Origin of the sequence: Sphaerotilus montanus (assembly GCF_013410775.1) — a bacterium.
Lineage (GTDB): Bacteria > Pseudomonadota > Gammaproteobacteria > Burkholderiales > Burkholderiaceae_C > Sphaerotilus > Sphaerotilus montanus.
Genome location: NZ_JACCFH010000001.1, coordinates 4,338,047 through 4,393,185, shown reverse-complemented (window position 1 = coordinate 4,393,185; position 55,139 = coordinate 4,338,047). Strand labels below are relative to the sequence as shown.

Genomic DNA, 55,139 nt, shown 5'->3' with positions numbered 1-55,139 from the left:
CGGCCGGCTGCGGCCCGGACAGGTGGCCAGCATCCGGCTGCGCAGCGGCGAGGTGCTGCCCGGCAAGGTGGCGCGCATCGCCCGGCAGTCCGACGCGGCCACACGGGAGCTGGAGGTGCATGTCGCCTTCGACACCGTGCCTGAGCGCTTCGCCATCGACCAGGAGGCCGAGGTCCGCATCGATGTGGGCGAGGACCGCGGCCTGCGGGTGCCGCTGGCCGCGCTGACCCGCGACAAGACCGGGCGGCAGGGTGTGCTGGTCATCGCGGACGGACGCACCCGCTTCCAGCCGGTGGAGACGGGCGGCGCCGATGCGCAGCAGGTGCTGGTCCGCAAGGGCCTGGCCGAAGGCGACACCGTGGCGGCCGTGGCCGCCGGGCTGAGCGCGAACCAGCGGGTGCGCGCAGCCACCGCCCCGGCGCGCTGAGGCCGGGCCATGGAACTCGCACTCAAGGACATCCGCCGCCACCTCGGCAAGTTCCTCGCCACCATCGTGGGCGTGGCGATGCTGCTGGCGATCGTGCTGGTGATGAACGGCATCTACCAGGGCAACATCCGGGACGGCGTCTGGCTCATCGACAACACCGCGACCGACCTGTGGGTCGTGGAGCGCGGCCGTGGCGGCCCGTTCAACGAAGCCTCGCGCATTCCGCTGGACAGCTACAAGAGCGTCGCGGCCACGCCGGGCGTGGCGCGTGCCAGCCCGCTGGTGCTGTATTCGGCGCAGCGGGAGATCCAGGGCCGTGACCAGCAGTTCACCCTCGTCGGCTACGACATCGTCAGCGGCGCTGGGGGGCCGAACGGGCTGGTGCAAGGACGGAACATCACCGCACCGCACTACGAAATGGTCGTGGACCGCAAGCTCGGCCTGCAGCTCGGCGACCGCGTGCCGCTGGGCACCGACGACTACACGGTGGTCGGTGTCACGCGCGGTGCGGTCGATTCGGGCGGCAGTCCGCTGATCTACATGGCACTCGCCGACGCGCAGAAGGTGCAGTTCGAGCAGGACCAGCGGGCCATCGACGCCAGCCGTGCCGCCAGCCTGCAGCGGCTGGAGCGCGCGGGCTACAGCGGCGAGCAGGCCAGCCGGCTGCTGCCGCTGCTGTCCTCCGGCACGAGCAGCATCAACGCGGTGCTGGTGACGCTGGCGCCCGGGGCGGATGGCGAAGCGGTGGCCCGCCACATCCGCGACTGGCTGTATCTGAACGTCTACACCACCACCGAGGAACGCACCCTGATGCTGGACGGCAAGCTGAGCAAGATGTCGGCGGTGCTGGGCCTGTTCCGCACGCTGCTGATCCTGGTGTCGATCGTCATCATCGCGCTCATCGTCTACGTGCTGACGATCGAGAAGATCAAGTCGATCGCCACGCTCAAGCTGATCGGTGCGCCGAACGGCCTGATCGTGCGGCTGATCATGACGCAGTCGATGCTGCTGACGCTGGCGAGCTTTGCGCTGGCGTATGGGCTGCGCGACCTGATCGCACCGGGGTTTCCGCGCACGCTGGCCTTTGTCGGGCAGGAGACGGCGATCACCTTCGCGGTGATGCTGCTCGGCGGGGTGCTGGCCAGCCTGATGGCCGTGTGGCATGCGCTGCGCACCCCGGCCCAACTTGCCCTGGGAGGCTGAGATGGCCGTCGTCGAGATCCAGAACGTGTCGCAGACCTTCGGCCACGGCGAGCTGGCGGTGCAGGCGCTCAAGCCGACCAGCCTGTCGATCGAGGCGGGCGAGCTGGTCGCGCTGCTCGGGCCCAGTGGTTCGGGCAAGAGCACGCTGCTGCTGGCGATCAGCCTGATCCAGCCGCCCACCACCGGCCGCATCGCCATCGACGGCCAGGTGCTGTTCGACGATGGCCCCACCGGCATCGACGTGCGGGCCTTCCGCCGCCAGAAGATCGGGTTCATCTTTCAGCAGCACAACCTGATCCCCTTCCTGACCGCGCTGGAAAACGTTGCGCTGATGCTGCAGCTCAACGGGGTGGGCCGGCGCGAGTCGAAGCGGCGCGCGCTGGAGGTGCTTGGCTACCTGGAGATCGCGCACCGGGCCGATTCGCTGCCGGCGCAGATGTCGGGCGGCGAGCAGCAGCGCGTGGCGATCGGGCGCGCGCTGGCCAACGAGCCGGCGCTGATCCTGGCGGACGAGCCGACCGCGGCGCTCGACACCGAGCGCGGCACCAAGGTGATGGCGATGCTGCGCAAGATCGCCCGCGAGCGGCGCTCGGCCGTGATCGCCGTCACCCACGACCACCGGATGATCGCGGGCTTCGACACGGTCTACCACCTCGACGACGGGCGGCTGACCCAGGTGGAGCGCAGCGCGCTGGCGGCTGTGCCCGGCTGAGGCGGAGGGCGTGTGGCAAACTCCGCCGCCTCTCCAACTGCCCTTTTTACCGGTTTGGAACACGCTCCCCACGCTCAAAAGATCCTCCAGCAGCTCGCGGCCGAACTGAAGGTCCGCCCCGCCCAGGTCAAGGCGGCGATCGACCTGCTCGACAGCGGTGCCACGGTGCCGTTCATCGCCCGCTACCGCAAGGAAGTCACCGACGGGCTCGACGACATCCAGCTGCGTGAACTCGAAAGCCGCCTCGGCTACCTGCGTGAACTGGAGGACCGGCGCGAGGCCGTCCTCAAGAGCATCGAGGAGCAGGGCAAGCTGACCCCCGCGCTGCGCAGCGCCATCGAGGCCGCGCCGACCAAGCAGGAGCTGGAAGACCTCTACCTGCCGTACAAGGTCAAGCGCCGCACCAAGGGCCTGATCGCGCGCGAGGCCGGGCTGGAGCCGCTGGCCGACAAGCTGTTCGCCGATCCGTCGCTCGACCCTAAGGCCGAAGCTGCCGCGTTTCTCAACCCCGAGGCTGGTTTTGCCGACGCGCTGGCGGTGCTGGACGGCGTGCGCGACCTGCTGAGCGAGCGCTGGGCGGAGGACGCCGCGCTGGTCAAGCAGTTGCGCGAGTGGCTGTGGGCGGAAGGGCTGTTCAAGTCCAAGCGCATGGACGGCAAGGACGAACACCACCCGGATGTCTCCAAGTTCCGCGACTACTTCGACTACGACGAGCCGATCAGCCGCGTGCCGTCGCACCGGGCGCTGGCGGTGTTCCGCGGTCGTGGCCTCGACATGCTGGACGTGAAGCTCGCGCTGGCGGAAGAGCCACAGCCCGGCCAGCCGTCGCTCGCGGAAGGCAAGATCGCCATCCACCTCGGCTGGAGCCACGCCAAGCGGCCGAGCGACGACCTGATCCGCAAGACGATCGCGTGGACGTGGAAGGTCAAGCTCAGCCTCAGCCTGGAGCGCGACCTGTTCACCCGCCTGCGCGAGAGCGCCGAGGGCGTGGCGATCAAGGTGTTCAGCGAGAACCTGCGCGACCTGCTGCTGGCCGCGCCCGCCGGCAAGCGCGTCGTGATGGGGCTGGACCCGGGCATCCGCACCGGCGTGAAGGTCGCCGTCGTCAGCGACACCGGCAAGGTGCTCGACACGTCCACGGTGTACCCGCACGAGCCGCGCCGCGACTGGGAAGGTTCTCTCCACACGCTGGCCAAGCTCTGCGCGACCCACGGCGTCAACCTGATCGCCATCGGCAACGGCACCGCCAGCCGCGAGACCGACAAGCTCGCCGCCGACCTGATCAAGCGCCTGCAGCAACTCGCGCCGGACCGCCAGATCGACAAGGTCGTGGTGTCCGAGGCGGGCGCTTCCGTCTACTCGGCGTCGGAATATGCCTCGAAGGAGCTGCCGGACCTGGACGTGAGTCTGCGCGGCGCGGTGTCGATCGCGCGGCGCCTGCAGGATCCGCTGGCTGAACTGGTCAAGATCGACCCGAAGAGCATCGGCGTCGGCCAGTACCAGCACGACGTGAACCAGAGCGAGCTGGCGCGCACGCTGGTCACCGTGGTCGAGGACTGCGTGAACGCGGTCGGCGTGGACCTGAACACCGCGTCGGCGCCGCTGCTGTCGCGCGTGTCGGGGCTGAGCGCGTCGGTGGCGGCGAGCATCGTGCGCTGGCGTGACGCGAATGGCGCCTTCCGCACCCGCAAGCAACTGCTCGACGTGACCGGCCTCGGCCCGAAGACCTTCGAGCAGGCGGCTGGTTTCCTGCGCATCCGCGGCGGCGACAACCCGCTCGACATCACCGGCGTCCACCCGGAAACCTACCCGGTGGTCGAGCAGATGATCGCGAAGACCGGCCGGCCCGTCGCCGAGCTGATGGGCCGCAGCGATGTGCTGAAGACGCTGAAACCGGAAGCGTTCGCCAACGAGAAGTTCGGCGCGATCACGGTCAAGGACATCCTGACCGAGCTGGAAAAGCCGGGGCGCGATCCGCGGCCGGACTTCAAGGTGGCGCGCTTCAACGACGGCGTGGAGGACATCAAGGACTTGGTCGAAGGCATGGTCCTTGAAGGCACGGTGAGCAACGTCGCGCAGTTCGGCGCCTTCGTCGATCTGGGCGTTCACCAGGACGGTCTGGTCCACGTCAGCCAGCTCAGCAACAAGTTCGTCAGCGACGCCCGCGAGATCGTCAAGACCGGCGACATCGTCAAGGTGCGCGTGGTGGAGGTCGATCTGGCGCGCAAGCGGATCGCGCTGACGATGAAGCTGGACGCACCGGTGCCGGCCAAGGGGGCAGCCAAGGCCGACAACAGCTTCCGGCCGGCGGGGCGTGGCGAGCAGCGGCCTGGACGGGGTGCGCCGCCGTCGCCGCCTGCGGGTGGCGGGGCGATGGCGGCGGCGTTTGCCAAGCTGAAGGGTGGGCGCTGAGGCACGCAGATTCGGACAGAATGTCCGGACCGCCACGTCGGCGTCCAAGGAGACTCACGATGACCCAGACCAAGCACCCCGCTCGCACCCTGCTGATCCTGTCCACTGCCGTTCTGGCGCTGTCCGGCTGCTCATCCATGAAAGACGGCTTCGGCGCCATGAAGGAAGGCATGGGCTCCATGCGCGATCGCATGATGGGCGACGGCCCCAGCGCCACGGCCAAGCTCGAAGCCACCAAGGGCAACGCCACCAGCGGCACCGTCACTTTCAAGCAGCACGGCGACCATGTGATGGTGCACGCCCGCATCAGCGGCCTGAGGCCGTTCGGCGAGCACGGCTTCCATGTCCACGAAAAGGGCGACTGCAGCAGCGGCGATGGCATGGGCACCGGGGGTCACTTCAATCCGACCGGCAAGCCGCACGGCGCGCCGGACGCCGACCACCACGCAGGCGACATGCCGGCGCTGAAGGCCGATGTGGAAGGCAAGGCCGAGGCCCGCTTCCATCTGGCCGGCGTGACGCTGGGCGATGGTGGCCCGACCGATCTGGCCGGCCGCGGGTTGATCGTGCATGCCGGCCCGGACGACTACAAGACCCAGCCGACTGGCAACTCGGGCGCGCGCATCGCCTGCGGCGTGATCGAGTCCACCAAGCGCTGATGCGCAGCCTCCAGATCCTCGCGGGCCCCCGCGCCCGCCAGCATCTGGCGGCGCATGGGCTGCGTCCTGCGGATGTGCGGGCTGTTCCCGCCGCAGCCGGGGGACCGAAAGGCCTGGTGCTGACACCGATCGACCGCTTCCTGTTCGGCCACTGGCTGCGCGGGGACGGGCCGCCGGTGCACCTGGTCGGCGCCAGCATCGGCGCGTGGCGCATGGCGTGCGCCGCGCTGCCGGACCCGGACGCCGCGCTGGCACAACTGGCCCGCGACTACATCGCCGAAAGCTACGCGCCACCCCGTGGCGAGCGCCAGTCGGCGCGCAACATCAGCCAGCGGTTCAGCGAACTGCTGGACGCGCAGATCGCCGGGCAGCAGGCACAGGTGCTGGCGCACCGGCGGTTCCGGCTCCATGTCGTGACCAGCCGGGGGCGGCACATCCTGCGCCGCGAACGGCGATGGACGACGGCGCCGGGTTACCTGGGCGCCTTCCTCAGCAATGCGGTCAGCCGGCGCTGGCTGGGGAGCTGGCTGGAGCGGGTGGTGTTTTCCGATGCCCGCGAGGCGCTGCCGCTGCCGTTGAACGATCTGCCGACGCGCCATGTGGCGCTGACGACCGACAACCTGCTGCCGAGCATCCTCGGGTCGGGCTCGATCCCGTTCTGGCTCGACGCTGTCCACGACATCCCCGGTGCGCCGCGCGGTGCCTACTGGGACGGCGGCATCACCGATTACCACCTGCACTGGCCCTGGCGCGAGATCGCGGCCACGCCCGACTCCGGCGGGCTGGTGCTCTATCCCCACTTCCAGCCGCGGCTGGTACCGGGCTGGCTCGACAAGGGCCTGCGCCGCCGCCACCGCCCGACGCCGTGGCTCGACAACATGATCGTGCTGGCCCCGACGCCGGCATGGATCGCCACGCTGCCGCGCGGCAAGATCCCCGACCGCGGCGACTTCAAGTCCTGGGGCGACGACCACACCGGGCGCATGCAGGCCTGGACCCGCTCGGTCGCCGAGAGCCAGCGGCTGGCCGATGAACTGGCGCAGTGGCTGCAGGACGGCGGCCCGCTCGACCGCGTCACCCCACTGGAGGCCACCTGATGGGCGCCCACCGACTCACGCCGGCGATGCGCGACCTGCTGCACCGCATCCGCAAGGCGAACCGGCCGCCGCTGCATGCACTCGGTGCCGTCGAGGCGCGGCGGCTCTACGAATCGGCCGCAGAGGTGCTGGAGCCGCCGCGCGCGCCCTTGCCGCGCGTCGAGACGATGGTCCTGCCCGTCGGTCCGGGCATCGAGCGACCGGCGCGACTCTACGCACCCCAGCCGCGCGAGGCCGGTGTCCTGCCCGTGCTGCTGTACCTGCACGGTGGCGGTTTCACGGTCGGCAGCCTGGAGACGCACGACAGCTTGTGTCGCCAGCTCGCGCTGCGCAGCGGTGTGGCCGTGGTGGCGCTCGACTACCGGCTGGCGCCGGAGCACCGGTTTCCCGCTGCAGTCGAAGATGCCTGGGGCGCCCTGCAGTGGCTGGCGCGCCATGCCGACACGCTCGGACTCGACGGCGCGCGGCTGGCCGTTGGCGGCGACAGCGCTGGTGGGACGCTGGCCGCCGTGGCCGCGCTGATGGCGCGCGATGCGGATCTGCCGCTCGCCCTGCAACTGCTCATCACACCCGGCACCACGGCCCATGCCGACACGGCCTCGCACGCCCGCTATGCCGAGGGGTTCCTGCTCGAAAAGGCGGGCATCGACTGGTTCTTCGACCAGTACATCGACCACGCCCACCGCACCGACTGGCGTTTCGCCCCGCTGCTGGCGGACGACCATGCCGGTCTGGCACCGGCCTGGATCGGCCTGGCCGAATGCGATCCGCTGGTCGACGAGGGCGTGGCCTATGCCGATGCGCTGCGCATGGCGGGGGTGCCCGTCGCGCTGGAGCTGTACAAGGGGGTGACCCATGACTTCATCAAGCTCGGCCGGGTGATTCCCGAAGCAGCGCTGGCGCAGCAGGCGATCGCCGAGGTCTTGCGCGCGGCGCTGTATCCTTGAATCCGAATGAAACCGACAAGGAGTGGGACATGGCGTTGCGCGGCAGTTTTCGTTTTTCGCACCGACTCCGGGTGCGCTGGTCCGAAGTCGATCTGCAGCAGATCGTCTTCAACGGGCACTACCTGAACTACTTCGACACCGCGGTCTCGGAGTACTGGCGCGCCATGGCCTTGCCCTACCAGGCGACGATGGCGCGGCTGGGTGGAGACCTCTATGTGCGCAAGGCCACGCTCGACTACCTGGGCAGTGCCCGCTACGACGATCTGATCGACGTGGCGATTCGCTGCGAGCACATCGGCAACACCTCGCTGCGCCTGCGCTGCGCGGTGTTCCGCGCCGAGAAGCTGCTGGTGACGGGCGATCTGGTCTACGTGTTCGCCGATCCCGCCACGCAATCCAGCCGGCCGATACCTGCCGAGCTGCGCGAGATGCTGCTGGATTTCGAGGCCGGCGCGGAGATGCTGGACGTGCAGGTCGGCCATTGGGACGAGCTGGGCGTGTCGGCGCAGGACGTGCGCGCAGAGGTGTTCGTGCGGGAGCAGGGCATTCCGCTCGACCTGGAGCTCGACGAGGCCGACCACAGCGCCGTGCACGCCCTGGCGCTCAACCGCATGGGCATGCCGCTGGCGACCGGGCGGCTGCTCCCGCACGCGCCTGGCGTGGCGCGGCTGGGCCGCATGGCGGTGATCGCGCCGATGCGGGGCAGCTCGGTCGGGCGCCGGGTGCTGGAGGCGCTGCTGAACGCGGCGGCTGCGCGGGGCGACCACTCGGTGGTGCTGCACGCGCAGTTGTCGGCGGCCAGTTTCTACCGGCGCTTCGGCTTCATTGAGCACGGGCCGCACTTCGAGGAAGCGGGCATCGTGCATGTCGAGATGGTGCGCACGCTCAGCCCTTCGGCGCCCTGGGCCGTGCCGGCTTGAGCAGGCTGCGCACCCGTGGCTGGATGACACGGGGCGACGCGGCGGACGCATCGGTGCCACTGTCATGCTCGTCCAGCGCCGCGTCGGACACCGGGGAGACGACGCTGCCCAGCGACACGCGGCTGCGGTGGTCGCTGGCCAGCACCGGTTCGGTCTGGTAGCGCGGTGGCCAGTCTTTCAGCGTGGCCCGGCGCATCAGGGCCAGGCCAGGCCCCGCGGGGTAGCTGCGTTCGTAGACCTGGGTGATCAGGTGCCGCCCCATGCGCTCGGTGATGAGCACGGTGGAGCAGCGTGTGCCGTAGCGACCGTCCGGTGTCCGGATGAAGGCCGGCGAGAGCATGCGCTCCAGTTCCTGCGATACGCCGGTCGAGGGCAGTTCCTCGTCACGTGCCAGCGTGGTATCGGTCAGAGCGTTGAGGAGGGTCTGCGCGAGGGCATCTGCGCCGGGTGCCGCGGTGGCGGTGGCCGTGGCCTGCAGGACGGCGTCGCTCAGTTGCTGCTTCAGGCGCAGGACCTTGGGCCAGGGTTCGTCCAGATGCCCGTTCGATAACGCGAACACGCCACCTTCCAGTCGCGTCGGCGATGCCCGTGCGCTGCTGAGCCACCAGCAGTCGCCGCGGGCAAAGTCGGCGGCGATCAGGTTGAAGCCGTTGTGGCCAGTGAGCGCGGTGCGCACCCAGAACCGGTCGGGGCTGGCGGTGGTGGTCAGCCAGTCGGGAATGATCGCGCCGCGTGTGGGCGCCTGCGGATCCTGGCGCGATGGATCACGGATGTTGGTCAGCAGCCCGAGCCGGCCGGCGGCGGTCAGTCCGAACCAGGTGCCTCCGGCGCTCAGGTCGCGTCCGGAGAGGATTTCCGTGTCGCTGCCCGGGCGGGTCCACCAGCCCAGCCGGGCTGTGGAGCGTTCGAAGAACTCGTCGCGGTTGGCTGCGAGGACCAGCGGAAAGCGGCGGCTGTGGTCAAGGGCAAGGGCTGCAAGGCACATCAGAGGGCACCGCGGTCAGGCAGCGAGGCAAAGACTTCGACATGCCGAGGTCCCACACGCACGCTCGGCCACGGCATCAACATCTCACAAATATGGGCCACGGTCGATGCGTCAAGTCCCCCGGGTGCACGATGAATTTCCATCCAGGTGAGCATTTCATCACGATTTTCCAGACGCTGGAGCCATTGACTCTGCAGCGCCGGAAACCGTTCCTGCAGCTTTTCCTGCACGGCGAACAGTTCGGTCTGTGCCTGCCCGCTGTCGGCGCGTGGCACGCGGTAGTAGACGTACAGCTCGCCGCCGGACACGGACACTGACATGGTCATGCAGTCTCGGCGTCGTGCGGCAGGGCGTAAGGCAGCGGCAGCATCTGGAGCAGCGGGCCGTCCGGCTGACCGAGGTGCAGCGCGCCACTGCGGGTCACCGCGATCTTCAGTTCGGCCAGCGCCAGGTGGCGCGCACCGTCTGCGGCCGTGCGGGCGAGCACGCCGGCGGGCTGGCCCGGGTCCTCGCTCCAGAACACCTCCTGTGCCGGCGCCATGGCGGCATCGCCCGACAGCAGGAAGGCGCGCCGCTTCAGCTTGCCCAGATAGTGGCTGCGCGCGACGATTTCCTGGCCCGGGTAGCAGCCCTTCTTGAAATCGACCCCGCCGACCAGCTCGTAGTTGAGCATCTGCGGCACGAACTGGCCGGAGGTCGCGGCCACGACCGGCACCACGCCCGAACGCACTTCCAGCTGCTGCCACTGCGCCATGTCCAGCGCGGGCAGGGCGCCGAGCACGTCCTGCGCCTGCGCGGCAGGGCCGATCCACAGCCAGCGGTCGATCGCCGCGCCGCCCAGGCCGCTGTCGGGCAGGCGAATCACTGCGGCACCGTCCCGGTCCAGCTTGTCCCAGGCCTGCGCCGGGGCGTCCGCACCGAGCCAGGCGGCTGCCGGCGCACCGGCCAGGCCGAGCACGGTCAGCTCGGCGCTGGCATCCGACAGGCGCGCCTTGGCGCGCATCACGAACATCGACAGCCGCTTGAGCGTCGGTGCCAGCACGTCGGCGCTGCACGCCAGCCAGTACTCCTCGGCACCCACGCGGGTGTAGACGAAGCTGGCGAGCATGCGGCCTTGCGGCGTGCAGTAGGCGCCCAGGCGGGCATGGGCCAGATCGAGCCGGCTGACGTCGTTGCTGAGCTGTCCATGGAGGAAGGTCGCCGCATCCGCCCCGACGGCGCGGATGACGCCCCAGTCCGGCAACACGCAGGCGCCGCTGGAACGGAGTTCAGCGGATTGAGCAGGAAATGCAGTGGTGGTGTCCATCCGCTCATTATCATCAGCACCATGCATTCTTGTGACTTCACGCGCTGATGGCCTCGGGTCGTCGCTCCCCGTCGGGCCGCGCCACGCTGTGGCTGGGCCGTGGCCTGTTGCTGCTGGCCGTGCTGCTGGCTGGCTGCTACTGGTGGATCCAGCATCCGATGGGCGGTCCCGAGACGCCGGTGGATCTCGAGGTGGAGTCCGGCGAGTCCGCCCGGCAGGTGGCACAGGCGACCGCCGATGCGGGTGTGGCGGTGTCGCCGTGGCTGCTCTACCAGTGGTTCCGCTGGTCCGGCCAGTCCCGGCAGATCCGTGCCGGCAGCTACGAGATCCAGCCCGGCACCTCGCCGGCACAGCTGCTGCGCAAGCTGGTCGATGGCGACCAGTCGCTCGCCCGGCTGCGCCTGATCGAAGGCTGGACGTTCCGCCAGATCCGCGCGGAGCTGGCCCGCACGCCGACGCTGCGCGTCGAGTCCGCGACCTTGTCCGACGAAGCGCTCATGGCGGCGCTCGGTTCCCCCGGACTGTCGCCGGAAGGGCGCTTCTTTCCCGACACCTACAGCTACGCCAAGGGCAGCAGCGATCTGGCCGTGCTGCGCCGCGCCCACGCCGCGATGCGCAAGCGGGTCGAGACGGCCTGGAGCCAGCGCGAGGCGGACAGCCCGCTGAAGTCGCCGGACGAGCTGCTCACGCTGGCGTCCATCGTCGAGAAGGAAACCGGCCGTGCCGAGGACCGGCCGATGGTCGCCAGCGTGTTCGTCAACCGGCTGCGGCTGCGCATGCCGCTGCAGACCGACCCGACCGTGATCTACGGGCTCGGCGAACGCTTCGACGGCAACCTGCGCCGCAAGGACCTGCTGGCGGATACCCCCTACAACACCTACACCCGCGCCGGTCTGCCTCCCACGCCGATCGCCATGCCGGGACGCGACTCGCTGATGGCCGCAATCCAGCCTGCCAGCAGCAAGGCGCTGTACTTCGTTGCACGCGGGGACGGCACCAGCCAGTTCAGCGAGACGCTGGCCGACCATAATCGCGCCGTCGACAAATTCCAGCGCAAGGCCGCACGTTGAGCGAAGTTCACCATCTCCCCAGTCCCGCCGGCTGCTTCATCACCACCGAAGGCATCGACGGCGCGGGCAAGACCACCCAGATCGACCGCATCGCCGCCCGCTGGCAGGCAGCCGGTCACGAAGTGGTGCGCACCCGCGAACCGGGCGGCACACCGCTGGCCGAGGCCCTGCGCGAGCTGCTCCTGTCGCGCGACATGGATCCGCTCACCGAGGCGCTGCTGGTGTTCGCGGCCCGGCGCGACCACCTGCGCAGGGTGATCGAGCCGGCGCTGGCGCGCGGTGCCGTGGTGCTGTGCGACCGCTACACGGACGCGACGTACGCCTACCAGGGCGGAGGCCGCGGCTTCGACCTGGCCACGCTGGCCCAGTTGGAAACCTGGGTCCAGGCGGGTCGGCAGCCGGACCTGACGCTGTGGTTCGACCTGCGCCCGCAGGAAGCGGCCCGGCGCCGCGCGGGGGCGCGGGCGCCGGACCGGTTCGAGGCCGAGCAGCTGGCGTTCTTCGAGGCGGTGCGGGCGGGCTACGCGCAGCGCTTCGCGGCGCACGGGCCGCACGGCGCGCGCGTGGCGCGGCTGGACGCGGAGCAGCCGCCCGAGGCGGTGGCCGCGCAGATCGACGCCGTGCTGCGGGCGCGCGGATGGTGAGCGCCGCACTGCCGTGGCTGCAGGCGCCGCTGGCGCGCACGCTGGCCAGCGCGCGGGCGCACCACGCGCTGCTGGTGCAGGGGCCGGCCGGGGTGGGGCAGCTGGCGTTCGCGCTGGAGCTGGCGCGGGCCTGGCTGTGCGAACACCCGGGGGGCGCGCGCGGCGGGCCGGCCTGCGGGCAGTGCCGCAGCTGCCACCTGGTCGACGAGCGCAGCCACCCGGACCTGCGGCTGATCGTGCCGGAGGCGCAGCGCGCCGAGGCCGGCCTGCCCGAGGACGGCGCCGCGGCCGAGGAGGGCGCCGGCAGCAAGAAGACCCGCAAGCCCAGCCGCGCGATCCTGATCGAGCAGATCCGCGCCGCGCTGGACTTCAGCGCGCTCACCGCCGCGCGCGGGGCGCACAAGGTGGTCCTGGTCTACCCGGCCGAGGCGCTCAACGCGGTGGCGGCCAACGCGCTGCTGAAGACGCTGGAGGAGCCGCCCGGGGCGATGCGCTTCGTGCTGGCCAGCGGCGACGCGCAGGCGCTGCTGCCCACCCTCCGCAGCCGCTGCCAGCCGGTGGCGCTGGCGGCCCCCGCGCGCGAGGAGGCGCTGGCCTGGCTGCGCGGGCAGGGCGTGGCCGAGCCCGAGCCGCTGCTCGACGCCTGTGGCGGCCAGCCCCTGCGCGCGCTGGAGCTGCAGCGCGCGGGGCTGGACGCGGCCGCCTGGCGCCAGTTCCCGCAGTGGATCGCGCGCGGCGACAGCGCGGCGGTGGCCGGCTGGCCGCTGCCGGTGCTGCTGGACGCGCTGCACAAGCTCTGCCACGACCACGCGCTGGCCACGCTGGGCGCGCCGGGGCGCTACTTCCCCGGGGCGCGCCTGGCGCCCGGCGCGGGCCTGGCGCGGCTCACCGAAGCCGCCGCCTGGCTGCGCGCGCAGACCCGCCACGCCGACCACCCCTGGAGCGCCGCACTCGCCACCGAGGCCCTGGTGCAGGGCACCCGCGCGCGGCTGCAGCCCGGCCCCTGATCCCCATCGACCCCCGACCGACCCGACCCGACCCGACCCGCCCCCCAGTCAGCCCAGCCATGAGCGAATCCATCCCCCCCACCCGCACGGGCCATTCCGGCGCCATGCCGCTGCAAGGCGCCGCCCCGCAGACCGCCAGCGTCGCGCCGCGGCCCAGCGTGATCCAGCTGGTGTTCAAGGAAAAAGGCGCGCTCTACGCGGCCTACATCCCGCTGTTCTCCGAGGGCGGGCTGTTCGTGCCCACCAGCCGCGAGTACCGGCTCGGCGACGACATCTACCTGCTGCTGACGCTGCCCGACGACCCGCAGCGCTACCCCGTGCCCGGGCGCGTGGCCTGGATCACGCCGCCGAACGCCTCGGGCGGGCGCACGCAGGGGGTGGGCGTGCGCTTCCCCGTGGACGAGAAGACCCGCGTGCTGCGCGTGCGCATCGAGGAGCTGCTGGGCACGTCCATCCAGTCCGCCAAGCCCACCCAGACCATCTGAGCGGAGTGGAGCATGTACATCGACACCCACTGCCACCTCACGTTCCCCGAGCTGCAGGCCCGCTGGCCCGAGATCCAGCAGGCGATGGCCGCGGCGCAGGTCACGCGCGCCATCGCCATCTGCACCACCATCGAGGAGTTCGACACCGTGCACGCGCTGGCCGCGGCGCACCCGCAGCTGTGGTGCACGGTGGGCGTGCACCCCGACAACGAGGACGTGCACGAGCCCGACGTGGCCGAACTGGTGGCGCTGGGCGGGCGCGACAAGGTGGTCGCGGTGGGCGAGTGCGGGCTGGACTACTACCGGCTGGGCACGCGCACCGTGGCCGACATGGGCTGGCAGCGCGAGCGGCTGCGGGTGCACGTGCGCGCGGCGCGGGCGCTGGGCAAGCCGCTGGTGATCCACACGCGCAGCAGTTCGGCGGACACGCTGGCGGTGCTGCAGGAGGAGGGCGCGGACGCGGTGGGCGGCGTGTTCCACTGCTTCACCGAGACGGCGGAAGTCGCGCGCGGGGCGCTGGCGATGGGCTTCCACATCTCGTTCTCGGGGATCCTGACGTTCAAGAACGCGATCGAGCTGCGCGAGGTGGCGCGCGAGGTGCCGCTGGAGCGCTGCCTGATCGAGACCGACAGCCCCTACCTGGCGCCGGCGCCGCACCGGGGCAAGCTGAACACGCCGGCGCTGGTGCCGCTGGTGGCGGCCGAGCTGGCGCGGATCAAGGGGCTGGACGTGGAGGAGGTCGCCCGCGTCACCGGCGACAACGCGACGCGGCTGTTCGGGCTGGGGTGAGCGGGGGCGGGGGCGTGGGCGCATTGCGCTGACGCAATGCGCCAGATACCTGCGGGGGTATGGTTCATCCAACACCACTTTGCCGGGATGAACAAGATGACACCGTACCGCCGCATTTTTCAGACCGTGACCGTGACCATGGCTGCCGTGCTGGGCCTGTTGTCGAGCGGCTGCGGAGGGGGGTCTTCCGACGCGGGCATGTCGCCGCTGGCGGTGGGGGCTGACGGGACGTCCAGCTTCAGTGCCGAGGTGCTGGTGGCGCGGCTGGACGGCTACGCGCTGGCGCCGCTGTCGAGTGCCGAAGCGGCCAGTCTGGCGTACATGCGCGAAGAGGAGCAGCTCGCGCACGACGTCTACGCCGTCAGCGCGACGCTGTACGCGCAGCCGATCTTCGCCAACATCACCGCGAGCGAGGCCACACACGCGGCGGCCGTGAAGGCGCTGCTGGACCGCTACGGGCAGCCCGATCCGCTGGAGGGGCTGGCCGCGGGCACGTACAAGACGGCGGCCTTCCAGGCGCTGCACGACGCGCTCGTGGCGGCCAGCCGGGTCAGTCTGGTCGAGGCGCTGAAGGTGGGGGTGGAGATCGAGGAGCTGGACATGCGCGACATTGCCGCGCAGCAGGTGGGCATCGACAACGCCGACATCCTGATGGTGTACGACAACCTGCTGCGCGGCTCGCGCAACCACCTGCGGGCCTACATGAAGGTGCTGACGCAGCAGGGCGGCAGCTACGTGCCCCAGTACATCAGCCAGGCCGAGTTCGACGCCATCGTCCAGTCGGCCACCGAGACGGGCGGCTGACCTACACCCCCGCCCCCGTCATTCCCGCGCCCACCCTCGTCATTCCCGCGAAAGCGGGAACCCACGCACGCATCCACGCCACGTGGGCTCAGCGGGTGGGTCCTCGCATTCGCGAGGATGACGAAGTGGTTCGCGAGGATGACGAAGTGGTTCGCGGGGATGATGAAGTGAGCCCCCGTCATTCCCGCGAAAGCGGGAACCCACGCACGCACCCACCCCCACCCAACCCCCACCACATCCCCCTTCAGCGGGACAGCATTCCCCCCCGATCCGCGCTCCACTGAGCGCATGCCCCCCGACCACCAGCCCGCCGTCTACCTCCTGGCCAGCCAGCGCCTGGGCACGCTCTACATCGGCGTCACCTCGCACCTCGTCCAGCGCATCTGGCAGCACCGGGAAGGGCTGGCGGACGGCTTCACCGCGCGCTACGGCGTCAAGCGCCTGGTCTGGTTCGAGCCGCACGCGACGATGCCCGAGGCGATCGCGCGGGAAAAGGCGCTCAAGCACTGGCGGCGGGCGTGGAAGATCGCGCTGATCGAGCAGCGCAACCCGGGGTGGCGGGATCTGTGGGGGGAGATCACCGGGGGGTGATTGTCCTGGTCAAGTTATTTCGCACAGCCCGATAGGTTGTGTGATTGCCGATTGATGCTCGAAGGCATTGGGTGGCAAGTTGCCCAGTGTGGAGTGCAGACGCACGCTGTTGTAGAAGCTGACGATGTAGTCGGCGATGTCGCTCGTGGCCTCGGCATGGTTGGCGTAATCGCGCTGCCAGACGCGCTCCATCTTGAGGTTCAGGAAGAAGCGCTCCATCACCGCGTTGTCCCAGCAGTTGCCCTTGCGGCTCATGCTGCCGACCAGGCCGTGTCTGGCCAGCAGCGCCTGATGCGCCGCGCTGGCGTACTGGCTGCCGCGATCCGTGTGGACGATCAAGCCCGGCGCAGGTTGGCGCTGCACGATGGCCAGTTGCAACGCCCGGCACACCAGCCCGGCCTGCATGTCCGGGGCCATCGCCCAGCCCACCACCTTGCGCGCAAACAAGTCCAGCACCACCGCCAGATACAGCCAGCCGCTGCGCGTGCGGATGTAGGTGAGATACCGTTGGCGAATTCAAGTCCCCCTGGGGTTCAATCGAGCGAAGCGGGAGATGCGAGTGGCAGCCCGTTTGGGCCTGTCGTCGAGCCAGGCCACGACACGAGCAGTGTTGATGCCGACGGCTGCCAGTACCTGTTGCAACCCTGTCTTGGCCATGCCGATGTAGCGGCTGCGACGCATGCCAAATGCCCGCACCCCCTGCGACAGGGTTCCCTCGACACCCGCACGAACACGATAGCGTTGCTTCCATTCGGGATCGTGCATGCGTGCCCGCGCAGCGTTGAGCGCCTCGTACTGCTCACGGGGATGGAAGAACAAAGTTCGGCGGGCCGCCTTGGACGTCGTGCAGGACGGTCGTGCCTCACAGGAGCCGCAGTCGGCACGACCGAACCGGACATGGATGCGCGTTTGCCCAGCCGTGTCTGACTTGGTGCTCCATCCGACCGAGACGTGCCCCTGAGGACAGGTGACCTGCTCTCGCGCCCAGTCGATCGCGAAGTGCGGCAGGTCGTATCCCTGCTCGGCTTTGACAGCCTTGGCTGACAGTCCTCGCACAGGCCCCTGCAGCGAGACACCATGATCGCGCTGACTGGACACGAGCAGTTCGGCATTGACGTAGCCCGAGTCGACGAAGTGCTCGTCGGGCAGCAATTCTCGCTGTGCCAGCCGCGCATGAATGCTCGCCAAGGCGTTCATGTCGGGTTCCATGGCCGGACGCGTCTCGACATGGGTGATCAGATTCACTGCCGTGGCTTCGCAGGTCTCGGTCACATGCACCTTGTAGCCCGACCATTCCATGCCGCGCTTGGTGCTGTAGTGCATCTCTGGGTCGTAAGGAGTCTGGATGCGCTCGCCGACCGGTGGCAGCTCTGCACCGTCACGCCAGCGCAGCGTGCCGTCGGCGCCTCGGTCGAAATAGGTCCACAAGACCTGCCGCAGCAGGGGCAGTGTCGGCACCTGGCCTGCTGCCGGTGGTGCGGAGGGCTCGTCCAGTGCTGCCAGCAAGCGCACTCCGTCCGCGCCGACTTGCTGTGCGTAGGCCTCTCGTTTGGGCCGGCTCCCGCCAGGCAGCCGCCAATCTTCGGCTCGACGCGCATAGCGTTCGAACCACTCCGGCTGTGCCACCTCGCCGAGCCACTCGGGTGCTGCCACCGCCAGCTCGTTCAGCGTGGCTCGCAGCGTCTCGGTGGTCAACTCCAGTAGCCGCAGATCGCGCACTGCCGCCAGCACATGTGTGCTGTCCGTGCGCTGCCGTCCACGGGCCTTGAGCAGCCCGCGGGCCTTGAAATGCGCGAGCATCCTGTCCAGCAGCAGGTGCTCGGCTTCCGCCTTGAGCAGTCGGTCGCGGAACTCCGTCAGCACGCTGAAGTGAAATCCAGGATCTGTCAGCTCCAACCCCAGCGCGTACTTCCAGTCGATGCGCGAGCGCACTGCATCGGCAGCTTGGCGATCGCTCAGGTGCTCCAGGAACTGGAAGACGGTCACCAGGGCCAGCCGCCAGGGCGCCAGACCGGGTTGTCCTCGACGGGGATAGAGCGAGGCGAAGTCTTCATCGCGGTACAACTCGGTGAACCCGTCGCGCAGGCGCGTGATCGTCGTGCCGCGCGGAAACGCCGCTCGGGCCACACGTTCGGTCTCGGCGGGGATGGCTTCTATCGGGCTGGGCTTCAGACTCATCGGTGGGCTCCCATCACATCGCTTCGATCTGCAAAGCTTGTGTGAATCCATCGATTTTTGCAATTCGCCGACGGTATCTAGGTGATGTCGGCGACCCAGGCCTGATCGGGCCGCGTCGGGTTGAACTGTCGGGCCAGCACATTGGGCGAGATCGGCAGCGCGTGTTTGCTGTCGGTCGTGTGCACGAACTTGCGCTTCCACGTCGAGCGCAGACCATGCTGGCACATCAAACGGCGCACGCGGTAGATCCCCATGACGATGCCACGCGAGGCCACCGCCGTGCGCAGCCGTCGGCTGCCGTACGCCCCGCCGCTGGCCGCAAATGCCGCCTTCAGTTGCACGCTGGCCTCGCACACCGCCGGCTGCATTCGGCTGCGCCTGCGGGCCGCGTAGTAGCCCGAGCGGCTGATGCCCAGCACCCGGCAAACCTGCTCCACCACCGCGGCCTTCTCTTGCAGTTGCCCGACGAGCTTGAAGCTCATCGCAGTTCCCGGGCAAAGAAGGCCGATGCTTTTTTTAAAACTTCTACGTCGCCCCGGAGTTGCTTGTTCTCGGCTTCGAGCTGGCGGATGCGCTGGTGCTCCGCCGTCAACGGCTTGCCGATGCCAGGCTGCCCCAGCTGTTCCGCATCGGCCTGTGCCAGCCAGCGCCGCACCGCCGTCTCGCCCAGCTTCATGTCCCGGCAGACCTCGCCAATGCCCAGGCCCTGCGACCGGATCATCTGCACGATCTGCAGCTTGAAGCTCGCGTCAAAGACTCTTCGTTTCGTGTTCGTCACGTTCGTTGTCCAGGTGATTTCCACCTATCGGTGTGTGCGAAATCATTAGACCAGGACAGATCGCGTGGGCTGCGTGGGCGCGGCGGGTGGGTCCTCGCATTCGCGAGGATGACGAAGTGGTTCGCGGGGATGACGAAGTGAGCCCCCGTCATTCCCGCGCAAGCGCACTGCTGTCCGGGTAACGTCCACGCCCCCCTCAAGGGGGCACGCATACAGGCATGAGGGCTTGCTCGCAGGGCTCGAACAGGCCGTATCGCCAGCGCTGCAGCAGCACCCACAAGTCGGTGGTGCTGCGGCTGGCCTGCTGGTGAAGCATCAACAGGACATGGGCGATGAAGGCTGCGTAGATCTGGAGGTGAGCGGCGTGCTCGTTGGTGCCCCAGGTACGGCGGATGGCCAGGTGCTGCTTGATCCACTTGAACAGCAGCTCGATCTGCCAGCGCGAGCGGTAGAGATCGCCGATCTCGATGGCGGTGCGCTCGAAGTCGTTGGTCACCAGCACGAGCAGGCGTGCATCGTCGGTGCGTAGCCGGATGCGGCGCAGCACGAGCGGCTCGCGCCATGTCTTGCCGCTGCGGGGATGGCGCCAGCGGCGGGCGATGCGCTCGTCGTCAAGGATGCGCCCGCGGGCGGTCTCGGGCACGGGCAGTGCTTCGAGGACGACCATGCCCGCGTTGCGCTTGAGCCGGGTGACGAACTTCACCCCCTGCCGGATCATGCGCGCCCACCATGCGTAGTCACAGTAGGCACGGTCGAACACGCAGGTCGTCCCCGGCTGGATCTCCCACTGGCGCGCCTGCACCACATCGTTGACGTTGGGGGCGCTGATCTCGCAGCGCGAGATGGCGTGCGTGGCTGCGTCGCATTGCACATGCACCTTCACGCCCTGCGTACGCCGGGTCTTCGTGCCCAGCGTCCAGACGTCGAAGCCCCGCCCCTTGAGCGTCAGCGGCGTCGAGTCGATCAGCGAGGTCGCCCCCAGCACACGCTTGTCGCGGCAGCCGTCGAGCTGACGGATCAGCCCTTGCAGCACCTGCGACAGCACCGTCGCCGACCCGGCGCGCCGGTTGCCGTCCGACAGCGTCGAGCGGCGCAGTTCGTGCGTCTGCAGTGCAGCCAGACGGGCCTTGTGCGCATTGAAGCTCTGCAGTGCTCCACGCAGGCTGGGTGCCTGCACGAACTGCCCGTGCAGCATCACCAGCAACTGATCCCACACCGTCAGCGCGCCCTTGCCATAGCGTTGTGCGCCGTGTTCACGCGCCAGCCGGTCCACGTCCGACTTGGCCAGTGGCTTCAACAACGCCTGCAGTCGTGTCATGCTTTGCATGTTGCGGCTCCTCGACAACTGAGTTGGTCCTCAGTGGGTTCGATAGCCCTTCATGTCGAGGGCCGCAACTCCGCCGATCAAGCTCTGGAGACTTTGGGCTTCGCGTTTTACCGGACAGCAGTGCGCGCAAGCGGGAACCCACGCCCGCACCCCACGCACACCGCATCAGGCGGATATTCTGTAAATATTACCCGCCGTACATTTTCAATTGAATGCAGGTAATTGTGCATAAATGCCTCCGACCGTGAACAGGCCACTTTGGCCGTGCATTAAACCCGGTGCTTTATGACGACCACTGTTTTCGGAGCCTTTGATTGCGGGGTATCCGGAAAATCATGTCTTTGAAAAAAATATTACGTGCTAGATTGGTTGTGTCGTTTACACACCAACCGGAGGATATATGAGCAAAATCTCGTCAATTCACGTGGCAATTTGCGCCGTGCTGGCGGCATGTTCGCTGTCGGCCCATTCGGCGCCAGAGACGTTGGCCAACAATGGCCACACCTACGAGTGGATTTCAGGGCCGTTCTCGTGGGATCAAGCCTTGGCAGATGCGTCCACACACACGAACGCGGGCCAGACTGGCTACATGGCCACGATCACGTCTGCAGCGGAGAATGATTTTGTGCACGGCTTGGCCAATACTCGACTGGCCTGGATCGGTGCGTCTCAAGTCAATGGTGACTGGGTCTGGCGTGCTGGTCCGGAAGCGGGCCAGGCGCTCTCGTACAGCAACTGGGGGACGAACCAGGGCTTGAACCAGTCGCTCGAAACCCATGCGGGCATCAATTGGTTCGGCCAGACCCAGAAACGATGGGATGATTTCGGCGTCGTCGTCCAGACATTCGGGTATGTGGTCGAGTATGACGCGGTCACTGCGGTCCCGGAGCCAGAAACCTACGCCATGATGCTGGCGGGCCTGGGTGCACTGTCGCTGGTGGCGCGTCGGCGCGTCCGCTGACGGGGCGGGGTTTGCTGCAGGGAAAACCGCCTTCGGGCGGTTTTTTCGTCATGGACGGCAACCACCCCCTCCGTCATTCCCGCGCCCACCCCCTCCGTCATTCCCGCGCAAGCGGGAACCCACCCCCGCACCCACCGCCCCCCGGCGCTCCCGGATCCTGACGCGCAGCCGCTCGGCCTCGACGCGATCGAGCCGCTCCTGCAGCGCGCTGGCGCGCAGCTCGACCCTGGCGAGCGCCTGCACCTGCTCGACGAACTGGGCCTGGCTGCGAGCGCGCTCGGCGGCGAGGGCCTGGTCGCGCTCGGCGCGGGCGTCGCGGGCGAGCTGCTCGGCGAGGAGGCGGGCCTGGCGCTCGCGGTCCATGTCGGCGGCGGCGCGGCGCTCGGCGGCGCTGGCGCGCTCGGCGGCGGCGGCGACATCGGCCTGGGCCTGGGCGCGCAGGGCGTCGCGCTGGGCGTGGGCGTCGGCGAGTGCGCGGGCGTGGGCGTCGGCGCGCTCGGCCAGCGCGGCCTGGGCCGCCTGGGCCGTGGCCTGGGCGGCGGCGTGGGCGCGCTGCAGGGCGTCGAGGTCGGCGGCCAGGGCGTCGGCGCGGGCGCGCTGGCGGTCCAGCGCGGCGCGGAGGTCGTCGGCGGCGGCCTGGGCCTGGCGCTGCAGGGCCTCGGCCTCCAGGGCGCGGGACTCGGCCTGGCCACGGGCGAGCGCCTGGGCGGTGTCCCACAACTGCGCGGCCAGCGCCTGCACGGGCGCGGGGGTGTCGTCGGCGGCGGGCGCACGGAAGGCCTGCGGGTCGGCGATGCGCGCGCCCAGGCGCGAGAACCAGGTGTCCAGGTGCGGGCTGACGGTGTTGGGCGAGCCGCGGCCGATGTGCAGGCGCACGCGCTCGATGGTGGGGCGCTGGCCGTCGAGCAGCAGCGCGTCGGCGGCGCGCCAGACGTCCTGGTCGGTGATGCCGCGGGGCCTGGGATCGGTCCGGGTCTGTGCCATGCAAGCGCCCTCTTTCGTTCGGATGATTAACTATCGATAATTGAAGCTTATCGCTAGTGATGCTGGTTATCTGTCAGATATCATACAGCGTACACCATACATCATACAAACCGGAGTCCTGCATGTCCGACCTCGCCCGCGCCGCGCTTTCCTCCGTCGTCCCCTCCGATCTGCTGCTGCTGCCGCCCGATGGCGCCACGCCGCTGCTCGTCGTCGACGAACTCCCCGAGAGCAGCCAGGCCGCCGTGCGCGCGCTGCTCGACCAGGGCGAGTCGCCCAACACCGTGCGCAGCTACCGCTCCGGCCTGCGCTACTGGGCCGCCTGGTTCAGCGTGCGCTATGGCCGCCGCCTGGCGCTGCCCCTGCCGGTGCCCGTCGTGCTGCAGTTCATCGTCGACCATGCCGAGCGCCTGGACGACGCCGCACGCCTGGTCCACGGCCTGCCGCCCGCCGTCGACGCCGCGCTCGTGGCCGCCGGCCACAAGGCCAGCCTCGGCGCGCCCGCGCTCGCCACGCTCGTCCACCGCGTCAGCGTCCTGTCCAAGCTCCACCAGCTCCAGGGCCTGGACAACCCCTGCGACGACGGCCGCGTGCGCGAGCTCATGGCCCGCATGCGCCGCGGCTACGCCCGCCGCGGCGCCCAGCAGGTCAACGCCAAGCCCGCCCTCACGCGCGAGCCGCTGGAAGCCCTGCTGGCCACCTGCGACGACTCCCTCGTCGGCTTGCGCGACCGCGCGCTGCTCCTCTTCGCCTTTTCCAGCGGCGGCCGCCGCCGCTCCGAGGTCGTCGCCGCCACGCTCGACAACACCCGCCGCCAGGCCGGCGGCTGGGTCTACCAGATGGGCGTCTCCAAGTCGAACCAGGCCGGGCGCGCGCGCGGCGACAGCCACAAGCCGATCGTGGGCCGCGCGGCCGAGGCGCTGCAGGCGTGGCTGGAGGCCTGGCAGCGCGCGGCGGCCGCGGCCGGCCAGCCCGCGCCCAGCGGCGGGCTGTTCCGCCGCATCGGCAAGTCGGGCGTGCCGGGGGCGGCGCTCTCGGCGCAGTCGGTGCGCCTGATCGTGCAGGCGCGCTGTGCGCTGGCCGGGCTCGATCCGGCGTTCTCCGCCCACTCCCTGCGCTCCGGCTTCGTCACCGAGGCCGCCCAGCAGAACATCCCCATGGCCGAGACCATGGCCCTCACCGGGCATCGCTCTCCGGCCAGCGTGTTGGGGTACTTTCGCAAGGGCGAGGTGCTGGGGATGCGCGGGGCCGCGCTGCTCGATGGGGGGACGATGGACAACAACGACAAAAAGAAGCGTTGAAGCCACGCCCGGCGCAAGTCAGGCGGTGCCAATCGGCTTTGACACCAAAGAAAGGCACAATGTCGGGCTCCACGCGATCACTCCATGAACATCATCATCCTCGACGACTACCAGGACGCCGTGCGCAAGCTGCGGTGTGCCGAACGTCTGGAACTACAGAACGTCAAGGTCTTCACCAACACGGTCAAGGGCATCGGCCAGTTGTCCGTGCGGCTGAAGGACGCGGAAATCCTGGTCCTGATCCGGGAACGTACCCATTTCCCCCGTGCCTTGCTTGAAAAGCTGCCGCGGCTGAAGCTGATCGCCCAGACGGGCCGTGTCGGCGCCCACATCGATGTCGAGACCTGCACACGCCTGGGGATCGCCGTCGCGGAGGGTGTCGGCTCGCCGCTGGCCCCGGCCGAGCTGACCTGGTCGCTGATCATGACGGCCATGCGCCGGTTGCCGCAGTACATCGGCAACCTCAAGCATGGCGCCTGGCAGCACTCGGGCCTGAAGGCCGGCTCCATGCCCCCGAACTTCGGACTGGGCATGTTGCTGAACGGCAAGACGCTCGGCATCTGGGGCTATGGCCGCATCGGCAAGCTGGTGGCGGGCTACGGCCGCGCCTTCGGCATGAAGGTGCAGATCTGGGGCAGCGAGCGCTCGCGCCTGCAGGCCGTTGCCGACGGATTCGAAGCGGCCGAGAGCCGTGAAGCCTTCTTCAGCGATGCCGACGTGCTGAGCCTGCACCTGCGACTCAGCGAGGGCAACCGCGGCCTGATCACGATGGACGATCTGGCGCGGATGAAGCCGACCTCGCTGTTCGTGAACACGTCGCGGGCCGAACTGCTCGGCGACACGCTGCTGGTGACGGCCCTCAACCGTGGCCGTCCCGGCATGGCGGCGGTGGATGTCTACGAAAGCGAGCCGATCCTGCAGGGGCATCCGCTGATGCGCCTCGAAAATGCCGTCTGCACACCGCACATCGGCTACGTGGAACTCGATACCTACGAGAACTACTTCCAGGCGGCCTTCGACAACGTGACGGCCTATCTGGCCGGTACACCCACGAACATCGTCAACCCGGACGCGTTCAAGCTCCATCCGGGGCTCTGACGTGCGCGTGGCGACGCCCTCGCCGGTGGTCGCTGCCGGCAGCGTGGACGGGCCGGCGCTGCTCGCCAGCCAGCGTGCGCTGCTGTTCGGCAATTTCACCATCGGCTGCGGCGTGATGGTGGTGCCCGGCTCGCTCAACGATCTGGTGCGGTCGCTGGAGATCTCGGTCGCGCTGGGCGGGCAGCTCATCAGCGTGGGCGCCATCGGCATGTGTCTGGGCGCGCCGCTGCTGGCGGCGCTGCTGGCCGGCTGGGATCGCCGACGTCTGCTCGCGCTGACGCTGCTCTGGTACGGACTGGGGCACCTGCTCTGCGCCCTCGCCCCGGGTTATGCCGCGTTGCTGCCGCTGCGGGCGCTGGCTGTGCTGGGTGCGGCCGTCTTCACGCCGCAGGCGGGTGCGGCGATGGGCTTCATGGCGCCGCCGGCCAAGCGCGGGCGCGCCATCACCACCATCTTTCTCGGCTGGTCCCTGGCGTCGGTGCTGGGGATGCCGCTGCACGCCTACATCGGCGAAGCCTTCGGGTGGCGCTGGGCCTTCGGGCTGGTGGCGGTGCTGGCCATGGTCGGCGCGGTGTGGGTCTGGCGCGCGCTGCCCTCGGGCGTCAGGCCGCCGGTGCTGTCGCTGCGGGCGTGGTCCGAGGTGTTCACGCACCCGGTGCTGATGGCAGTGATCGTGGTCACGGCGCTGAGCGGCGCGGGCCAGTTCACGCTGTTTGCCTACATCGCGCCCTACTACCGCCAGGTGCTGGGCGCCACGCCGCTGGAGGTGAGTCTGCTGTTCATGTGGTTCGGCGCCTGGGGGCTGGCGGGGAATGTGGTGCTCAGCCGCCACGTGGACCGCATCGGGGCCGCGCGCGCGGTCGGGCTGTATCTGACCGGGATCGCGCTGAGTCTGCTGATCCTGCCGGTGGCCACGCGGCCGTGGATGATGGCGCTGGTGATGATCCCGTGGGCCTTCGGGACCTTCGCCTCGAACTCGGCGCAGCAGGCCCGGCTCGGTCATGCGGCACCGCTGCTGGCCCCTGCCTTGCTGGCACTCAACACCTCGGCCATCTACCTGGGCCAGGCGATCGGCGCGATGTCCGGCGGCGCGATCATCAATGCGGCCGGTTTTGGCGCGCTGCACTGGGCGGGTCTGGGCTGGACACTGCTGGCCCTGGCCCTGAGCGGATGGGCGGCGCGCCGCATCCAGCGGGATCCGGCCCATGTCTGAGCCGGACACCACCGCACTGCGCCGGCCGCAGGCGCCGATGCAGATGTTCTGGGTCTTCAGCAAGCTGGCCCTGCAGGGCTTCGGCGGCGTGATTGCCATCGCGCAGCGCGAACTGGTCGATCGACAGCGCTGGCTGACGGCCGCCGAGTTCCTGGAGTTGCTGGCGGTCAGCCAGGTGCTGCCGGGGCCGAACGTGGTCAACCTGTCGCTGATGCTGGGTGACCGCTATTTCGGCTGGCGTGGCGTGGTGGCTTCCGTGGGCGGCATGCTGCTGCTGCCGATGCTGGTCGTGCTGGCGGCGGCGGCCCTGTACGGCCACTGGTCCGGCCTGCCCCAGGTGTCGGGTGCGCTGCGCGGCATGGGCGCCGTGGCCGCCGGCATGATCATCGCGACCGGCCTCAAGGCGATCGGCGGTCTGCGCAAGAACCCGCTCGGGCTGCGCACCAGCCTGTGCTATGCGGCGCTGACGGTGGTGCTGATCGGCGCGCTGCGGTTTCCGATGGCGGCGGTGGTCACGGGGCTGGGCGCGGTGACGATGGGCCATGTCGCATGGCGGCTGAAGCGGCAGGCGACATGACCGCCCTCTCCGGCGCCGACCTGCTGCAGATGTTCCTGCACTTCCTGCTGATGTCGCTGCTGTCGGTCGGCGGCGCCATCACGACCGCGCCGGACATCCACCGCTACCTCGTCGGCGAACGCCACTGGCTCACCGACGCCCAGTTCACCGACTCGGTCGCCCTCGCCCAGGCGGCGCCGGGGCCGAACCTGCTGTTCATCGCCGTGCTGGGCTGGAACGTGGCCGGACCGCTGGGTGTCGTGGCCGCGATGTCGGGCATCCTGCTGCCCAGCTCCACCATCGCCTGGGCGGCCACCCGCTGGGGTCAGCGGCGACCCGACCATCCCGCGGTGCGCGTGTTCACGAACGGACTGACGCCGCTGACGGTCGGGCTGCTGCTGTCCACCGGCTGGGTGCTGTCGCAGCCCGTGCTGGGCCATGGGCAGCCGGGAGGCGTCGTGCTGATCGGCCTCACGGTCGTGGTGATGCTGTGGACCAGGGTCAGTCCGATGTGGCTGATCGGGCTGGGGGCGGTGGCGGGGGCGATGGGCTGGGCTTGACCTGGCGCAAACGGCCACGGATGCTTCCAGTGCCACGGCACCAACGGCAAAGGCGGTGGTTTTGACGCGCTGGTCGGGCAGTCGGTCAACGAAATCTACAAGAAGCTTGTGGAGTTTCGCTCTGGCAAGGAAGACAACGCCCTGATGACCAAGCACGCGATGGGCTACACCGACGCCCAGATGCGCGCGCTCTCGGCCTGGCTGTCCACCCAACGCTGAAGGAAACCACCATGCAACGACGCAATTTCCTCGGCCTGGGCACGCTGCTGGCCTCCTCGTCCCTGTTGACCCTGCCCGGCTGTGGCGGCGGTGGCTCCGATGCGGACATCGAAGCCGACCTGATGCAGGCACAAGCCGACGAGCACACCGCACGCGCCCTGGCCGTCTCGCCCGCCAGCCCGAAGGCCCGCGTGATCGTCATCGGCGGCGGCATGGCCGGCGCCACCTTCGCCAAGTACATGCGGATGTGGGGCGATGCGGTCGAGGTGACGCTGGTCGAGCGCTCGTCGGTCTACACCTCCAACATCATGAGCAGCATGGTCCTGACCGGCCAGCGCACGCTGGCGAGCCTGAACTACAAGTACGACACGCTGCGCACCAAGTACGGCGTCAAGACGGTGTTCGCGGAGGTTCGCGCCATCGACCCGGTCCTGGCGCGGGTCACGCTGGCGTCGGGCGCGGTGCTGACGGCGGACCGGATCGTCCTGGCGCCGGGCATCGAGTTCGACCCCGTCGCCGGCCTGACCGATCCGAACCTGATGCCACACGCCTGGAAAGCTGGCCCCCAGACCACGCTGCTGACCAACCAGCTCAACGCCATGCCCGCCGGCGGCACGGTCGTGCTCACGATCCCGAAGGCGCCCTACCGCTGCCCGCCCGGCCCCTACGAGCGCGCCTGCCTGCTGGCAGACTGGCTCAAGCTCAAGAAGCCCCGCAGCAAGATCATCGTGCTGGACGCCAATCCGGACATCCTGGTCGAGAAGGACAACTTCATGAGCGCCTTCCTGGGCCTGCACGGCTCGGTGCTGGAGTACCGCAACAACGTCACCAGAAAGCGCGAGAAGCCCCGTCCTTCAGGGCGGGGAGGTAGAGCGCAGGCTCGCGCAGCGAGCCGTTGGCTTGGTGGATGAGTTTCCTGTGGCATGGTTGACTGGCTTTGTATACAGTATCGATCATGTCCATTCGAGCCTTCCGCTTCCAGTTGCGCCCCAAGCCCGGCACCGCACACGCCCTGCGCCGGTTCGCTGGCGCATGCCGCTGGGTATGGAACCGGGCCATCGGCGAGCAGCAGCGGCTGAGGGCGGCGGGCGAGAAGTTCTCGGGTTACGCGGTGATGTGCCGCTGGCTGACAGTGTGGCGCAACGACCCGGACACGGCGTGGCTGGCTGAAACGCCGGTGCAGGCGCAGCAGCAAACGCTGAAGCGACTGGAGGCGAGCTACCGGCGCTTCTTCGAGGGCCAGGGCGGTTATCCCCGGTTTCGCGGGCGAGGCCAAGATGCCGGACTGCGGTTCCCGAAAGCCTCGGACTGCAAGCTCGACCTGGACAACCAGCGCCTGAAGCCACCGAAACTCGGCTGGGTGCGGATGCGCCAGTCGCAGTCGGTCGAGGGCGAGGTTCGGAACTGGACGCTGACACAGGAGCGGGGCCGCTGGTTCGTGTCGATCCAAGTTGAACAAGCTGACGTGATCCCGGCGGCGGGGCTGGTGCCGACGCTGGGGATCGATTTCGGGGTGACGCTGTTCGCCGCGACGACAGACGGGGAGTGCGTGGCGCCGCTGAATGCGTTGAAGCGGCAGCAGAAGTACCTGAAGCGCGTGCAGCGATCGGTGTCGCGCAAGGTGAAGGGGTCGAAGAACCGGCGCAAGGCGATCGACCGACTGGGCAGGGTGCATGCGCGGATCGTGGCGCAGCGCAGCGACTGGCTGCACAAGCTGACGACGCGGTGGGCGAACGAGCATCCGGTGATCGCGATCGAGGATCTGAAGGTGGCGGCGATGAGCGCCAGCGCCAAGGGCACGGCCAGCGCGCCAGGAAAGCGGGTGCGACAGAAGGCGGGGCTGAACCGCTCGATCCTGGATCAGGCGTGGGGCGAGGCACGGCGACAACTGGAATACAAGACCGCGGCCCGAGGTGGTGCAGTGGTGCCAGTGGACCCGGCGTACACGAGCCAGCGGTGCAGCGCCTGCGGGCACACCGCCAGAGAGAACCGGCCGACGCAAGCCCGCTTCGCGTGCGAAGCGTGCGGGCACAGCGAGAACGCGGACCTGAACGCCGCGAAGAACATATTGGCCGCGGGACACGCGGTCTGGGTCGCAAGGCCCGAAGCCTGTGGAGCGGAGGTCAGACGCGCCAGACCCGTGAGGGGACGACGCGCAGCCGCGAGGAAGCAGGAACCCGCCGAAGGCTCGGCCGCGCAAGCGGTCGCGCCCGCCGGAATCCCCGTCCTTTAGGGCGGGGAGGATGTCAAGATGAAACAGGCGTCCTGGCTGCACGCGATGTTCCAGTACGACGTGGCCACGGCCACGATGAAGGGCGTCCCGGAAGCCACGGGGGCCTCGCCGGGCTGGAATGCACAGGGCTTCAGCGAAATGGACAAGTGGTTCAAGACGCTGATGGGCGACACCTTCGCCTGACGCGCAGCCGCTCGGTCGTTCAGCCGGTGGGGCCGCGACGCCACAGCGCCCAGGTCCCCACCGCCGCCCACGCCGCCAGCAGCGCCGGGAATCCCCACTGCGGCGACCACTGCAGCGCTGCGCCACCCAGCGCTGGCGCCATCATCCCGCCGAGCGTGTAGGACATGACCAGCACCGACGTGGCACTCACCAAGGCCACGCCCTGGTGCCGGTGGCCGATGTCGATCATTGCCACCGTGTAGAGCCCGCCGCCCGCACCACCCCACAGCACCGCCACCACCCAGGCCAGCGCCCCCAGCTCACCCACCCACGGCAACAGCAGCGTGGCCAGCAGGTTCAACAGCGCGCACGTCCGCCACACCCGCACGCGCCCCCAGCGGTCGACCAGTTCGCCGATCGGCACCATCATCAGCGTGCTGCCCAGCCCGCTGGCCGACACGAGCAACGCCGCCAGCGCAGCACTCAGGCCGATCGCCAGCCCGTACAGCGGCAGCACGCTCGCCAGCCCCGCCTCGAAGAAGCCGCCCACCAGCCCCGCGACCATGACCACCGGCGCAGCGCGCACGGCGTCGACGATCCCGGGAATGCCCAGCCGCGTGCCCTGATCCTCCAGGTGGCTGTGCAGGGCCGGCACGCGCCAGCTCAGCAGCAATGCGACCCCCATCAGCGCGGTGGCAAGCCAGCGGATCACGTGGGCGTCGATGCCGGCCGAGGTCAGCGCCGCCAGCAGCGCCGGCCCGACCACGAAGGTCAGCCCGACCATCGTCTCGAACAAGCCGACGATGCGCCCGCGGCGGGCGGCGGGGGCCAGTTCGGCCACCATCGACTCCGCGACGATCCAGCGCAGCGAACCGGCCATGCCAGCGCACAGGTACAGCACCGTCCAGACCGCGATCTGCTCGGTCAGGTTCATCAGCGTGAATGCCACGAACGGCACTGCCGCACTCAGCAGCAAGGCGCCCCGGGCACCGAGCCGGCGCACCCACAAGGCGGTGAACGGTGTCGCGAGCGCCATGCCCAGCCACTGCGCGGCGCTGAACAGGCCGATCGTGCTGGTGGACAGGCCGCGCTCCTTGAGCGTGAACAGCAGCAGCGGGCCGTACATGAACAGGCCGCACAGCTCCAGGAATGTCGCGCCGAACAGCGCCGTCAGCCCTGCCCGCCCGCGATCTGACGCGGGCGGTGGACTCAACGCGGGCTCTCGTGGAAGACGTAGGACGTCGAGTAGTCGCTGACCTCGAAGTAGACGCGCTTCTCGCCGTCGTCCTGCGTGCCGTTCAGGTTCTCGTCGAGCACACCGTAACCGTAGCGGTACGGCCGGGCCGTCTTGTCCTCGGTGCCGTAGGCGGTGCTCATCTTGTCGATCTTGATGAAGCGCTTGACGAGCTTTTCACCCGCGTAGACCTCCAGCACGCCGTTCGTGCCGGTCCAGTTCTGGACGCTGCGCAGGATCTCGTTCTGCTTTTCCTGGGTACAGCCGGCCAGCGCAGCCGCAGCGAGCAGCAGCATGGACAGATGGTTTGTCATCCTCATGTGGACACTCCCTGGCGCGAACGCTGGCGCAGCACCTCGTAGAGGCACACGGCCGAGGCGACCGACACGTTCAGGCTCTCGACCGCCCCGTGCATCGGGATGTGGACCAGCACATCGCAGGTCTTGCGCGTCAGCGCCCGCATCCCCGCGCCTTCGGCACCCAGCACGACCGCGACCGGCCCGGTCAGGTCCAGGTCATAGATCGACTGCTTGGCGTCGTCGCTGGTGCCGACGACGAGGATGTCGCGCTCCTTCAGCTCGCCCATCGTACGCGCCAGATTGGTCACCATGAAGTACGGCACCGACTCGGCCGCGCCGCTGGCCACCTTGGCCACCGTGGCATTGACGCCGACCGCATGGTCCTTCGGTGCGATGACCGCGTGTGCGCCCGCCCCATCCGCCACCCGCAGACAGGCGCCGAGGTTGTGCGGATCGGTCACGCCATCCAGCAGCAGCACGAGCGGCGGGCCTTCGACGCTGTCGAGCAGGTCGTCGAGCGAGTGGTTCACGGCCAGCACCGTGACGCGTGCGACGACGCCCTGGTGGCGGGTCGTGCCGGCCAGCTTGTCCAGCCGGGCGCCATCGCTTTCGACGATGGTGCGACCGCTGGCTTGCGCGCGCTCGATGAACTGGCGCATGCGCGCATCACGGCGGGCCGTGTCGATGTGGACCTCACGCACCGATTCGGGCGCCGTCTTCAGACGCACCTGCACCGCGTGGAAACCGAAAAGTAGTGTTCCTGACATAGTTTCCGATGGTAGCGCAGCGCGGGCTCAGACCATGCGCCCGGCCTCCAGCCGGATCTGTCGGTCGCAACGCTCGGCGATGCGCGGATCATGGGTGACGAGGACCAGCGTCGTGCCGATCTCGCGGTTCAGCTCGAACATCAGCTGCATCACCGACTCGCCCGTCGCGTGGTCGAGGCTGCCGGTCGGCTCGTCGGCCAGCAGCAGCGCCGGCCGCACCACGAAGGCCCGCGCCAGCGCCACCCGCTGCTGCTCGCCGCCCGACAGCAGCTTGGGATAGTGGCCGAGCCGCTGCCCCAGCCCGACCCGGCCGAGCATCTCGGTGGCCAGCGCCCGCGCGTTGCGCTCGCCGCGCAGCTCCAGCGGCAGCATCACGTTTTCCAGCGCGCTCAGGTGGCCCATGAGCTGGAAGCTCTGGAACACGAAGCCGATGCGCTCTCCACGCACGGCGGCCCGGGCGTCCTCGTCGAGTGCGAACAGGTCGATGCCGTCCAGCCGGACCGTGCCGTCACTGGGCGTGTCCAGCCCGGCCAGGATCGACAGCAGCGTGCTCTTGCCGGACCCCGATGCGCCGACGATCGCCACCGATTCCCGTGGCGCGAGCTGAAAACTGATCTCGTGCAGAATCGTCAGCTCCCCGACGGAATCCCGGACGCGCTTGCTGACGCCGGCTACTTCAATGATTGCTACACCCATGCTGAACTCTGATGACCCCACTGTTTGGACGCGTCGCGACTGTATCGCGCGTGCGTTGTCCTGCGTGGCGCTCGGGGTTGCGGGTCCGGTGGCCATGGCGGCACCTGCAGGCAGCGGGGTCCGGATCCTCGTGCTCGGTGACAGCCTGTCGGCCGAGTACGGGCTGGCGCGCGGCACCGGCTGGGTGGCGCTGATGGAGGCCCGGCTGGCACGGGACAAGATCGCGGCCACCATTGTCAATGCCAGCATCAGCGGCGACACGACATCGGGCGGGCGGGCACGCATCGGCGCCCTGCTCTCGCAGCACCGGCCCACGCACGTGGTGATCGAGCTGGGGAGCAATGACGCGCTGCGTGGTCTGCCCCTCAAGAGCAGCCAGGACAATCTGGTGGCCATCGCGCAGGCGGCCAAGGCGGCCGGCGCCAAGGTGCTGGTGGTGGGGATGCAGGTGCCGCCGAACTATGGCGGGGCCTACACGCGCGATTTCCACGCGATGTTCGGCGAGGTGGCGCGCTCGCAAGGGGCGGCGCTGGTGCCGTTTCTGCTGGCCGGCATCGCGGATGACCCGGACCCGGTGCGCTGGTTCCAGGCCGACCGTCTCCACCCGAATGCGACGGCACACCCGCGCATCCTCGACAACGTCTGGCCGGTGCTCAAGCCCTGGCTGAAGGCTTGAGGCGGGTTCGGATCAGGGCTTGGCAGGCGGCGTCGGCGGCGTGAACCCCGCCATGCCGGGGAAGAAGGTCTCGGCCTGCTTCTGCATCGTTTCCTGCATCTGCGTGAGGATCGACTTCGACTGGTCGAAGTAGTTGCTCATCATGTGCTGCATCGCCGGGGGCTGCACGGCCATGAACTTCGCCCAGGCTTCCGGATTGAAGGCCTTGCCTTCGTAGAGGCCGCCCGTCTGGTCGGCAAAGCGCTTCTGCAGATCGACGAAGCCCTGGAGATTGCGCTCCATGTACTCGCCCATCATGCCTTGCATGGTGTGGCCGTAGAACCGGATGAGCTGCGCCAGCATCTGGGTCGAGAACATCGGCATGCCGGCGCTTTCCTCTTCCAGGATGATCTGCAGGAGGATGCTGCGCGTCAGTTCGTCGCCGGACTTGGCATCCCGTACCTCGAAGACTTCCGCGTCCAGCACCATCTGCTTGACGTCGGTGAGCGTGATGTAGCTGCTCGTCTGGGTGTCGTAGAGACGGCGGTTCGGGTATTTCTTGAGCACGCGCGGTCCGTCGGGCTGACCTGTTGTGGCCGTTTCCGCGGCGCGGCGATTCGATGGCATGCAACTCTCTCCTGTGTGCGTGTGCACAAAGATTCTAGGCAGCCCTTGGGGCGACCCTTCGCTAGGGTTTGCCCCGGACTTCACCCAGATCAACGGGTACGAACGGTGTGCGACGACGCAAACAATGAAAAAGGCGCTGACAGAGCCTGTCAGCGCCTTTTCATTTTTTCAATCTGGTAGGCGCAATTGGATTCGAACCAACGACCCCCACCATGTCAAGGTGGTGCTCTAACCAACTGAGCTATGCGCCTAAGGGTCTTGCGATGAACTTCAAAGTCTTCTGGTAGGCGCAATTGGATTCGAACCAACGACCCCCACCATGTCAAGGTGGTGCTCTAACCAACTGAGCTATGCGCCTGAAGAGCCTCGAACTATAGCGTGTTTTTAGATTCCGTCAATCGTTTTCAGGTACTTATTTTCTTCGGGCACTTTGGACCCCGTTCACCTCTGCGACCTGGCGCAGTACGTGGGCCAGCGCGGCCGAGTCCCGCACCTCGATGGTGAAGGTCATCCGGGCCGTTTCACGGACGGTCTGGGTGTTCACACCGATGACGTTCGATTTCTCGCGCGCGAAGACTTCCGAGATATCGCGCAGCAGCCCCTGCCGGTCGTGGGCGATGACGGAGATGTTGACCGGGTAGACCGCCGGCCGCCCCTGCACGGGCGCCACTTCGCCCCACTGGACGTCGATCAGGCGCTCCGGATGGCGTCCCGCCAGTTGCCGCAGGTTGGCGCAGTCGGCACGGTGCACCGCCACCCCCTTGCCACGGGTGACGAAGCCGCCGATGGCATCCGGTGGCGCCGGCCGGCAGCAATGCGCCAGTTGTGTGAGCAGCGACTCGACCCCCACCACCAGCACCGCGCCGCGCCCGCCCGCCGCCGCCGCCGCTGGCTTGAACAGCGGCATCTCGGATTCGGGGGTCGGCGGCGCCACCGGCGCAGGTGGTCGCAGCACGCTCTCGATGTTGCGCAGCGAGAACTCGTCCTTGCCGACCACCTCGAACAGCGCCTCCGCGTTGCGGAAGCCGAGCTGTCCGGCCAGATCGTCCAGCTTGATCGCCGTCTTGCCCTCGCGCTGCAGCAGCTTGTCGACGGCCTCGCGGCCACGGGCGATCGTCTCCTGCAGCGCACGTGCATTGAACCAGGCGCGTGCCTTGGCCCGCGAGCGCTGGCTCTTCAGATAGCCCAGCTGCGGGTTGAGCCAGTCGAGCGAGGGGCCGCCCTCCTTCGTCGAGATCACTTCGACCGTCTGCCCGCTCACCAGCGGGGTGTTCAGCGGCACCATCTGGCCGTCCACGCGGGCGCCGCGGCAGCGGTGGCCCAGATCGGTGTGCAGGTTGTAGGCCAGATCCACCGCGGTGGCGCCCGCCGGCAGCTCGATCAGCCGGGCCTGCGGCGTGAAGACGTAGATGCGTTCTTCGAAAAAGCTCTGGGCCGGCGTGTTGTGGCCGACAAAGTCGCGCTCCCACGCCAGCAGTTGCTGCAGGACCGCGCGCCGCGCCTGCGCCACCCGGCCCTCGAAATCGCCCGCAGCGCTCACCCCGGCGTAGCCCTTGGTGCCGGCTTCCTTGTAGGCCCAGTGCGCTGCCACGCCGCTTTCGGCGTGGTCGTGCATCTCGCGGGTGCGGATCTGGATTTCCAGCGGCCGGCCGTCCTGGTCCAACACGACGGTGTGCAGCGACTGGTAGCCGTTCGGCTTGGGGCGCGCGATGTAGTCGTCGAATTCTTCCGGCAGCGGCCGCCAGACCTCGTGCACCCGGCTGAGCGCCGCGTAGCAGTCCGGCACCGAGGCGACGATCACCCGCAGCGCCCGCAGATCGAACACGCGGGACAGCTGGAGCTGCTTGCCCTGCATCTTCTTCCAGATGGAATACAGGTGCTTCGGGCGGCCGTGGACCTCCGCCTGCAGCCCCACCTGCGCCAGCTCGTGCGCCAGGTGGTCCCGCGCCGCTTCGATGCCTTGCTCGCGCTCGATGCGCTTTTCGGCCAGCTCGGTGGCGATGCGCCTGTAGTCGTCCGGCCGCAGGAAGCGGAACGCCAGATCTTCCAGCTCCCACTTGATCTGCCAGATGCCCAGCCGGCTGGCCAGCGGCGCAAACACCTGCTGCGCTTCGCGGGCGAGTGCCACCGGGCACGGCGCCTTGGTGGCCGCGTAGAAGCGCAGCGTCTGCAGCCGCGAGGCCAGGCGCAGCAGCACCACGCGCAGGTCGCGCGAGAACGCCAGCAGCATCTTGCGCACCCGCTCCAGCTGTTCGGCCAGCAGTTCGCGGTCGGTTTCGTCCGTCCAGGCGTTGCGCGCGTTGCGCTGGATGCGCACCAGCTGCCGCGTGTGCGTGACGAGGCTGGCGTAGGAGGCACCGAAAGCCTGTTCGACCACGGTTTCCGGCTCGCTCAGGTAGTCACCGGCGTACACCAGGTAGACCGCCGCCTGCATCGACGGCGCCGCGCCGATGGAGCGCAGGATCTCGGCGACTCCGTCGGCATGGTCGAGTGCGTTCTCGCCGGTGTCGAAGCGGCTGTTGGCCAGCAGGGGCTGCGCGAACTGGCGGGCTCGGTCCAGCCGGTCCATCTCCTGCGCGACCGAGGTGGTTTCGCCGGTATCGCCGATCGTGTCCGCCGCCAGCCGGACGATGGGGGCGGCGGCCTCGGCGGGTTCGAGGCGGGTGCTTTTCACGCGGACACCCTCTCAGGCGAGCAGGAACTCGCGCACGCAGGCGACCTGGTCGTCGGCGATCAGGGTCGGCGCGTGCCCGACACCGGCGAATTCCACGCACGGCGCCTGGGGGCCGCGCTGGCCCATGGCGCGGGCCGTGTCGGCAGACAGCAGATCGGAGTCCTGGCCCCGCACCAGCAGTGTCGGTACGGTGACGCTGTCGTAGGCCTTCCACAGCATGGCTTCGCTGAAGGCCGCGATCTCGGGCGTGAAGGCGCGGAACGGCACGGCGATGGCGGGGTCGTACTGGAACATCCAGCCGCCTTCGGGCGCCGGCTTGAACTGCGGGCGGCTCAGCGCCAACCACTGTTCGGGCGTGTGCGGACCGAAACTCTGCGAGATGCTCCAGAGGAACTCCGCGCCGGCCTCGACCGACGGAAAGCGCATCGGCGCGCCGAGGTAGGTGCCGATGCGCTGCAGCGAGGCAAACTCGATCACCGGCCCCACATCGTTCAGCACCAGACGGCTGATCGGCGAGACCTGCCCTTGCGCGTGCAGGGACGCCAGCGACAGGCCGATCAGCCCGCCCATCGAGGTGCCGACCCACGACACCTGCTCGACGTTCAGCCGTGCCAGCAGCGCGACCATGTCGGCCACATAGGTGGGCACGGCGTAGAGCATCGGGTCGGGCAGCCAGTCGGAGCGGCCACGGCCGACGACATCGGGGCAGATAACCCGGAAATCGGCAGACAGCGCCTGCGCCAGCGTGTCGAAATCGCGTCCCTGGCGGGACAGCCCATGGGCGCAGACGACCACGCGGGGGTTGTCCTGCGCACCCCATTCCCAGTAGGCCATGCGGTGCAGGCCCTTGGGGTTGGCGCAGGTGACGTGGTGCAGGCGGGGTTCGGTCATGGGGGACTGTGTCAGGGATGGCTCGGATTCGAGCCCGATAATGGATGTTAACCAACCACCAGAGGATGAATTCATGCTGAAAGGTAAAACCGCATTGGTCACCGGCTCCACCAGCGGGATCGGGCTGGGTGTGGCGCTGTGCCTCGCACGTCAGGGCGCCAACGTCATTCTCAATGGCTTCGGCGATGTCGACGGCCCGAAGGCCGAAGTGGCGGCGCTGGGCGTGCAGGTCGGCTACCACGGTGCCGACATGAGCAAGCCCGCCGAGATCGAGGCGATGATGGCCTACGCGCAGGCCGAGTTCGGTGGCGTGGACATCCTGGTGAACAACGCCGGCATCCAGTTTGTTGCGCCGATCGAGGACTTCCCCGTCGAGCGCTGGGACGCGATCATCGCCATCAACCTCAGCTCCACCTTCCACACGACGCGGCTGGCGCTGCCGGCCATGCAGGCGAAGAACTGGGGCCGCATCATCAACATCGCGTCGATCCACGGCCTGGTGGCCTCGACGCAGAAGTCTGCCTATGTGGCGGCCAAGCACGGCGTGGTCGGCCTGACCAAGGTGACCGCGCTGGAGAACGCCACCACCGGCGTGACCTGCAACGCCATCTGCCCGGGCTGGGTGCTGACGCCGCTGGTGCAGAAGCAGGTCGACGCCCGCGCCGCGAAGGACGGGGTCGACAACGCCGAAGCCGTGCGCCGCCTGCTGGGCGAGAAGCAGCCGTCGCTGCAGTTCACCACGCCCGAAGAGCTGGGCGAGCTGGCGGTCTTCCTGTGCTCGCCCGCCGGCAACAACGTGCGCGGCGTGGCCTGGAACGTGGACGGCGGCTGGACCGCCCAGTAAGGCTGCCCGCGCTTCAGCGCGTCAGCGTCACCGAGCCCTGCACGGTGGCGCTGAGCACGCCCTTGCCAGCCTCGGTCGGTAGCGGCGCGGCGTCCGCCTGCATGGCCGTTGCCCGCACCATCGCAAGCGCCGGCCGTCCGCCCAGGTCGCCGTCGCTGGACTGCACGCTCACCTCGCGCAACTGGTAGCCGGTGAAGCCGAACTGCCGCGCCATCGCCTCGGCGCGGGCCCGGAATTTCTGGATCGCCTGCGCCGTCAGCTCCGCCTCGTTGCGCTCACGCAACTCCCGGGACAGGCTGTAGCCGGTGCCGACGATGTTCATGCCGGTCAGCTTGCCGGCCGTCGTGGCCACGCGGGCGATGTCCTTGCCCTCCAGCACCAGGCCGGCCGTGCCGGTCCATCCATTGGGTTTGCCTTCCCGGCCATAGCGTGGCGACAGGTTGAAGCCTTCCGTGCGCACCGCCATTCCTGCGGGGTCTGCCTGCTTGCGGGCCTCGTTCAGCGCGGCGTCAAGCACCTGCTTCAGGGCGGACTGCACCGTGTTGGCGTCCGTGCCGTCACGCACCACTTGCAGTGAAACGGTCAGCACATCCCGCGTGACTTCCAGGCTGGCGCTGGTGCTGAAGGCGAGCTGGTTGGCAGGTGGCGCGTCCGCGGCCTTGGCGGTGCCGCTCGCAAGACTCAACGCCAGCACCGCGGTCGGCAGGAGCGGCAGGCGGCAGCGGCGGTTCATCGGGGTCATGGTTCGATCCTCCAAGGGTAGATACGGTAGTTTCAACGATGGGCCCTCGCCTGCGGTTCGTGAATAATTCACAGATGTGCGCGATGAGCCAGAGCGCAAGAAATGTAACAGGGGGTCAGACTGGATGAAAAAGTTGGCGGACCTGCGCAGAATCGCCACTGTTACAAATTCGGAGTACGCCCCATGACCACCGCCAACGCCCAGCGCACCGACCGGATCGTCGTTGTCGACGACGACGCCCGCATCCGCGACCTGCTGCGCCGCTACCTCACCCAGGAAGGGTTCGAGGTGCTGCTGGCCGAAGACTCGAAGGCGCTGAACCGCATCCTGACCCGCGAGACCATCGACCTGATCGTGCTCGACCTGATGCTGCCGGGCGAAGACGGCCTGTCGATCTGCCGCCGCCTGCGCGCGGCCAACGACCTGACGCCCATCATCATGCTCACGGCCAAGGTCGAGGACGTGGACCGCATCGTCGGCCTCGAAGTCGGTGCCGACGACTACCTGCCCAAGCCCTTCAACCCGCGCGAACTGCTGGCCCGCATCCACGCCGTGCTGCGCCGCCGCCCGGTCATGGAAGCGCCCGGTGCGCCGTCGCGCGACGCGCAGACCGTCATCTTCGGCCCCTTCGAGTTCGATCTGGCCCTGCGCCGCCTGACCCGCGAAGGCGAAGTGATCTCGCTGACCACCGGCGAGTTCTCGATGCTCAAGGCCCTGGTGCGCCACCCGCGCCAGCCGCTCAGCCGCGACAAGCTGGCCCAGCTGGCCCGCGGCCGCGAGTTCGAGCCCTTCGACCGCAGCCTCGACGTCCAGGTGTCCCGCCTGCGCAAGATGATCGAGCCGGATCCTTCCCAGCCGCGCTACATCCAGACCGTCTGGGGCGTCGGCTACGTGTTCGTGCCGGACGGTGCAGCGTGAATGCACAGCCCCTGATACATTTGGTTTCAAATACCCTAACCTGTAGTCAGGGGATCCACTGCGAGCGGCTCGGCCGGCGCATGGTGACCAACCGACGCTGCTGACCTCCTTCATGGCCTCCACGAGTTCCTCCTACCCTCCGCCCCAGGCCCCTCGCGAGTCGCTGTTCAGTCTGCTGGCCCGCGGCGTGGGCACAGTGGTGCGCCGCTACATGCCGATGAGCCTGTTCTGGCGCACCTTCCTGCTGCTGTCGCTGATGCTGGGGGTGGGCATCCTGGGCTGGGTCTACACGCTGCGGTTTCTGGAACTGGAGCCGCGCGGCGTCCAGGCCGCGCAGCAGATCGCCAGCCTCGTCAACCTCTCGCGCGCCGCCTTGCGCTACACCGACCAGGTGAACCGCGTGGCGCTGGTCAAGAACATCGCCGAGCAGGAGGCCGTCAAGCTCCAGCCCCGCGAGCCCAACGACCGCTGGGAGCCCTTCGAGATCGACCGTTTCACCCGCGCCATCGGCTCGGAACTGCGCAGCCAGCTCGGCCCCCAGACCATCATCGCCAGCAGCGTGAACGGCAAGCCCGGGCTCTGGGTCGGCTTCCTGATCGAGACCGACAACTACTGGCTGCAGGCGGACCGGGGCCGCGTCCAGCCCGCCGTCACCGGCAAGACGACCTTTGCAGTGATGGGGCTGACCTTCCTGCTCACACTGGGCGGCTCGGCGCTGATCGCAGGTCTCATCAACCGCCCGCTGCGCCAGTTGTCGATCGCCGCCAGCCGCATCCGTGACGGCGAATACACGCCCAGTCTCGACGAGAACACGACGACCCGCGAGATCCGCGAGGTCAACCGCGGCTTCAACCGCATGGCGCGCGAGCTGGCCAAGATCGAGGACGACCGCGCCGTGATGCTGGCCGGCATCTCGCACGACCTGCGCACGCCGCTGGCCCGCATCCGGCTGGAGACCGAGATGAGCGTCTACGACGAGGAGGCCAAGCGCAACATGGCCGCCGACATCGACCAGCTCGACGCCATCATCGACAAGTTCATGGACTACGCCCGGCCGACCGAGGTCAAGCTGGTGCCGATCGTGCTGGCGGTGCTGCTGGACACGGTGATCCGGCGCGTCAACGGCGAGCACCTGAAGGTGGTGGCGCGCGTCACGACCGACGTGCGCGTGCTGGCCGACGAGACCGACCTGGACCGTGTCTTCGCCAACCTGTTCGAGAACGCCCGCCGCTATGCCCAGGCCGAGGATGGTGTCGCACGGGTCACGGTGACCTACGCACGCTCGGGCGACTGGGTGCTAGTCAGCGTGCGCGACGAAGGCCCGGGCGTGAGCCCGGAGCAGCTGGCGCGGCTGACGACCCCGTTCTACCGCGGCGACAAGGCCCGCACGCACACGCACAGCACGGGTGCGGGTCTCGGACTGGCCATCGTGGACAAGACCGTGACCCGCATGGGCGGCCAGCTGGAGCTGAGCAATGCGTCTGGCGGCGGCTTCGTGGCCTACGTGAAGCTGCGCAAGGCGCCCTGAGGCACCCCGCGCCGACGGTCGTGGTCAGCCGGCTGCGTGCGAGACCGGCAGCAGCACCGGCTTCGAATGCCAGATGTCGTGCGCGTACTCGGCGATCGTGCGGTCGGACGAGAAGGTGCCCATGCCCGCGATGTTGAGCACCGCCTTGCGTGACCACTCGTCCGCATTGCGGTAGAGCGTGTCGACCCGGTCCTGCGTCGCGATGTAGTCGGCGTAGTCGGCCAGCAGCAGGTAGTGGTCGCCCCAGTTCACCAGCGTGTCGAAGATGGCCTGGAAGCGGGCCGGCTCGGACGGGCTGAACACGCCGTTGCGGATCGCGTCCAGCGTGGCGCGCAGCTCCGGGTTCGACTCGTAGTACATGCGCGGCTGGTAGCCCTGGGCACGCAGTTCGGCCACCTGCGGCGTGGTGTTGCCGAAGATGAAGAAGTTCTCCGCCCCCACCTGCTCGCGCATCTCCACGTTGGCGCCATCCAGCGTGCCGATGGTGAGCGCGCCGTTGAGCGCGAATTTCATGTTGCCGGTGCCCGAGGCTTCGGTGCCGGCGGTGGAGATCTGCTCGGACAGGTCCGCCGCCGGGATGATCACCTCGGCCAGGCTCACGCTGTAGTTCGGGATGAACACCACCTTGAGCCGTCCGCCGACGCGCGGGTCGTTGTTGACCGTCGTGGCCACATCGTTGATGAGCTTGATGATCAGCTTGGCCTGGTGGTAGGCGGAGGCCGCCTTGCCGGCGAACACGACCACGCGCGGCACCCACTGCGCGTCCGGATTGGCCAGGATGCGCTGGTAGCGGGTGATGACGTGCAGCACGTTCAGCAGCTGGCGCTTGTACTCGTGGATGCGCTTGACCTGCACGTCGAACAGCGCGTCCGGGTTCAGATCGACCCCCAGCTGCTGGAGCACCAGGCGGGCCAGGCGCTCCTTGTTCTGGCGCTTGACCTTGCGCACCGCGCCCAGGAAACCGGGCAGGTCGAGCGCGTGCTTCAGGCCTTCCAGCTGGTCGAGCTGCCGGCGCCAGCCGCGGCCCAGGCGCTGGTCCAGCAGCGTGGCCAGTCCGGGGTTGGCCTGTGCCAGCCAGCGGCGCGGCGTCACGCCGTTGGTCTTGTTGTTGAAGCGTTCGGGCCAGAGCTGGGCGAAGTCGGCAAAGATCGACTCCTTCATCAGCTCTGAGTGCAGCGCCGAAACCCCGTTGATCGAGTGGCTGGCGACCACCGCCAGATAGGCCATGCGCACCCGCCGCTCGCCCGACTCGTCGATCAGCGACAGCTTGCGCATCAGCTCCGGCTGGTGGCCGTGCTGCGCGCTGACATCGCCGAGGAAGTGGGCGTTGATGTCGAAGATGATGCGCAAGTGCCGCGGCAGCACGCGGGCGAACATCTCCACCGGCCAGGTTTCCAGCGCCTCGTGCATCAGCGTGTGGTTGGTGTAGCTGAACACCTTCTGGCACAGCTGCCATGCCTTCAGCCACGGCACGCGGTGCTCGTCGACCAGCAGCCGCATCAGCTCGGGGATCGCCAGCACGGGGTGCGTGTCGTTCATGTGCACGCTGACCTTGTCGGGCAGTGCGTCGAAACCGGTGTGGGTGCGCAGGTAGCGGCGCACCAGATCCTGCAGGCTGGCCGAGACGAAGAAGTATTCCTGCCGCAGCCGCAGCTCGCGGCCGGACGGGGTCGAGTCATCCGGGTACAGCACCCGCGAGACGTTCTCCGAGTGGTTCTTGCCCTCGACCGCGCCGAAGTAGTTGCCCTGGTTGAAGGCGCGCAGGTTCATCTCCTCGGTGGCCTTGGCGGACCAGAGGCGCAGCGTGTTGGTCGCCTCGGTGCCGTAGCCGGGGATGATGGTGTCGTAGGCCATCGCCAGCACGTCGTCGGTGCCGACCCAGCGCACCGTCTCGCCGTGCTGCTCCAGCTGGCCACCGAAACGCACGCGGAACTGCACCTCCGGCCGCGGGAACTCCCACGGGTTGCCCTTCGTCAGCCAGTAGTCGGGCGCCTCGACCTGCCGGCCGTCGACGATCATCTGGCGGAACATGCCGTAGTCGTAGCGGATGCCGTAGCCGAAACCGGGCACGCCCAGTGTCGCCATCGAATCCAGGAAACACGCTGCCAGCCGCCCCAGGCCACCATTGCCCAGCGCGGCATCCGGCTCCAGGTCAAACAGCTTGTCGGTGTCGACGTTGACGTCGAGTTCCGACAGCGCCTGCCGGATCGTGGGCATCAACTCCAGCGCCAGGATGGCGTTGGAGAAGGTGCGGCCGATCAGGAACTCCATCGAGAGGTAGTAGACGCGCTTGACGTCCTGCGCGTACTGGGCGCGGGTCGTCTTCATCCAGCGCTCGACGAGGTGGTCGCGCACCGCGTAGGAGACGGCGTGCAGCCAGTCCTGCGGCAACGCCGACACGGGATCCTTGCCGACCGTGTACATCAGCTTGTTGGAGATCGCGCGCTTGAACGCGCCCACATCGCGGGCGAGGTGGTCGTACTGGTGTTCGAACTGGGTGATGTCCATGGGCGGATCGGTGTCGTCAGAACGGGTGGAATGGAAGGGCTGTCAGTCGCAGCGTCAGTGTCAGCCTTGCACCTGCAGGTAGAGCGATTCGTACTGCCGTGCGGCGTCCGCCCAGCCGAATCCCTGCTGCATGGCCCGGCTGCGCACGGTGGCCCAGTCGGCAGGACGGCGGTGCAGCGCCTTGGCGCGGGCGGTGGCGGCCAGCAAGGCGGTGGCGGAGAATTCCTCGAACACGATGCCGGTCGCGACCGTGTCGATGGTGTCGAGCTGGGTGTCGGCCACGGTGTCGGCCAGACCGCCGACCCGGCGCACGACCGGCAGCGTGCCGTATTTCAGGCCATACAGCTGCGTCAGTCCGCACGGCTCGAAGCGCGAAGGCACGAGGATCGCGTCACTGCCAGCGATCAGGCGGTGGGCGAAACGTTCGTCGTAGCCGATGCGCACGGCGATGGCGGCGGGCTGCGCATGGGCGGCATCACGGAACGCGGCTTCCATCCACGCATCCCCGCTGCCAAGCATGGCGAACTGCCAGCCCTGCGCGACCAGGCCGGGCAGCGCCTGCAGCACGAGGTGCAGGCCCTTCTGCTCGGTCAGGCGGCTGACGATGCAGGCAATCGGCCGGTCCGGGTCGACCGCCAGACCCAGCTCGCGCTGCAGATCGGCCTTGCACAGGGCCTTGCCGGAGAGGTCGGCGACATCGAAGGTTGCCGGCAGCAGCGCGTCGGTGGCCGGATTCCAGACCGCGTCGTCCACCCCGTTGAGGATGCCGGAGAGATCGGCTGCGCGCGTGCGCAGCAGGCCATCCAGTCCGCAGCCCTGCTCCGGACGCTGGATCTCGTCGGCATACGTGGGGCTGACCGTGGTGAGGCGGTCGGCGTGGTAGAGACCGCCCTTCATGAAGCCGAGCTGCCCGTGGAACTCGACGCCCTCCACGCCCCAGAACTGCGCCGGCAGCCCCAGTTCAGCGAAATGGTTGGCCGCAAAACAGCCCTGGTAGGCCAGGTTGTGCACCGTGAACACGCTGCCGGCGAGGTGCTGGTGGCGTGCCTGCTGCGCGGCCCGCAGGTAGACCGGTGCCAGCCCGGCATGCCAGTCGTGGGCATGGAGAACGGCGGGACTCCAGTACGGATCCATCCCCTGCGCGAGTTCCGCCGCCACCCAGCCCAGCAGGCCGAAGCGCAGGTGGTTGTCGCCATAGGCCTGCTGGTGGGCGTCGGCGTAGGGGCCGCCGGGTCGGGCGTAGAAGCCCGGGGCATCGATCACATAGGCCTCGACGTCTGCCGCCTGCAGCCGCCCGTAGAGCAGCCGCGCACGACCAGCGCCCCAGGACAGGCCCGCGGGCGGGTAGAGATCGCAGACGATGACGGCATCCTCCAGCCCGGCCAGGATGGCGTCGAAGCCGGGCAGCAGCACGCGGACCTCGTGCCCGCGGGCACGCAGTGCGGGCGGCAGCGCCCCGGCGACATCGGCCAGTCCGCCCGTCTTGAGCAGCGGGAAGATTTCGGCACAGACTTGAAGGACACGCATCGTCTCGATTTCCGTGGCGGGTTACAGGGCAGCCAGCATCTTGCGCGTGACCAGCACGACGCCATTCTCGGTGCGGAAGAAGCGCTGGGCGTCCAGCACCGGGTCCTCGCCGATCACGAGTCCGTCCGGCACGCGGCAGCGGCGGTCGATGACGACCTTGTTCAGCCGGCAGTTGCGGCCGATGTGGACGTCGGGGAGCACGACCGCTTCGTTGATCTCGCTGTACGAGCGCACCAGCACGTTCGAGAACAGCACCGAGTTGCGCACCGTGGCCCCCGAGACGATGCAGCCGCCCGACACCAGGCTGTTGATCGCCTGCCCGGTGCGGCCCAGTTCCTCGTGCACGAACTTGGCGGGCGGGAGCTGTTCCTGGTAGGTCCAGATCGGCCAGTCCTTGTCGTACATGTTCAGCTCGGGCGTGGTCGTGGCCAGGTCCAGGTTGGCCGCCCAGTAGGCATCGACCGTGCCGACGTCGCGCCAGTAGGCCCGCGAGTACGGCGGGTTGGCCACCGCCGACATCGAGAACGGATGTGCCAGCGCCTGCTGCTCGGCCACGGCGCGCGGGATCAGGTTCTTGCCGAAGTCGTGCTCGGAGTTCGGGTCGTTGGCGTCGTCTTCGAGCAGCTTGTACAGGTACTCGGCCGTGAAGATGTAGATGCCCATGCTGGCCAGCGACAGGTCCGGATTGCCCGGCATCGGCGGCGGATCGGCCGGCTTCTCGACGAATTCGATGATGGAGCGGTGTTCATCGATGGCCATCACGCCGAAGCCCTTGGCCTCCTCGCGCGACACCTCGATGCAGCCGACCGTGACACCCCGGCCGCTGGCGGCGTGGTCGGCCAGCATGATCGAGTAGTCCATCTTGTAGATGTGGTCGCCGGCCAGGATGACGATGTACTCGGGCGGCGTCGAGTTGCGGATGATGTCGAGGTTCTGGTAGATCGCGTCTGCCGTGCCGCGGTACCAGTGTTCTTCGGTCAGGCGCTGCTGTGCGGGCAGCAGGTCGACGAACTCGTTCATCTCGTTGCGCAGGAAGCTCCAGCCGCGCTGCAGGTGGCGCAGCAGCGAGTGGGACTTGTATTGCGTGATCACGCCGATGCGGCGCATGCCCGAGTTCATGCAGTTCGACAGCGCGAAGTCGATGATGCGGAACTTGCCGCCGAAGTGGACGGCGGGCTTGGCGCGGCGGTCGGTCAGGTCCTTCAGGCGTGAGCCGCGGCCCCCGGCGAGAACCAGGGCCAGCGTGCGGCGGGCGAGTGTGCGGCTTTCGGCCAGTCGGGTGATGTCCATGGAGGTCTCCTGTTCTTGGTGGTGGGAAACGATATGCGCGAAATGACGGGGCGACGATGTGGGAAACCGCAGGCTCAGGTGATCACGGCCGGGGCGCTCTGTCCGCTGAGTTCACGGATGCGGGCCACCCGGTCAGCGAGCTGGATGAGGTCAGCCAGCGCCTCCTGCGTCGGCTGGTCGTGCTGTGCGGGATCGGCCTCGTAGCGCTCCAGATAGACGCGCAGGGTGGCGCCTTCGGTGCCGGTGCCCGACAGCCGGAACACGACCCGCGCACCACCTTCGAACAGCAGGCGCACGCCCTGCCGGCTCGACACCGAACCGTCGACCGGGTCGGTGTACGAGAAGTCATCCGCCATCTGCAGCGTCAGTGCGCCGAACGACTGCCCGGCCAGCGCCGGCAGTTGCGCCCGGAGCGCGGCCATCAGGGCGTCGGCGCGCTCGGTGGGGATGCCTTCCCAGTCGTGGCGCGAGTAGTAGTGGCGCCCGAAACGCGCCCAGTGCCCGCGCACCAGCGATTCGACCGACTCGCCGGTCGCCGCCAGCAGGTTCAGCCAGAACAGCACGGCCCACAGGCCATCCTTTTCGCGGACGTGGTCGGAGCCGGTGCCGTAGCTTTCCTCGCCGCAGAGCGTGACGCGGTCGGCGTCCAGCAGGTTGCCGAAGAACTTCCAGCCAGTCGGCGTCTCGTAGCTCGGGATGCCGAGCGCCTTGGCGACGGCGTCGGCCGCGCACGAGGTCGGCATCGAGCGCGCGATGCCTTTCAGGCCGGCGGCGTAGCCCGGCACCTTGGTGGCGTGGGCGGCCATCACGGCCAGGCTGTCCGAAGGTGTGACGACGAAGTCGCGGCCGAGGATCATGTTGCGGTCCGCGTCGCCGTCCGACGCCGCACCGAAATCGGGGGCGCCGGCGCCGGTCATGGCGGCGATCAGTTCGGTGGCGTGGGCCGGGTTCGGGTCCGGGTGGTGGCCGCCGAAGTCCTCCAGCGGCTCGCCGTTGACCACGGTGCCCGCCGGTGCGCCCAGCAGGCCTTCCAGCACCGCCTTGGCGTACGGGCCACCCGCGGCGCACATCGTGTCCATGCGCATCCGGTTGCCGGCCGCGAACCAGGCGCGCATCGCGTCGAAGTCGAACAGCGTCTGCATCAGGTCCGCATACAGTGCGACCGAGTCGATCACCTCGACCACCATGCCGTCCAGCGTCGTGGTGCCCAGCGTGTCGAGATCCAGATCGGCGGTGTCGGCGGTGGTCTGGTAAGCGGTGATCTCGGTGGTGCGCTGGTAGATCGCTTCGGTGATCTTCTCGGGCGCGGGGCCGCCGTTGCCGATGTTGTACTTGATGCCGAAGTCACCGTCCGGGCCGCCGGGGTTGTGGCTGGCGGACAGGATGATGCCGCCGTAAGCGGCGCGCTTGCGGATCACGGCGCTGGCCGCGGGCGTCGAGAGCAGGCCACCCTGCCCCACCAGCACACGCCCGAAGCCGTTGGCGGCGGCCATGCGCAGGATGGTCTGCACGGCGACCCGGTTGTGGAAACGGCCATCGCCGCCGAGCACCAGCGTCTGACCGACGCGATCCGGCAGGATGTCGAACAGCGACTGCACGAAGTTCTCGAGGTAGTGCGGCTGCTGGAAGACCGTGACTTTCTTGCGCAGGCCGGAGGTGCCGGGGCGCTGGCCGGCGAACGGCTGGGTGGTGACGGTCGTGGCGGACATGGGACGGGTCTCCTTCTGGATGTAGGGGGCAATTTAGCGCGAACGCAGCATTAGCACGCTCCGTGCCGAACAGACCACGGTGGTGCCTGGCGTGGCACGGGCGGGGGGGGGCTCGGCCGCCGGGCGGGCGCTGTCGAACACCAGTTGCCAGTCGATGTCCGCCGGGAGCTGGCAGCGCCGGTCGTCCGTCTCCGGGTTGAACACGAGCAGCACCTGCGGGCCGGCGGCGGCGTGCAGGTGCACCAGCAGCGCGCGGTCGGTGACCGAGCGCCAGTCGGCGTCCGCGAGGCGGTGGCCGTCCGGATGCAGCCAGACCACGTCGGTGCGGCCGTGTGCGTCCGGCTGACCAGTGAGCCATTGCCCGATGCGCAGTGCCGGACAGTCCCTGCGCAAGGTCAGCAGGCGCCGGGTGGTGGCGAGCAGGTCCGTGTCCTGCCCGGCCCAGTCGAGCCACGACAGCGCGTTGTCCTGGCAATAGGCGTTGTTGTTGCCCTGCTGGCTGTGGCCGATCTCGTCGCCGGCCAGCAGCATCGGCGTGCCCTGCGACAGCAGCAGCGTGGCCAGCAGCGCCCGTTGCAGCCGCAGCCGCAGCGCCCGCACCGCCGGGTCGGCCGTCTCGCCTTCCACGCCGCAGTTCCAGCTGCTGTTGTGGTGGTGGCCGTCGCGGTTGTGCTCGCCGTTGGCGTGGTTGTGCTTGTGGTCGTAGGTGACGAGGTCGCGTAGCGTGAAACCGTCGTGCGCGGTGATGAAGTTGACGCTGGCGGTGGGCTGGCGCCGGTCGTGGTGGAACTGGGCGCTGGAGCCGGCGAAGCGGTGCGCGAACACGCCGCGGTCCCCCCCGCCCCGCAGCCACCAGGCGCGCAGGGTGTCGCGGTACTGGTCGTTCCATTCCGACCAGCCTGGCGGAAAGCCCCCGAGCTGGTAGCCGCCCGGGCCGATGTCCCACGGTTCGGCGATCAGCTTGGTGCGGGAGAGCACCGGGTCCGACTGCAAGGCCGCAAAGAAGCCGGCCGCTGCGCTGAACTGGCCATCCCGACCGCGTGCGAGCACGGGCGCCAGATCGAAGCGGAAGCCGTCCACACCGTAGGCCTGCACCCAGTGCCGCAGCGAGCCCAGCACCAGCTCCACCACCCGCGGCTCGGCGAGGTTCAGGCAGTTGCCGCAACCGGTCCAGTTGACGTAGCGGTCGCGCCGCTGGGGATCCAGGTGGTAGTAGCGTGCATTGGCCAGGCCCCGCATCGACAGGGTCGGGCCGCACTCGTCGGTTTCGCCGGTGTGGTTGAAGACCACGTCAAGCACCACCTCCAGCCCGGCCGCATGGGTGGCATGCACCATCTCGCGGCATTCGGATTCGGGCGTGGTGCCGGGGCGGCCGCTCCAGTAGCGCGGCTCCGGCGCCAGGAAGGCGATGCTCGAATAGCCCCAGTGGTTGCTCAGGCCCTGCTGCTGCAGACGGGCTTCGTCCGCGCGCGCGTGCACGGGGAGCAGGCTCAGGCTCGTCACGCCGAGGCTGCGCCAGTGGTCGAGCATGGCGGGATGCGCGAGTGCCGCATAGCTGCCGCGCAGCGCGGCGGGAATCTGCGGATGCAGCATCGTCGCCGAGCGGACGTGCAGTTCGCACAGCACCGTGCGGTCGGCGCTGCAGTGCGGGCGCTCTGCAGCGTCCACGATTGGCGCAGGCGACAGCACCCGGGCCTTGAGCGCCACGGCGGCGTTGTCGCGGGTATCGGGCAGGGCCGGATCGGCCTCGCTGTGGCCCAGGTACAGGCTCAGGTCGGCGTCCGGCGTGCCGCCATAGCGACCAACCACGGACTTCGCCCACGGATCGAGCAAGACCTTGGCCGGGTTGAACCTGTGCCCCTGCGCGAGATCCCACGGTCCGTGGGCGCGCAGACCGTAGACCAGACCTACCGCCGCGCCAACGAGGCAGCCATGCCAGACGCCGTCGGTGCAGACGGGCAGCGCGTGCCGCACCAGTTCCTGCGTGCCTTCTGCATCAAAGAGGCAGACCTCCAACCGCGTCGCGTCTGGTGCCCAGACAGCGAAGTTCACGCCCTCGGGCACCAGCTCGGCACCCAGGGGCCACGGCGAACCCGGCGCCATCCGCATCAATCGCACACCAGCATCAGCGTCGCCAGTGGCGGCAGCGTGACCGTGATCGACTGCGCCTGGTCATGCCAGCCGATCGGCTCGCTGTGCATCAGGCCGTTGCCCACGCCGGAGCCGCCGTAGACCGACAGATCGGTGTTGATCAGCTCGCGCCAGACGCCGGCCGTCGGCACGCCGATGCGCCAGCCGCGGTGCACCACCGGCGTCAGGCTGCTGATGACCACGACGCGCTGGCCGTTGGCCGCCCGGCGCTCGAAGACCAGCACCGAGTGCTCGGCGTCCGAGTGGCTGATCCAGGCGAAGCCGTCGGGGCTGACGTCCTGCTGGTGCAGTGCCGGGTAGTGGCGCAGCACGGCGTTCAGGTCGCGTACCAGGCGCTGCACGCCGCGGTGCAGCGGCTGGTCGAGCAGCTGCCACGGCAGGCTGGCTTCGGCATTCCACTCGGTGTTCTGGCCGAACTCGCAGCCCATGAACAGCAGCTTCTTGCCCGGGTGGCCCCACATGAAGCCGTAGTAGGCGCGCAGGTTGGCGAACTTCTGCCACTCGTCGCCGGGCATCTTCTGCAGCAGCGAGCCCTTGCCGTGCACCACCTCGTCGTGCGAGAGCGGCAGCAGGAAGTTTTCGCTGAAGGCGTACATCAGCGAGAAGCGGATCTGGTCGTGGTGGTACTTGCGGTAGAGCGGGTCACGCGCGAAGTAGCTCAGCGTGTCGTTCATCCAGCCCATGTTCCACTTGAAGTGGAAGCCGAGGCCGCCGGACTGCAGGTCGGGCGACGGCGGGCGCGTCACCATCGGGAAGGCGGTCGATTCCTCGGCCACGGTCATGGCTTCGGGACGCTGCGTGCCGACGATGTGGTTCACGCGGCGCAGGAACTCGATCGCTTCGAGGTTCTCGCGGCCACCGTCCTTGTTCGGGATCCACTCGCCGTGCTTGCGGCTGTAGTCGCGGTAGAGCATCGAGGCCACCGCGTCCACGCGCAGCCCGTCGATGCCGTAGCGCTCGATCCAGTACAGCGCGTTGCCGACGAGGTAGTTGCGCACCTCGGCCCGGCCGAAGTTGTAGATCAGCGTGTTCCAGTCCTGGTGGAAGCCTTCGCGCGGATCGGCATGTTCGTAGAGGTGCGTGCCGTCGAAGTTCGCCAGACCGAAAGCGTCGGTCGGGAAGTGCGCCGGCACCCAGTCGAGGATCACGCCGAGGCCAGCCTCATGCGCCGCATCGACGAAGGCGCGGAAGTCCCACGGCGTGCCGAAGCGCGAGGTGGGCGCGTACAGGCCCGTCGGCTGGTAGCCCCACGAACCGTCGAACGGGTGTTCGTGGATCGGCAGCAGCTCGATGTGCGTGAAGCCCATGTCACGCACGTACGGCACCAGCTGTTCGGCGAGTTCGCGGTAGGTGAGCCACTCGCCGTCGGCGTTGCGCTTCCAGGAGCCGAGGTGGACCTCGTAGACCGAGATCGGCGCATCCAGCGCATTGGCGCGCTGGCGCTGTTCGCTGATGGCCAGACCGGGCAGCAGGCGCTGGACGACCGAGGCGGTCTGCGGCCGGATCTCGGCGCGGAAAGCGAACGGGTCGGCCTTGGAGTGCACGGCTCCGTCGGCGCCGAGGATCTCGAACTTGTAGAGGTCGCCCTCGCCCACCTGCGGCACGAAGACTTCCCAGACGCCGCACTCATGGCGCAGCCGCATCATGTGGCGGCGGCCGTCCCACTGGTTGAAGTTGCCGACCACCGACACGCGGCGTGCGCTCGGCGCCCAGACGGCGAAGCGCGTGCCGGCCACGCCGTCCACGGTGTTCAGGTGTGCGCCGAGCCACTCGTAGGGGCGGTGGTGCGTGCCTTCGGCGAGCAGGTAGATGTCGGTTTCGGTGATCAGCGCGGGGAAGCGGTACGGGTCTTCCAGCTCGGTCGTGTGTGCCGACTGGCCGTCATGGGCACGCCACTGGACGCGCAGGCGGTAGGCAAACGGGTTGCGGCGACGCGGCACGGCGCCGGTGAACAGGTCGCTGTCGCCTTGCCGCGTCAGCTCGCACAGACAGCGCCCGAGCGTGTCGAGCAATTCCACCTTCTCCGCGGTGGGCAGCAGCGCCCGCACGACCAGCGCCATGCCGGTGTGGTGCATGCCCAGCACGGCGAACGGATCGCCGTGGTCTGCGCGCATCAGTGCGGCCAGCGTGTCGGCGTCGACCTGGCCGATGTCTGGCGTCGCCTTGGCCTCGGAGGCGGCCGTCTTGGCCGGTGCCTTGCGGGCGGGGGTCTTTGCTGCAGGAGTCTTGCTCGCCATGGTTCAGGTCTCGCTCAGTGCTCGGTGTGGGACGACTGTGAACACAGCGCGCCGAAGGGGGAAAGGATCAGTCGGGCGGCCGCCGTGTCCAGGCGGGCGCCGCTCAACGGGGCTGCGGCGTCGATCGTGGCGGACGGCCAGTCCGGTGGCAGCGCCAGTGTCACCTCGGTGCCGCTGAAATTGAACGCGAACAGCCGGCGCTCGGTACCGAGCGTGCGCTCGAACAGCAGCACGGCGTCGCAGTCGGTGTCGAGGAAGCGCAGGTCGCCAGCGCGGAGCACCGCCGAAGCGCGCCGCCAGGCCAGCAACGCACGCGTGGCGTGCAGCACCGAGCCGGCATCGGCCTCCTGCACATCGACCGCGATGGCACGTTGTGGTGCTGACACCGGCAGCCAGGGCTCGACCGGCGAGAACCCGCCCTGCGCGTCCTCGGCCACCCAGGGCATCGGCGTGCGGCAGCCGTCGCGGCCCTTGAACTCGGGCCAGAAAGCCATGCCGTAGGGATCCTGCAGCCGCTCGTACGGCACGTCCGCTTCCGGCAGGCCCAGCTCCTCGCCCTGGTACAGGCAGACACTGCCGCGCAGGCTCAGCAGCATGGCCAGCAGCATCCGGGCCTGGCGCGGATCGGCCGTGCCGGTGGTCGACCAGCGCGTGGCGATGCGCGGCACGTCGTGGTTGGACAGCGCCCAGCAGCCCCAGCCGCCGGTGCGGGCGATCTCGCGCTCCAGTGCCTCGACCTCGCCGCGCAGGTGGGCGGGCGAGCTGCGGCTGGTCAGCAGGCTGAAGCTGTAGGCCATGTGCAGGCGTTTTCCGGCCTCGGTGTAGTCGGCCATGATCGGCGGCGAATGTTCGTCGCCGACCTCGCCGATGCTGGCCGCGCCGAATGCGTCGAGCACGCCGCGCAGCCGCTCCAGGAACACGAGGTTCTCCGGCTGGCTCTTGTCGAAGAGGTGCCGCTGCATCGCGTAGGGGTTGTCGGCGCGCACGGTGCTCACATCGCCGCCTTCGGCGGGTGGGTTGTCGCGCAGCAGCGCGTCATGCACCTGGTGGTTGCAGGCATCGAAACGGAAGCCGTCCACGCCCTTCTCGCACCAGAAACGCACCTCGCCCAGCACGGCGTCCTGCACCGCGGGGTTGTGGAAGTTCAGGTCGGGCTGCGAGGTGAGGAAGCTGTGCAGGTAGTACTGCCGCCGGCGCGTGTCCCACTGCCAGGCCGAGCCGCCGAAGACGCTAAGCCAGTTGTTCGGGGGCGTGCCGTCCGGCTTCGCATCGGCCCAGACGTACCAGTCGTGTTTCGGGTTGTCGCGGCTGAGGCGGCTTTCCTGGAACCAGGCGTGCTGGTCGGAGGTGTGCGAGAGCACCTGGTCGATCATGACGCGCAGGCCGAGCTGGTGTGCGCGGGCCAGCAGTGCGTCGAAATCCGCCAGCGTCCCGAACAGCGGATCGACGTCGCGGTAATCCGAGACGTCGTAGCCGAAGTCCTTCATCGGACTCTTGAAGAACGGCGAGATCCAGATGGCATCGACGCCGAGTGCAGCCACGTGTTCCAGCCGGTGGGTGATGCCCGGCAGGTCGCCGACACCATCGGCGTTGCTGTCCTGGAAACTGCGGGGGTAGATCTGGTAGATGACGGCGCCGCGCCACCAGTCGTTCTGTGCAGAAGGTGTCAGTTTTTCCATCATGCGCACCATCTTGCCATGTAACTTCGCCGAAACCCACCCTTCCAGGACCCTTGTGAATCCGCAGGAATCGGGGCCGCCGCAGCGCCTGGCGTGATGTCGGACCGCTGAATAATGCACGGGGCGCGTGCGCGCAGCGCTGTCGCCGCCGCGGGTGCATTCAAGTTGGCCGCCGACCGGTCGATCAGCCCCCATGCTGACGAATCGGACAGACCCGACATGGCGTTTCGAGATCCTGCGCGGACGCCAGGGATTCGATGTCCTGCGCCCGCGCTGGCAGGCCCTGGTGGACGGGTTGCCGAACAGCACCTATCTGCAGCAGCCGGGCTGGATCGGCAGCTACCTGGACGCCATCGCCAGGCCGGATGAAACCTTCTACTTCGTGGCTGCCAGCCGGGGCACGGAACTGGGCGGCGTGCTGGTGCTGAAGCGGTCTGCCGGACTGCAGGCATGGCTGAAGCCCGAGGTGGAGATGGTGACGGGCGAGCACATGGTGCTGGCCGACCTGGTCGGGGATGTGCGGGACCGCAGCCTC

52 protein-coding genes, 2 tRNA genes and 2 pseudogenes (2 of these 56 running past the window's edge) are annotated in these 55,139 nt (G+C 68.8%); 30 read left to right on the top strand and 26 right to left on the bottom strand.

What is annotated here, in order from left to right; genetic code table 11:
- The 8 genes in view from BDD16_RS20055 to BDD16_RS20020 are tightly spaced (at most 59 nt apart) and all read left to right on the top strand, a layout consistent with a single transcriptional unit that may run on beyond the window.
- A protein-coding gene (locus BDD16_RS20055) for an efflux RND transporter periplasmic adaptor subunit (RefSeq protein ID WP_179635561.1) crosses the window boundary here: on the top strand, positions 1–427 show its end. 728 nt of this gene lie to the left of the window's left edge; the window shows 427 of its 1,155 coding nt (coding positions 729–1,155); its start codon lies beyond the left edge, outside the window; it ends in the stop codon at positions 425–427.
- A 9-nt stretch (positions 428–436) separates the two neighbouring features.
- Positions 437–1,630, top strand: coding sequence for an ABC transporter permease (locus tag BDD16_RS20050; protein ID WP_179635560.1), 1,194 nt, complete (start codon positions 437–439; stop codon positions 1,628–1,630).
- 1 nt (position 1,631) lies between these two features.
- Entirely contained in the window at positions 1,632–2,342 is a 711-nt protein-coding gene (locus tag BDD16_RS20045) for an ABC transporter ATP-binding protein (RefSeq protein ID WP_179635559.1), read from the top strand.
- Positions 2,343–2,396: 54 nt separating this feature from the next.
- Positions 2,397–4,754 carry a Tex family protein gene (locus BDD16_RS20040; RefSeq protein ID WP_218897884.1) on the top strand — a complete coding sequence of 786 codons (2,358 nt, stop codon included), beginning with the start codon at positions 2,397–2,399 and terminating at the stop codon, positions 4,752–4,754.
- Between the two features lie 59 nt (positions 4,755–4,813).
- On the top strand, positions 4,814–5,413 hold the full coding sequence (locus tag BDD16_RS20035) for a superoxide dismutase family protein (protein ID WP_375139087.1): 600 nt from the start codon (positions 4,814–4,816) through the stop codon (positions 5,411–5,413).
- Complete coding sequence (locus tag BDD16_RS20030) at positions 5,413–6,510, top strand: patatin-like phospholipase domain-containing protein (protein ID WP_179635557.1); 1,098 nt, start codon at positions 5,413–5,415, stop codon at positions 6,508–6,510. The genes BDD16_RS20035 and BDD16_RS20030 overlap by 1 nt, the downstream gene beginning before the upstream one ends.
- Entirely contained in the window at positions 6,510–7,457 is a 948-nt protein-coding gene (locus BDD16_RS20025) for an alpha/beta hydrolase (protein WP_246332622.1), read from the top strand. The genes BDD16_RS20030 and BDD16_RS20025 overlap by 1 nt, the downstream gene beginning before the upstream one ends.
- Positions 7,458–7,486: 29 nt before the next feature.
- On the top strand, positions 7,487–8,377 hold the full coding sequence (locus tag BDD16_RS20020) for a YbgC/FadM family acyl-CoA thioesterase (protein WP_179636266.1): 891 nt from the start codon (positions 7,487–7,489) through the stop codon (positions 8,375–8,377).
- On the opposite strand, the gene BDD16_RS20015 is transcribed toward BDD16_RS20020, so the two are convergent.
- From BDD16_RS20015 to ygfZ, 3 genes are read right to left on the bottom strand one after another with little or no spacing between them, the layout of a single operon-like run.
- Complete coding sequence (locus BDD16_RS20015) at positions 8,343–9,362, bottom strand: NRDE family protein (protein ID WP_179635556.1); 1,020 nt, start codon at positions 9,360–9,362, stop codon at positions 8,343–8,345. The two genes, BDD16_RS20020 and BDD16_RS20015, sit on opposite strands and share 35 nt — an antisense overlap.
- Positions 9,362–9,688, bottom strand: a complete 327-nt coding sequence (locus tag BDD16_RS20010; RefSeq protein ID WP_179635555.1) for a DUF4936 family protein — start codon at positions 9,686–9,688, stop codon at positions 9,362–9,364. Before BDD16_RS20010 ends, BDD16_RS20015 begins: the two co-directional genes overlap by 1 nt.
- The gene (gene ygfZ, locus BDD16_RS20005; protein ID WP_179635554.1) at positions 9,685–10,668 is read right to left on the bottom strand and encodes a CAF17-like 4Fe-4S cluster assembly/insertion protein YgfZ; all 984 of its coding nucleotides are present in this window, start codon (positions 10,666–10,668) and stop codon (positions 9,685–9,687) included. Before ygfZ ends, BDD16_RS20010 begins: the two co-directional genes overlap by 4 nt.
- A 47-nt stretch (positions 10,669–10,715) precedes the next feature.
- On the opposite strand from ygfZ, the gene mltG reads away from it, so the two are divergent.
- The 7 genes from mltG to BDD16_RS19970 all read left to right on the top strand — a co-directional run bounded on the left by mltG (position 10,716) and on the right by BDD16_RS19970 (position 16,058).
- Complete coding sequence (mltG, locus tag BDD16_RS20000; RefSeq protein ID WP_179635553.1) at positions 10,716–11,738, top strand: endolytic transglycosylase MltG; 1,023 nt, start codon at positions 10,716–10,718, stop codon at positions 11,736–11,738.
- Entirely contained in the window at positions 11,735–12,382 is a 648-nt protein-coding gene (gene tmk, locus BDD16_RS19995; protein ID WP_179635552.1) for a dTMP kinase, read from the top strand. The genes mltG and tmk overlap by 4 nt, the downstream gene beginning before the upstream one ends.
- A complete protein-coding gene (gene holB, locus BDD16_RS19990) occupies positions 12,379–13,389 on the top strand; it encodes a DNA polymerase III subunit delta' (RefSeq protein WP_375139086.1) in 1,011 nt (336 codons plus the stop codon). The genes tmk and holB overlap by 4 nt, the downstream gene beginning before the upstream one ends.
- A gap of 104 nt (positions 13,390–13,493) precedes the next feature.
- Positions 13,494–13,874: a PilZ domain-containing protein gene (locus tag BDD16_RS19985; RefSeq protein WP_179636265.1), complete on the top strand. Its 381-nt coding sequence runs from the start codon at positions 13,494–13,496 to the stop codon at positions 13,872–13,874.
- Positions 13,875–13,886: 12 nt separating this feature from the next.
- On the top strand, positions 13,887–14,663 hold the full coding sequence (locus BDD16_RS19980) for a TatD family hydrolase (protein WP_179635550.1): 777 nt from the start codon (positions 13,887–13,889) through the stop codon (positions 14,661–14,663).
- A 138-nt stretch (positions 14,664–14,801) separates the two neighbouring features.
- On the top strand, positions 14,802–15,467 hold the full coding sequence (locus BDD16_RS19975) for a DUF2202 domain-containing protein (protein ID WP_246332843.1): 666 nt from the start codon (positions 14,802–14,804) through the stop codon (positions 15,465–15,467).
- Positions 15,468–15,755: 288 nt separating this feature from the next.
- Positions 15,756–16,058, top strand: coding sequence for a GIY-YIG nuclease family protein (locus BDD16_RS19970; RefSeq protein WP_179635548.1), 303 nt, complete (start codon positions 15,756–15,758; stop codon positions 16,056–16,058).
- Positions 16,059–16,067: 9 nt separating this feature from the next.
- Here BDD16_RS19970 and BDD16_RS19965 read toward each other — a convergent pair.
- From BDD16_RS19965 to BDD16_RS19945, 5 genes and pseudogenes are all read right to left on the bottom strand, one after another.
- Positions 16,068–16,559, bottom strand: a pseudogene (locus BDD16_RS19965) (IS3 family transposase); the annotation flags it as partial.
- Positions 16,560–16,574: 15 nt separating this feature from the next.
- A complete protein-coding gene (locus BDD16_RS19960) occupies positions 16,575–18,236 on the bottom strand; it encodes an IS1182 family transposase (RefSeq protein ID WP_179632460.1) in 1,662 nt (553 codons plus the stop codon).
- 77 nt (positions 18,237–18,313) lie between these two features.
- Complete coding sequence (locus BDD16_RS19955) at positions 18,314–18,718, bottom strand: IS3 family transposase (protein WP_179635547.1); 405 nt, start codon at positions 18,716–18,718, stop codon at positions 18,314–18,316.
- Positions 18,715–19,038, bottom strand: a complete 324-nt coding sequence (locus BDD16_RS19950; RefSeq protein ID WP_179635546.1) for a transposase — start codon at positions 19,036–19,038, stop codon at positions 18,715–18,717. Before BDD16_RS19950 ends, BDD16_RS19955 begins: the two co-directional genes overlap by 4 nt.
- 172 nt (positions 19,039–19,210) lie before the next feature.
- Positions 19,211–20,341 (bottom strand): IS4 family transposase, encoded by a 1,131-nt coding sequence (locus BDD16_RS19945; RefSeq protein WP_179633879.1) that lies wholly within the window; start codon positions 20,339–20,341, stop codon positions 19,211–19,213.
- Between the two features lie 400 nt (positions 20,342–20,741).
- Here BDD16_RS19945 and BDD16_RS22835 point away from each other — a divergent pair, with 400 nt between their 5' ends.
- Positions 20,742–21,302, top strand: coding sequence for a PEP-CTERM sorting domain-containing protein (locus tag BDD16_RS22835; protein ID WP_218897882.1), 561 nt, complete (start codon positions 20,742–20,744; stop codon positions 21,300–21,302).
- A 48-nt stretch (positions 21,303–21,350) separates the two neighbouring features.
- Here BDD16_RS22835 and BDD16_RS23365 read toward each other — a convergent pair whose 3' ends face one another.
- Positions 21,351–22,286 (bottom strand): DNA-binding protein, encoded by a 936-nt coding sequence (locus BDD16_RS23365; protein WP_179635545.1) that lies wholly within the window; start codon positions 22,284–22,286, stop codon positions 21,351–21,353.
- A 122-nt stretch (positions 22,287–22,408) separates the two neighbouring features.
- Here BDD16_RS23365 and BDD16_RS19925 point away from each other — a divergent pair, with 122 nt between their 5' ends.
- The 9 genes and pseudogenes from BDD16_RS19925 (at position 22,409) to BDD16_RS19885 (ending at position 29,649) form a co-directional block, all read left to right on the top strand.
- Entirely contained in the window at positions 22,409–23,587 is a 1,179-nt protein-coding gene (locus BDD16_RS19925; protein WP_179635544.1) for a site-specific integrase, read from the top strand.
- Between the two features lie 84 nt (positions 23,588–23,671).
- A complete protein-coding gene (locus BDD16_RS19920) occupies positions 23,672–24,685 on the top strand; it encodes a D-2-hydroxyacid dehydrogenase family protein (RefSeq protein WP_179635543.1) in 1,014 nt (337 codons plus the stop codon).
- Between the two features lie 7 nt (positions 24,686–24,692).
- The gene (locus BDD16_RS19915; RefSeq protein WP_310732904.1) at positions 24,693–25,898 is read left to right on the top strand and encodes an MFS transporter; all 1,206 of its coding nucleotides are present in this window, start codon (positions 24,693–24,695) and stop codon (positions 25,896–25,898) included.
- Positions 25,891–26,475: a chromate transporter gene (locus BDD16_RS19910; protein ID WP_179635542.1), complete on the top strand. Its 585-nt coding sequence runs from the start codon at positions 25,891–25,893 to the stop codon at positions 26,473–26,475. The genes BDD16_RS19915 and BDD16_RS19910 overlap by 8 nt, the downstream gene beginning before the upstream one ends.
- Positions 26,472–27,014, top strand: coding sequence for a chromate transporter (locus BDD16_RS19905; protein ID WP_179635541.1), 543 nt, complete (start codon positions 26,472–26,474; stop codon positions 27,012–27,014). The genes BDD16_RS19910 and BDD16_RS19905 overlap by 4 nt, the downstream gene beginning before the upstream one ends.
- Positions 27,015–27,044: 30 nt before the next feature.
- Positions 27,045–27,233, top strand: a pseudogene (locus BDD16_RS19900) (c-type cytochrome); the annotation flags it as partial.
- Positions 27,234–27,244: 11 nt separating this feature from the next.
- Positions 27,245–28,144, top strand: coding sequence for an FAD-dependent oxidoreductase (locus tag BDD16_RS19895; RefSeq protein WP_179635540.1), 900 nt, complete (start codon positions 27,245–27,247; stop codon positions 28,142–28,144).
- A 44-nt stretch (positions 28,145–28,188) separates the two neighbouring features.
- Positions 28,189–29,466: an RNA-guided endonuclease InsQ/TnpB family protein gene (locus BDD16_RS19890; RefSeq protein ID WP_179635539.1), complete on the top strand. Its 1,278-nt coding sequence runs from the start codon at positions 28,189–28,191 to the stop codon at positions 29,464–29,466.
- An 18-nt stretch (positions 29,467–29,484) separates the two neighbouring features.
- The gene (locus BDD16_RS19885) at positions 29,485–29,649 is read left to right on the top strand and encodes a hypothetical protein (RefSeq protein ID WP_179635538.1); all 165 of its coding nucleotides are present in this window, start codon (positions 29,485–29,487) and stop codon (positions 29,647–29,649) included.
- A gap of 19 nt (positions 29,650–29,668) precedes the next feature.
- Here the strand turns inward: BDD16_RS19885 and BDD16_RS19880 are convergent, their stop codons facing one another.
- Genes BDD16_RS19880 through BDD16_RS19865 form a run of 4 tightly spaced genes read right to left on the bottom strand, consistent with a single transcriptional unit; the run spans position 29,669 to position 32,624 of the window.
- Positions 29,669–30,841 carry an MFS transporter gene (locus tag BDD16_RS19880; protein WP_179635537.1) on the bottom strand — a complete coding sequence of 391 codons (1,173 nt, stop codon included), beginning with the start codon at positions 30,839–30,841 and terminating at the stop codon, positions 29,669–29,671.
- The gene (locus BDD16_RS19875; protein ID WP_179635536.1) at positions 30,838–31,182 is read right to left on the bottom strand and encodes a hypothetical protein; all 345 of its coding nucleotides are present in this window, start codon (positions 31,180–31,182) and stop codon (positions 30,838–30,840) included. Before BDD16_RS19875 ends, BDD16_RS19880 begins: the two co-directional genes overlap by 4 nt.
- Positions 31,179–31,928, bottom strand: coding sequence for a 23S rRNA (guanosine(2251)-2'-O)-methyltransferase RlmB (gene rlmB, locus BDD16_RS19870; protein WP_179635535.1), 750 nt, complete (start codon positions 31,926–31,928; stop codon positions 31,179–31,181). Before rlmB ends, BDD16_RS19875 begins: the two co-directional genes overlap by 4 nt.
- Positions 31,929–31,955: 27 nt before the next feature.
- Positions 31,956–32,624, bottom strand: a complete 669-nt coding sequence (locus BDD16_RS19865) for an ABC transporter ATP-binding protein (protein WP_179635534.1) — start codon at positions 32,622–32,624, stop codon at positions 31,956–31,958.
- On the opposite strand from BDD16_RS19865, the gene BDD16_RS19860 reads away from it, so the two are divergent.
- A complete protein-coding gene (locus BDD16_RS19860) occupies positions 32,623–33,300 on the top strand; it encodes an arylesterase (protein ID WP_179635533.1) in 678 nt (225 codons plus the stop codon). The genes BDD16_RS19865 and BDD16_RS19860 overlap by 2 nt on opposite strands.
- 12 nt (positions 33,301–33,312) lie before the next feature.
- On the opposite strand, the gene phaR is transcribed toward BDD16_RS19860, so the two are convergent.
- The 5 genes from phaR to BDD16_RS19835 all read right to left on the bottom strand — a co-directional run bounded on the left by phaR (position 33,313) and on the right by BDD16_RS19835 (position 37,471).
- Positions 33,313–33,906, bottom strand: coding sequence for a polyhydroxyalkanoate synthesis repressor PhaR (gene phaR, locus BDD16_RS19855; protein WP_179635532.1), 594 nt, complete (start codon positions 33,904–33,906; stop codon positions 33,313–33,315).
- A 174-nt stretch (positions 33,907–34,080) separates the two neighbouring features.
- Positions 34,081–34,157 (bottom strand) — tRNA-Val (locus tag BDD16_RS19850).
- Positions 34,158–34,187: 30 nt separating this feature from the next.
- Positions 34,188–34,264, bottom strand: a tRNA-Val gene (locus tag BDD16_RS19845).
- Positions 34,265–34,318: 54 nt separating this feature from the next.
- Positions 34,319–36,580 carry a RelA/SpoT family protein gene (locus tag BDD16_RS19840; protein WP_375139085.1) on the bottom strand — a complete coding sequence of 754 codons (2,262 nt, stop codon included), beginning with the start codon at positions 36,578–36,580 and terminating at the stop codon, positions 34,319–34,321.
- Positions 36,581–36,592: 12 nt separating this feature from the next.
- Positions 36,593–37,471: an alpha/beta fold hydrolase gene (locus tag BDD16_RS19835; protein WP_179635531.1), complete on the bottom strand. Its 879-nt coding sequence runs from the start codon at positions 37,469–37,471 to the stop codon at positions 36,593–36,595.
- Positions 37,472–37,544: 73 nt separating this feature from the next.
- On the opposite strand from BDD16_RS19835, the gene BDD16_RS19830 reads away from it, so the two are divergent.
- On the top strand, positions 37,545–38,315 hold the full coding sequence (locus tag BDD16_RS19830; protein ID WP_179635530.1) for a 3-hydroxybutyrate dehydrogenase: 771 nt from the start codon (positions 37,545–37,547) through the stop codon (positions 38,313–38,315).
- Between the two features lie 13 nt (positions 38,316–38,328).
- On the opposite strand, the gene BDD16_RS19825 is transcribed toward BDD16_RS19830, so the two are convergent.
- A complete protein-coding gene (locus BDD16_RS19825) occupies positions 38,329–39,057 on the bottom strand; it encodes an SIMPL domain-containing protein (protein ID WP_246332620.1) in 729 nt (242 codons plus the stop codon).
- 183 nt (positions 39,058–39,240) lie between these two features.
- On the opposite strand from BDD16_RS19825, the gene ompR reads away from it, so the two are divergent.
- Complete coding sequence (gene ompR / locus BDD16_RS19820) at positions 39,241–39,975, top strand: osmolarity response regulator transcription factor OmpR (protein ID WP_179635529.1); 735 nt, start codon at positions 39,241–39,243, stop codon at positions 39,973–39,975.
- Positions 39,976–40,087: 112 nt separating this feature from the next.
- Complete coding sequence (locus tag BDD16_RS19815; RefSeq protein ID WP_246332619.1) at positions 40,088–41,503, top strand: sensor histidine kinase; 1,416 nt, start codon at positions 40,088–40,090, stop codon at positions 41,501–41,503.
- Positions 41,504–41,527: 24 nt separating this feature from the next.
- On the opposite strand, the gene BDD16_RS19810 is transcribed toward BDD16_RS19815, so the two are convergent.
- The 7 genes from BDD16_RS19810 to BDD16_RS19780 all read right to left on the bottom strand — a co-directional run bounded on the left by BDD16_RS19810 (position 41,528) and on the right by BDD16_RS19780 (position 54,607).
- Entirely contained in the window at positions 41,528–44,011 is a 2,484-nt protein-coding gene (locus BDD16_RS19810) for a glycogen/starch/alpha-glucan phosphorylase (RefSeq protein WP_179635528.1), read from the bottom strand.
- A 60-nt stretch (positions 44,012–44,071) separates the two neighbouring features.
- Positions 44,072–45,538, bottom strand: a complete 1,467-nt coding sequence (gene glgA / locus BDD16_RS19805) for a glycogen synthase GlgA (RefSeq protein ID WP_179635527.1) — start codon at positions 45,536–45,538, stop codon at positions 44,072–44,074.
- 21 nt (positions 45,539–45,559) lie between these two features.
- Positions 45,560–46,828 carry a glucose-1-phosphate adenylyltransferase gene (glgC, locus tag BDD16_RS19800; protein ID WP_179635526.1) on the bottom strand — a complete coding sequence of 423 codons (1,269 nt, stop codon included), beginning with the start codon at positions 46,826–46,828 and terminating at the stop codon, positions 45,560–45,562.
- A gap of 74 nt (positions 46,829–46,902) precedes the next feature.
- Entirely contained in the window at positions 46,903–48,537 is a 1,635-nt protein-coding gene (locus BDD16_RS19795; protein WP_179635525.1) for an alpha-D-glucose phosphate-specific phosphoglucomutase, read from the bottom strand.
- Between the two features lie 33 nt (positions 48,538–48,570).
- Positions 48,571–50,646: a glycogen debranching protein GlgX gene (glgX, locus tag BDD16_RS19790; protein WP_218897878.1), complete on the bottom strand. Its 2,076-nt coding sequence runs from the start codon at positions 50,644–50,646 to the stop codon at positions 48,571–48,573.
- Complete coding sequence (gene glgB / locus BDD16_RS19785; protein ID WP_179635524.1) at positions 50,646–52,925, bottom strand: 1,4-alpha-glucan branching protein GlgB; 2,280 nt, start codon at positions 52,923–52,925, stop codon at positions 50,646–50,648. Before glgB ends, glgX begins: the two co-directional genes overlap by 1 nt.
- A gap of 14 nt (positions 52,926–52,939) precedes the next feature.
- Positions 52,940–54,607: an alpha-glucosidase family protein gene (locus tag BDD16_RS19780; RefSeq protein ID WP_445683267.1), complete on the bottom strand. Its 1,668-nt coding sequence runs from the start codon at positions 54,605–54,607 to the stop codon at positions 52,940–52,942.
- A gap of 190 nt (positions 54,608–54,797) precedes the next feature.
- On the opposite strand from BDD16_RS19780, the gene BDD16_RS19775 reads away from it, so the two are divergent.
- Positions 54,798–55,139, top strand: the 5' portion of a protein-coding gene (locus BDD16_RS19775) for a GNAT family N-acetyltransferase (protein ID WP_179635522.1). 816 nt of this gene lie beyond the right edge of the window; only the first 342 of its 1,158 coding nucleotides appear in the window; it begins with the start codon at positions 54,798–54,800; its stop codon lies off the right edge, out of view.

What these genes read in the sequence shown, in the direction of transcription:
- BDD16_RS19910 (WP_179635542.1), top strand. Translation starts at nt 25,891, where the DNA reads ATGTCTGAGCCGGACACCACCGCACTGCGCCGGCCGCAGGCGCCGATG.
- BDD16_RS19945 (WP_179633879.1), bottom strand. Translation starts at nt 20,341, where the DNA reads ATGCAAAGCATGACACGACTGCAGGCGTTGTTGAAGCCACTGGCCAAG.
- BDD16_RS19970 (WP_179635548.1), top strand. Translation starts at nt 15,756, where the DNA reads ATGCCCCCCGACCACCAGCCCGCCGTCTACCTCCTGGCCAGCCAGCGC.
- BDD16_RS19810 (WP_179635528.1), bottom strand. Translation starts at nt 44,011, where the DNA reads ATGGACATCACCCAGTTCGAACACCAGTACGACCACCTCGCCCGCGAT.
- BDD16_RS19925 (WP_179635544.1), top strand. Translation starts at nt 22,409, where the DNA reads ATGTCCGACCTCGCCCGCGCCGCGCTTTCCTCCGTCGTCCCCTCCGAT.
- ygfZ (WP_179635554.1), bottom strand. Translation starts at nt 10,668, where the DNA reads ATGGACACCACCACTGCATTTCCTGCTCAATCCGCTGAACTCCGTTCC.
- BDD16_RS19830 (WP_179635530.1), top strand. Translation starts at nt 37,545, where the DNA reads ATGCTGAAAGGTAAAACCGCATTGGTCACCGGCTCCACCAGCGGGATC.
- BDD16_RS19895 (WP_179635540.1), top strand. Translation starts at nt 27,245, where the DNA reads ATGCAACGACGCAATTTCCTCGGCCTGGGCACGCTGCTGGCCTCCTCG.
- BDD16_RS19825 (WP_246332620.1), bottom strand. Translation starts at nt 39,057, where the DNA reads ATGACCCCGATGAACCGCCGCTGCCGCCTGCCGCTCCTGCCGACCGCG.
- BDD16_RS20020 (WP_179636266.1), top strand. Translation starts at nt 7,487, where the DNA reads ATGGCGTTGCGCGGCAGTTTTCGTTTTTCGCACCGACTCCGGGTGCGC.
- BDD16_RS19890 (WP_179635539.1), top strand. Translation starts at nt 28,189, where the DNA reads ATGTCCATTCGAGCCTTCCGCTTCCAGTTGCGCCCCAAGCCCGGCACC.
- BDD16_RS23365 (WP_179635545.1), bottom strand. Translation starts at nt 22,286, where the DNA reads ATGGCACAGACCCGGACCGATCCCAGGCCCCGCGGCATCACCGACCAG.
- BDD16_RS19835 (WP_179635531.1), bottom strand. Translation starts at nt 37,471, where the DNA reads ATGACCGAACCCCGCCTGCACCACGTCACCTGCGCCAACCCCAAGGGC.
- BDD16_RS20025 (WP_246332622.1), top strand. Translation starts at nt 6,510, where the DNA reads ATGGGCGCCCACCGACTCACGCCGGCGATGCGCGACCTGCTGCACCGC.
- BDD16_RS19780 (WP_445683267.1), bottom strand. Translation starts at nt 54,607, where the DNA reads ATGATGGAAAAACTGACACCTTCTGCACAGAACGACTGGTGGCGCGGC.
- glgA (WP_179635527.1), bottom strand. Translation starts at nt 45,538, where the DNA reads ATGCGTGTCCTTCAAGTCTGTGCCGAAATCTTCCCGCTGCTCAAGACG.
- BDD16_RS20010 (WP_179635555.1), bottom strand. Translation starts at nt 9,688, where the DNA reads ATGACCATGTCAGTGTCCGTGTCCGGCGGCGAGCTGTACGTCTACTAC.
- BDD16_RS20045 (WP_179635559.1), top strand. Translation starts at nt 1,632, where the DNA reads ATGGCCGTCGTCGAGATCCAGAACGTGTCGCAGACCTTCGGCCACGGC.
- BDD16_RS19960 (WP_179632460.1), bottom strand. Translation starts at nt 18,236, where the DNA reads ATGAGTCTGAAGCCCAGCCCGATAGAAGCCATCCCCGCCGAGACCGAA.
- BDD16_RS19860 (WP_179635533.1), top strand. Translation starts at nt 32,623, where the DNA reads ATGCTGAACTCTGATGACCCCACTGTTTGGACGCGTCGCGACTGTATC.
- mltG (WP_179635553.1), top strand. Translation starts at nt 10,716, where the DNA reads ATGGCCTCGGGTCGTCGCTCCCCGTCGGGCCGCGCCACGCTGTGGCTG.
- BDD16_RS19795 (WP_179635525.1), bottom strand. Translation starts at nt 48,537, where the DNA reads ATGTCCGCCACGACCGTCACCACCCAGCCGTTCGCCGGCCAGCGCCCC.
- BDD16_RS20015 (WP_179635556.1), bottom strand. Translation starts at nt 9,362, where the DNA reads ATGTGCCTTGCAGCCCTTGCCCTTGACCACAGCCGCCGCTTTCCGCTG.
- BDD16_RS22835 (WP_218897882.1), top strand. Translation starts at nt 20,742, where the DNA reads ATGAGCAAAATCTCGTCAATTCACGTGGCAATTTGCGCCGTGCTGGCG.
- BDD16_RS19985 (WP_179636265.1), top strand. Translation starts at nt 13,494, where the DNA reads ATGCCGCTGCAAGGCGCCGCCCCGCAGACCGCCAGCGTCGCGCCGCGG.
- BDD16_RS19865 (WP_179635534.1), bottom strand. Translation starts at nt 32,624, where the DNA reads ATGGGTGTAGCAATCATTGAAGTAGCCGGCGTCAGCAAGCGCGTCCGG.
- glgC (WP_179635526.1), bottom strand. Translation starts at nt 46,828, where the DNA reads ATGGACATCACCCGACTGGCCGAAAGCCGCACACTCGCCCGCCGCACG.
- glgB (WP_179635524.1), bottom strand. Translation starts at nt 52,925, where the DNA reads ATGGCGAGCAAGACTCCTGCAGCAAAGACCCCCGCCCGCAAGGCACCG.
- BDD16_RS19980 (WP_179635550.1), top strand. Translation starts at nt 13,887, where the DNA reads ATGTACATCGACACCCACTGCCACCTCACGTTCCCCGAGCTGCAGGCC.
- glgX (WP_218897878.1), bottom strand. Translation starts at nt 50,646, where the DNA reads ATGCGGATGGCGCCGGGTTCGCCGTGGCCCCTGGGTGCCGAGCTGGTG.
- BDD16_RS19975 (WP_246332843.1), top strand. Translation starts at nt 14,802, where the DNA reads ATGGCTGCCGTGCTGGGCCTGTTGTCGAGCGGCTGCGGAGGGGGGTCT.
- ompR (WP_179635529.1), top strand. Translation starts at nt 39,241, where the DNA reads ATGACCACCGCCAACGCCCAGCGCACCGACCGGATCGTCGTTGTCGAC.
- BDD16_RS19875 (WP_179635536.1), bottom strand. Translation starts at nt 31,182, where the DNA reads ATGAGGATGACAAACCATCTGTCCATGCTGCTGCTCGCTGCGGCTGCG.
- BDD16_RS19905 (WP_179635541.1), top strand. Translation starts at nt 26,472, where the DNA reads ATGACCGCCCTCTCCGGCGCCGACCTGCTGCAGATGTTCCTGCACTTC.
- BDD16_RS19955 (WP_179635547.1), bottom strand. Translation starts at nt 18,718, where the DNA reads ATGAGCTTCAAGCTCGTCGGGCAACTGCAAGAGAAGGCCGCGGTGGTG.
- BDD16_RS20030 (WP_179635557.1), top strand. Translation starts at nt 5,413, where the DNA reads ATGCGCAGCCTCCAGATCCTCGCGGGCCCCCGCGCCCGCCAGCATCTG.
- BDD16_RS19815 (WP_246332619.1), top strand. Translation starts at nt 40,088, where the DNA reads ATGGCCTCCACGAGTTCCTCCTACCCTCCGCCCCAGGCCCCTCGCGAG.
- BDD16_RS19885 (WP_179635538.1), top strand. Translation starts at nt 29,485, where the DNA reads ATGAAACAGGCGTCCTGGCTGCACGCGATGTTCCAGTACGACGTGGCC.
- BDD16_RS20050 (WP_179635560.1), top strand. Translation starts at nt 437, where the DNA reads ATGGAACTCGCACTCAAGGACATCCGCCGCCACCTCGGCAAGTTCCTC.
- phaR (WP_179635532.1), bottom strand. Translation starts at nt 33,906, where the DNA reads ATGCCATCGAATCGCCGCGCCGCGGAAACGGCCACAACAGGTCAGCCC.
- BDD16_RS19920 (WP_179635543.1), top strand. Translation starts at nt 23,672, where the DNA reads ATGAACATCATCATCCTCGACGACTACCAGGACGCCGTGCGCAAGCTG.
- BDD16_RS20035 (WP_375139087.1), top strand. Translation starts at nt 4,814, where the DNA reads ATGACCCAGACCAAGCACCCCGCTCGCACCCTGCTGATCCTGTCCACT.
- rlmB (WP_179635535.1), bottom strand. Translation starts at nt 31,928, where the DNA reads ATGTCAGGAACACTACTTTTCGGTTTCCACGCGGTGCAGGTGCGTCTG.